Origin of the sequence: Pseudonocardia sp. ICBG1142, from assembly GCF_020496255.1 — a bacterium.
GTDB lineage: Bacteria > Actinomycetota > Actinomycetes > Mycobacteriales > Pseudonocardiaceae > Pseudonocardia.
Map to the genome: position 1 here is coordinate 1 of NZ_JAHLJC010000005.1, position 57671 is coordinate 57671.

Genomic DNA, 57671 nt, shown 5'->3' on the forward strand with positions numbered 1-57671 from the left:
GAGGCGGCGACGGTGCGCTGCTGGCGCATGTACTGCAGCGGTACCGTCGGCGCGCGGTGTCCTGGTAGACACTGCAACGGCCGCCGCGGCCGCCCGTGATCGTTTCGCGGCTCCAGAGTTCGCAGGGCGCATCGCGGTCGTCACCGGAGACTTCTTCGCAGCCCTGCCACGCGGCGGCGACCTGTACATTCTGCGAGACGTCGAGGCTTATTCAGGGACGCTCAACAGACTGCTGCGTTGAGACGCTGGCCTGGGGAAGCGCCTTGCTTCATGATCATCCTGAATAAGCCTCGTCCTGCACGATTGGTCCGACGAGCGCTGCGCCGACTTGCTCGAGGTCTGTCGGCGCGACATGCCGCCGACCGCCACCCTGCTGGTGATTGAGCGCAGCGTTCAGCGCGACGAGAGAGGTGGGAGCGACGGCGACACGATGAACCACCTCATGGACCTCTACATGCTCAGCGTCCTCGGTGGTGGGCGCGAGCGCACGGCGGCCGAGCTCGACGAGCTTCTGGGCTCGGCAGGGTTCCGGGTCGGTCGGCGACACTGCCTCGGCCTCGCCACGGTCATCGAGGCGAGGCCGGCCGAAGCGGCGGCCTGAGCAGGGCATCAGGACGTCCTCGCTTCGGCCTCGGCGGCCCCCGACTCGGCGAGGTATCGGCGGGGGAGGGTGAACGCGACGGCTGCGGCGAGTACGGCGACGGCGATCCCCACGGTGAGTGCGACCGCGAGCGCCTCCGCGTAGGCCTGGGAGGTGCTGGCTGTCGACAGCACAAAGTAGGCGCTTCCGACCGTGGCGAAGCCAAGGCTGGCCGAAAGCTGGCCGACGCTGTAGAAGAGTCCGGAGGCGTCGGAGGCGTGCTCGCGGGTGACCTGGGACACCGACATCTCGGTCAGCGGTCCGACGACCAAACCCATCCCGAGCCCGCCGACGGCGCTCCCAGGCAGGAGCTGCCAGAACGCCGGGTCACCCGCGGTGCCGACCACCGCTACGATGACAAGGGCCATGCCCGCGGACATCACGACCAGCCCGGCCTGGACGACCGTGCGGCCGATGCGGGGGAGCAGCACCGTCGTCCCAAAACCGGCGCCGATCCCGGTGAAGATCGCCCAGGGGATCACAACCACGCCGGCGAGCAGCGCACTGTAGCCGAGGCTGCTCTGCACATACTGCGTGACGACCAGCGAGAAGCCCATAACCGGGACGAAGAACAGGATCTGCACCGCCATCGAGGCCCGGAACACCCCGCGTCGTCGCAGCGCGCCGGGCACCAGTGGCTGTCCACCGCGGCGTTCGGCGAACCGCTGGTGCGCGATAAACGCCATGAACAGGGCAGCCCCGGCTGCGGCTGTAACCAGCCCGGAGACCGCCTGCCCGCTCTCCGCCATCGTCGAGAGTCCATAAATCACCATGAACAGCGACACAGCCGAGAGCAGCAGTCCGGGCAGGTCCAGCTGAACCCGTTCCGGCGGTGTCGCCGGGAGCGTACGCAGCGCCAGGACCAGGATGAGCGCGCCGAGTGGAACGTTGATCATGAAGACACCGCGCCAGCTGGAGCCGAACAGGTCCAGCCCGATGATCAGGCCGCCGAGGACGGGTCCCGCGGACGCGGCGATCCCGAGCAATGCAGAGAAGGCGGCCATCGGCTTCGCTCGCTCCGCCGGCTCATACATGAGCTGGATGGTCGCGAGCACCTGGGGGATCATCAGCGCCGCGAACGCGCCTTGGACGATCCGCGCGCCGACGAGTAGCGAGGTCCCAGTCGCCAGCGCGCACGCCAAGGAAGCGAGCGTGAAGCCGACGCAACCGATGAGGAAGGCGCGTCGCACGCCTAGCCGCCGCCCCAGGCGAGCTCCGGTGATAAGTCCGACCGCGAAGGTAAGGGTGTAGGCGGCGAGCACTGCCTGCGTCTCGGACGCGCCCGCAGCGAGGTCCTCGGTGATCGTTGGCAGCGCCACCGTCACGATTGTGACGCCGAGCAGGTCCAGGAAACCGGCGAGGAGGAGAGCTGAGAGCGCGATCGTTCGCTGCTGCATGCCACGATAATACCTGAATGACTAAGATAAGTGGGCCCCGGCTACCCTGAGGCGTGTCCTCCGAGGAGGCCGTCGAGCTGATCGTGCGGCTGCTGCCGCCGTGGCTCTCCGCCGTCCAAGCAGTTAACGAGGTGATCGCCCGTGAGGCCGGTGTCGGGGCGTCCGACCTGCGGTGCGTGCATGAGCTCGTCGTCGACGGACCGCTGCCGGCGGGGGAGCTCGCCCGCCGGCTCCACCTGACCTCCGGCGCTATCACCCACATGGTCGACCGACTCACGGCGGCTGGCCTGGTCTGTCGGGTCCAGGACCGCCGCGACCGGCGCCGTGTGCTGGTCGAGGCTGACCCGGTGGCCCGCGAGCGGCTGATCAAGCGATACACGATGTTGGACGAGCAGGTCCGTCGCACCCTCGCGCAGTTCACCGCCGCGGAGCGAGCGGTGGTCGCCCGGTTCGTCGAGGCCAGCGTGCGTGATATCCGAGCCTTGCTCGGGTGACCACGGCGGGGACCTACTTCCCTGCGTCGGAGGTGCGGGAGGGCGCGGATCGCGGCAGGGTCCGCTCACCACCGACCGGTCCGGCAGAGCCGCCGGCCGACGCCGCACCGGGGCAGTGGCCTACGGGGCTGGCGGTGGTCCGCTGTCTGGTGGACGGACGGGGCTGGTGCCCGACCACGTGCTGTGCGTGACCGCTCGCCGTAGCTCCTCCTCGCTCTGCTCGACGCGGCCCATCGCGCAGCGGAGCAGCGGCGGGGCCATCAACGAGGTCACGATCGCGACCACCACGATTACGGTGTAGCCGGCGGTGTCGAGCACCCCCAGTCGCAGCCCGACGATGGCGACGATCACCTCGACGACGCCGCGGGCGTTCATGCCGGTGCCGAGAGCGATCCCCTCCCAACGCGACAGGCTCGACAGACGTGCACCGAGGTAGGCGCCGGCGAACTTGCCAATAATCGCCACGGAAAGCACGGCGAGCGCGGCGAGCAAAACGTCGGGACGGGTCAGGGCGGTGAGGTCCATGCGCAGGCCCGCCGTAGCCAGGAAGACGGGGGCGAGCACGGACAGGACCACGATGCGCAGAGGGCCGAGACGACGTTGTACCTCCGGGCCGGTGGTGGACAGCAGGAGCCCGGCGATGAACGCGCCGAGGACGGCCTCCAGGTTCAGGGCGTGGGTGATGGCCGCCGCTGAGAAGACGATGATCAGAGCGAGCGTTATGGTCGGGCCGGGAGCCTCGCTGCGAATGGCGCGTGCCGTGGCCCATTGCACGACCGGGCGCCCAACGACGGCAGCTACCAGCACGAATCCGACCATGGAGACAACGGAAAGGGCGACGGTCCCAGTGGCTACGCCGGTGGTCGCCGCGGCGGCGACGACAGAGAGTAGCAACCAGGCCACCGCGTCATCGACCATGGCTGCGGCCAGAATGAGTTGGCTGAGGTCGCGGTGCAGCAGATTCATGTCGGACAGGGTCTTGGCAACCACCGGGATGGCAGTGACGCACATCGCGACGCCGAGAAAGAGCGGGAACACTGACCCAGCGACCGGGGACGAGCCGGCGCCGGTGGCGGCCAGAGCGTTCGTTAGGCCGAACCCGAGGGCGACGCCGAACACGAGAGGGATGAGCAGCCCGGTGAGACTGACGGTGATCGCCACACGGCGTTGTCTGCTCAGGAATCGCAGATCGAGGTGGGCGCCGGCGAGTGCGACTAGGAGCAGCAGGCCGATCTGACCGACGCCGTCGAGTAGGTGCATCTGCTCGGGTTCGGCGGGCAACAGCCAGTTCGCCAGGTCCGGGGCCAGCCATCCCAGCAGCGACGGACCGAGCAGCACTCCGGTGAGCAGCTCTCCGACGACAGCCGGCAAGCCGACGCGTTCGGCCAGCGCGCCGAGCAGACGACTGATGGCGAGCAAGAGCACAAGACCGAGTAGGAAATGCAGGAGGGTGTCTGCGGACAGGGGCGGTACGGGCGCCGTGTCTGACATGGCCGGCTCCAGAGATGAGGATCGGGCGTCGAATGTCGGGACCGGTCGACCACGCTCTCACCTGTCCACCGATCGAGTTGGCTGACCGTTCGGGTGGGTGCCGCGAAATCTCCGTCGGACGCCGAGCCGGGTCCGGGGGGCGCGGGTGACCGCAGCTTCGCGGGCCTCGCCGGGACGGGGAAGACGGAGCCCGACGCGGGCGGTGCGCGCGGCATCCCGGTCCGGGCTCCGGGTGCCGTCCGGATGTACATGGTGCTCCCGCCTAGAGCCGCGACAATCACGCCACCGTGGCACGAGCTGCCCGTCAGGCAGCCAGCACCGGTGGAACCTGCGCGTGTGTGCGGGGAGCCACGTCCGGTGTGGACCGCGGTCGGCGATGTGGTCGTTCAACCGGGTCGCCCAGCGCGCATTGGCGAAGGGTCTCGGTGGCCGACAACGCGGACCGCGCCCCTCGGGTCGTCGAGGGGTACTCCGTCCGCTGCCGTTGTCCCTGAACGCGTCGGCCCACTGGTTGGCTGCAGCCCGCAGGAGCCGCCGTCATTCGGGGCGGTCGGGGACTGCTAGGGCGTGTCTCCCAAATAGGCGGACCGGGGTGCGCGATGCTTGATCGGTGCCGCGCACCGCTGTCCTGACCGATGCCCAGTGGGCCCGTCTGGCGCCGCTGTTGCCCTCCTCCGAGGGGCGTCGCGGGCGCCCGTTCCGCGATGACCGCCGGGTGCTCGAGGGGATCATCTACCGGTATCGGTGCGGGCTTGCCTGGCGAGACGTCCCGGCCGAGTTCGGGCCGTGGCAGACGTTGTGGAAGCGGCACCGCCGCTACAGCGGAGACGGCACCTGGGACCACATCCTGGCTGCTCTTCTGGTCGAGGCCGACGCCGCCGCGGTGCTCGGGTGGGCGGTCAGCGTGGACTCCACGATCATCCGTGCCCACCAGCATGCCGCGACCCTCAAGCGCGACACAGGGGGCCGGATCGAACTACACGAATCTGCTCGCCGAACCAGCAGATCACGCGCTGGGACGGTCCCGCGGAGGGCTGTCGACGAAGATCCACCAGCTCGTTGACGGGCACGGCCGCCCGCTGGTGGTCCTCCTCGGCCCCGGCCAGGGCGGCGACTCGCCAGTGTTTCCGCACCTGATGGCGCACCTGAGCATCGCCCGACCGGGCCCGGGACGACCCCGGACCCGGCCCGAACGCGTGCGCGCGGACAAGGCCTACTCCTCACGCGCGATCCGCCGGCACCTGCGCGAGCGCCGGATCATCGCTGTCATTCCGGAGCCCTCTGACCAGCAGGGGCACCGCAAACGACGCGGCTCACGCGGCGGCCGACCGCCCGCATTCGATCCGGTCGACTACCGAAACCGCAACGTCGTCGAGCGCGGGTTCTGCCACGTCAAGCAGTGGCGCGGTCTGGCCACCCGTTACGACAAGCTCGCCCTGACCTTCCGCGGCGGCGCCGTCCTGAAAGCGATCCTCACCTGGCTCCGCGCATTGGGAGACACGCCCTAGACCGCTAGGTCGACGATGTGGAGGCGCTCGCATCCGGGGTACCCCGTCGCGAGCTCACAGCAGAAAGAATGCGCGCGTTGGTGCGCGACGGCCGGGGAAGCGTACTGGTGGGTCTCGCGGAGGACGCCAGTCTCGAGGTGAAACGTGAAGTGCACCTGGGCGCCAAGGCCGTGGAGATCTAGCTGGCGAAGGACGTCGCATCGTTCGCGAGTACTGGCGGCAGCGGCCTGGTCGTCATCGGCCTCGCCACGAAATCCCGTCGTGAGTACGACGAAATATCCCGGGTCCACCACGTCGACCCGCGACTGACCGTTAGCGCCATTCGTCGGGTTGTGGATCGGAACACGTTCCCGAGGATTGAGGGTCTTGAGGTAAAGCGAGTTCCGGCAGAGCCGGACGGAGCGGCCGAGCTTATATACATCTTCGTTCCACCTCAGCCTCGCCCTCTTCTCCCATTTCTTGTGGCTGGCACCGTTATCCAAGACAGGGTCGAAGCTATCTGCGCAGGAATTCCGACACGGAGAGACGACGAGACGGCGATGATGTCCGTCCAGGAGTTGCACTCGATTCTGTGGGTAGGGGTAGCGCTATATGAGCAAGACCGCCCGGTACTGCACTTGCGGCGTCGCGTTGCCGGCGCAGCGCAGAATCTCCAGGGAAGCCCTGACCGCAGCCACAGCGGGCTGAGCCCGGGCGCATGTTGGAGAAGTAGCGAGCGATATCGCGATGGTTCAAGCTTCGTTGGTGTCGTCCCGGCCCAGCGGCGCCAGCGCGACCAGGTCGGGATCGTGGCTGTGAAGGTTCTTCTTATGCTCGGCGGCGATAACGGACCGACCGCACTGGGTTCGCCCAGCGCGTCAACGAAGACGGCGTCCTCGATAAATGCCTCCGCCCGCCGGTCGCCGTCACCGGCGTTCCACGCTTCGGTCAGCTTCGCAACTATCTCACCGGCGTCATGCCGACCACTGTGCACTCTCAAGCCAGGTTGAGATCAAGAGGCTTATTCAGGCTCCGTCAGGTAAGTGTGTAGAAGATGAGTCCGATGACTGCCGAGATTGTCGTTTTAAATGTGGCGTAGGGCCGCCGGTAGTCTGTGTGGAGAACTTTCCACGTTTTGATATGGGCGATGACTCGTTCGATGGTGGCGCGTGTGTGGTTGAGGCTCTTGTTGAATGTTTTTTGCCAGTCGAGAAGTTCCCGGCCGGGTGGTTTTTTGAACGGGGTGAGCATGCCGCGCCCGATGTATCCTTTATCGCCGATCGGGGGGTATGTGGCGAGGTGGTCGAGGGCGCCGGATTGGTCGAGGCAATATAGGTCGTGTCGGGAGCCTGGGGTCGGGTCGGAGATCCACGACAGCTGCCCTTCCAGGGTGGCTGCGACCTGGACGACGACGCCGGTGGTGCGATGCTTGCCCGACCACAGACCCGGCACCGCGGCCCATGACCAGCAGGGCAGCAAGGTTCCATCGATGATGTACTGCCGATCGGCACGAAGCTCCTCTGCCGTCGGAACGACACTCCGCAGCGCCTGTGCCAGCAACGGTGTCACCCCCGTGATCGCTCGACTAACCGTCGACTGCGACACCCCATAGGTTTCCGCCAACTCCCACTGCACACGATTCCCGCGCAGATACGCCAACGTGATCACCACCGACCAGAACAACCCCAGAACCGGCGGCCAAGACAAACGTGCCTCCGTCGCGTCCCGCTGATCCTGCTCATACACTATAGCGACAAGATCCTGAATTTCATCACGCCGGAAACCAGTGGTATAGTACATACTGCGGCAGCCCGTTCATCTCGGATTGATTCGGCAAACCAATATTCGCGATGGACGGGCTGTCGCCCAACCCGACACGCCGGGCTAGATCGTTATTTCACGGGGCCTGAATAAGCCTCAATATAGGTCGTGTCGGGAGCCTGGGGTCGGGTCGGAGATCCACGACAGCTGCCCTTCCAGGGTGGCTGCGACCTGGACGACGACGCCGGTGGTGCGATGCTTGCCCGACCACAGACCCGGCACCGCGGCCCATGACCAGCAGGGCAGCAAGGTTCCATCGATGATGTACTGCCGATCGGCACGAAGCTCCTCTGCCGTCGGAACGACACTCCGCAGCGCCTGTGCCAGCAACGGTGTCACCCCCGTGATCGCTCGACTAACCGTCGACTGCGACACCCCATAGGTTTCCGCCAACTCCCACTGCACACGATTCCCGCGCAGATACGCCAACGTGATCACCACCGACCAGAACAACCCCAGAACCGGCGGCCAAGACAAACGTGCCTCCGTCGCGTCCCGCTGATCCTGCTCATACACTATAGCGACAAGATCCTGAATTTCATCACGCCGGAAACCAGTGGTATAGTACATACTGCGGCAGCCCGTTCATCTCGGATTGATTCGGCAAACCAATATTCGCGATGGACGGGCTGTCGCCCAACCCGACACGCCGGGCTAGATCGTTATTTCACGGGGCCTGAATAAGCCTCAATGCTCGCGCGCAGATTCTTGATGCCCGCCGGAGTCGTGAATCAGATTCTAGGTTTGCGAAGAAGAGTGCGCGGTAGTCGCGGTGACCTCATCATGAGAGGTGGGGCCACCGCGACTACTTCGCTTGCGCGGGTCGCCGAGTTAGCTGCGACGAACGCCAGCCAGCAGTGCGGCTAGTCCGATGAGGCTGGCGGCCGCAATGAAGGCTCCGACGGCAGATGGAGTGTGATCATCGCGCAGGTTGGTGAAACCGCTATACACCATGAAGCCGGCGCACGCGAGCAGAAGCAGTAGAGCCCATCGTGGAGGGCGTCGCTCCTGCACTAATATCCCCCGCATTCTCGTGCCAGGTCGAGTCCGACGTTCAACACGCCCCCAGCTACGGCTCCGAACAGAGTGTAACCGGCGACCGCCTGGGTCACCGCAAGCGATGCGCCTGCTACGGCAGTGACTGGGAAGAAGTAGATCGCGCCGGCGACTCCCGCTACTAGTCCGACCCCAGCGCCAACCGCCTTCGCGCACCCGAGAGCGTCCAAGCCACTTGGATCGCTGTAACTGCAGGGGTTCGCCAGCCCGTAGGTGTAGGGATTGGGCTCAGCCTGGGACGGATCAGGCTGAGTGAAGCGAGCGAGGATGGGGTTGTGCTGGCGGTACCCGGTCAGGTATGTGCCGTGGTTGTCGGCGAGCTGCTGAGCGCCGATCCAGCGGAACGGGTTGCCGGCCGCAGCGGTGCCGGTGGAGGTGGTGTCGCCGTAGGGCTTGTAGTCGTACTTGGCGGCGAGGGCGCCGTTGCCGTCGATGAGGGCGAGTGTGGAGCCCTGGTAGTCGGTGACGGCGTAGAGGTTCTGCCCGTTGGGGGCGGTCTGGCCGATGAGGCGGCCGGCGGGGTCGCGGGTGAACTCCGACCGTGCGCCGTTGGTGGTGATGGCCGTGACGCCGATGGCGGTGTTCTCGAGGCGCTGTTCGGTGACGACGCCGCCGGCGTTCTTGGAGATGACCGCGCGCTGGGCCTGGTCGACCGAGTCGTAGGTGAAGTCGATCGTGCCGTTGCCGGCGGTGGTCGAGCTGCGGAGCTGGTTGGTGGGGCTGTAGGTGTTGTTGATCAGCCCGTTGGAGCCGGTGGTGAGGTTGCCGGCACCGTCGTGGGTGTAGGTGGTGTTGTTGCCGGATGCGACCTGTCCGGCGGAGTTGATCCCGAAGTTGCGTCCCTCGGCGGAGGTGAGGTTCGAGGCTCCGTCGAGGGCGTAGGTGAGGTTCCCGGCTGAGCTGTTGCGGGCGGTCAGCTGGTTGAGCGTGTCGTAGGTGTAGGAGAACGCGGTGCCCTCGCGGGTCTCGCGCTGGAGCTGGGTGGTGTCCTGGTTGTTGGCGTTCGTCCAACGGTAGGTGCGGTCGATCCGCTTGGTTCCGCCGCTGGTGGCTGCGACGAGTGCGGTCTGGCGACCGGACTTGTCGTAGGTGGTCGAGACCGTGAAGTTGCCGGGGTAGGTGGTCTTCGTCCGCTGGTCGTTCTTGTCGTACTGGTGGCTGGCCTCCATGCCGGTCTTCGGGCCGCGCTGGAAGGTGAGCCGGTTGGCGGCGTCGTAGTCGTAGAAGGTGTGGCCGCCGTCGTTGAACAGGTCGGTGACGTTGTTGCTGGCGTCGTAGCGGTAGAAGACGCGGTAGATGACGCCGCTGCGGGTGTTGTGCGCCTCGGTGACCTGGTTGCGGGGGCTGTAGGCCAGCTGCAGGCCGGTGTCGCCGAAGTATCGGCCGACCATGTTGCCTTCGGCATCGAAGTTGTTGTACTGCAGGGGCACGTAGGTGCCGTTGTTGTCGCGGCCGATCTCGACGAGGCGGTCCATCGCGTCGTAACGGTAGAAGATCTTGCTGCCGTTGCCGTCGACGATCTGGGTGACGCGGTCGAGGTTGTCGTAGCCGATGACGCGGGGCTGCATCGGCGTCGGCGGGGTCTCGACGGTCATACGGCCGCCACCGCCGTACTGGTAGGTGGTGACCCGGTTCGCGCCATCGGTCTTCTTGGTGGGCTGGCCGGCGGCGTTGTACTCGAACTTCACGACATCGCGGTTCTGCTGAACCGAGCGGACCGAGGTCAGGTCACCGGCGGCGTTGTAGAGCCGGGTCATCTGGTTGCCCTGGGCGTCGGTCATCGACGTCGGGAAGTACGGGTGGGCAGCGTTGGAGTAGCCGACCGAGTTGCTGGCCCCGGTGGGCAGCGTGGCGCTGGTGGGGCGGTTGTTGGCGTCGAAGGCGTAGGTCAGGTTCGACCCGAGCGCGTCGGTGGTCGAGGCGACGTCGCTGTTGGCGGTCCAGGTCTTGGACTGCTCGTTGCCCAGCTGGTCGACGGCCTTGGTCTGGCGGCCCTGGCTGTCGAAGTAGTAGTTCGAGACGCCCCCGCGGGGGTCGGTCTCGGTGGTCCGCCCGGAAGCCGGGTAGGAGTACTGGGTGGTGGCCGGAGTCTGGCCGTTCGGCTCGTTGATCGAGGTGACGCGCCGCTGGGCGTCGTAGCCGATGGTGTAGACGTCGCCGTTGGGGCTGGTGATCGAGGTCAGGTTGCCGTTCGAGTAGCCGAACTTGACCTCGTTGTCGAGCTGGTCCTCGAAGGAGACGAGGTCACCGGCGGCGTCGTAGTTGAACGGTCCGTGCTCGCGGCCAACCGGGTCGGTGTAGGACAGGACCCGGTCCTCGGAGTCGTAGTCCTCGAACTTGGTGACCCGGCCGATCGAGTCGTAGATCGCTGCGACGCGGTCGTTGTTGGCGGCGTCGTAGTTGAGCTTGGTGCTGACGTTGTTCTTGGTCAGCTGCTCCTTCATGACGCCGTTGGGGTGGAACAGCCAGCGATCCTCGGTCTTGTCCCACTTGATGGTCCAGACACCGTCGCTGGCGCGCGTCAGCTTGGAGTTCGCGCCCGAGCTGCCGGTGTAGGAACCGTTGGACTGGCGGGTGTAGGTCACGACGTAGCCGGTGGGGCCGTGCAGCTTCACCGTGGCGCCGCTGTTGATGATCTCGAGGCCGACGTCGAGGCCGGTGGACATCGCCCAGCCGCGGCCGAACGCGCCGGAGCCGGTGGACATGTTGTTGTAGACGTGGGAGACGTCGGAGGCCTGGCCCTCAGCGGCGACCACCGAGTTCGTGTAGCGCACGACGATGTTGCCGTTGGCCAGGTTGGTCAGCAGCTGCAGCTTGTCCGAGATCTGGCGGACCTCGACCGGGGAGAAGTCCCGCAGCCCGATTCCCGCCGCGCCGGCGTTCGGGCCGGGGCCGACCTTCTGCGTCTGCATCTGCGGGGAGATGGCGCCGCCGGGGTCGGTCGACTGCCCGGAGACGACACCTTGCCCCGGGTCGGCAGACACGACAGCCGGCGTCCAGGGCTCCGGCGACGGTGCGCCGCCGACGTTCGGGGTCGTGTCAGCGTCGCCAGGCTCGTAGGTCTCTGGCTTGTGGTCGGCGGTCAGCGCCGACCCGGGCTGGTTGGGATCCGGCGGGGGCGCAGGGGGCTGGGCTGCGGCCAGACCTCCGAACGCTCCCGAGCCGGTGGCAACGACCGTAGCCATTGCCACCAGCATGGTTCGTAACCGAAAACGCGCAGCATTGAGGCTTATTCAGGGCCGCCTGGCGGGCTACCTCGCTGCGGTCCCGACCTGGAGAAACACCGCACTTCATGATCACCCTGAATAAGCCTCTATACCACTGGTTTCCGGCGTGATGAAATTCAGGATCTTGTCGCTATAGTGTATGAGCAGGATCAGCGGGACGCGACGGAGGCACGTTTGTCTTGGCCGCCGGTTCTGGGGTTGTTCTGGTCGGTGGTGATCACGTTGGCGTATCTGCGCGGGAATCGTGTGCAGTGGGAGTTGGCGGAAACCTATGGGGTGTCGCAGTCGACGGTTAGTCGAGCGATCACGGGGGTGACACCGTTGCTGGCACAGGCGCTGCGGAGTGTCGTTCCGACGGCAGAGGAGCTTCGTGCCGATCGGCAGTACATCATCGATGGAACCTTGCTGCCCTGCTGGTCATGGGCCGCGGTGCCGGGTCTGTGGTCGGGCAAGCATCGCACCACCGGCGTCGTCGTCCAGGTCGCAGCCACCCTGGAAGGGCAGCTGTCGTGGATCTCCGACCCGACCCCAGGCTCCCGACACGACCTATATTGCCTCGACCAATCCGGCGCCCTCGACCACCTCGCCACATACCCCCCGATCGGCGATAAAGGATACATCGGGCGCGGCATGCTCACCCCGTTCAAAAAACCACCCGGCCGGGAACTTCTCGACTGGCAAAAAACATTCAACAAGAGCCTCAACCACACACGCGCCACCATCGAACGAGTCATCGCCCATATCAAAACGTGGAAAGTTCTCCACACAGACTACCGGCGGCCCTACGCCACATTTAAAACGACAATCTCGGCAGTCATCGGACTCATCTTCTACACACTTACCTGACGGAGCCTGAATAAGCCTCATTCATCGAGGCTTATTCAGGCCCCGTGAAATAACGATCTAGCCCGGCGTGTCGGGTTGGGCGACAGCCCGTCCATCGCGAATATTGGTTTGCCGAATCAATCCGAGATGAACGGGCTGCCGCAGTATGTACTATACCACTGGTTTCCGGCGTGATGAAATTCAGGATCTTGTCGCTATAGTGTATGAGCAGGATCAGCGGGACGCGACGGAGGCACGTTTGTCTTGGCCGCCGGTTCTGGGGTTGTTCTGGTCGGTGGTGATCACGTTGGCGTATCTGCGCGGGAATCGTGTGCAGTGGGAGTTGGCGGAAACCTATGGGGTGTCGCAGTCGACGGTTAGTCGAGCGATCACGGGGGTGACACCGTTGCTGGCACAGGCGCTGCGGAGTGTCGTTCCGACGGCAGAGGAGCTTCGTGCCGATCGGCAGTACATCATCGATGGAACCTTGCTGCCCTGCTGGTCATGGGCCGCGGTGCCGGGTCTGTGGTCGGGCAAGCATCGCACCACCGGCGTCGTCGTCCAGGTCGCAGCCACCCTGGAAGGGCAGCTGTCGTGGATCTCCGACCCGACCCCAGGCTCCCGACACGACCTATATTGCCTCGACCAATCCGGCGCCCTCGACCACCTCGCCACATACCCCCCGATCGGCGATAAAGGATACATCGGGCGCGGCATGCTCACCCCGTTCAAAAAACCACCCGGCCGGGAACTTCTCGACTGGCAAAAAACATTCAACAAGAGCCTCAACCACACACGCGCCACCATCGAACGAGTCATCGCCCATATCAAAACGTGGAAAGTTCTCCACACAGACTACCGGCGGCCCTACGCCACATTTAAAACGACAATCTCGGCAGTCATCGGACTCATCTTCTACACACTTACCTGACGGAGCCTGAATAAGCCTCATCGCTGCATCACACTCCTGATGGAATCTGCACATGTAAATGCGCAGGGCGAACTCACGGCATCAGGAGGTCGCGTGTCCTGATGTCGCGAGCTGGGGAGATTGCGTCAACCACGATTGACGCTGTCTGCCGGCTGGCGTGCCGGCGACACGCGCGTGCCTACGGGCCAACTGAGCGGGCATGCCGAACTCCTCGCCGGTCCAGAACGGACGGGACGAGCGAGGGAGTGGCGATCGTATTGCCTGCTCAGCGCGTTGGCGGGGAGGGTGGTCGCCGCGCGTGCGTGTGAGGTCGTGCAGGAAGGAGACGGTGCCGGAGAAGTACCTGCTCTCAAGGTGAACGGCGAGGCCGGAGAGGTGAGACGTCAGGCCGAGTAGTGCAGATTAGGCCATCTGGCCTTATCTGCGAGATACCACGAGGCTTATTCAGGGTGATCATGAAGTGCGGTGTTTCTCCAGGTCGGGACCGCAGCGAGGTAGCCCGCCAGGCGGCCCTGAATAAGCCTCCACCTGCCGCCGGGGCAGTCCTAGAGGCTTATTCAGGGACGCTCAACAGACTGCTGCGTTGAGACGCTGGCCTGGGGAAGCGCCTTGCTTCATGATCATCCTGAATAAGCCTCCTAATTCTGCGTCAGTGCGCGCCGCGTCAACAGGACCATGCGAGCGACCGCGCCGACCGTCTCCTCCGCACCTCTCGATTACGCGCTGTATGGGCGAGAAAGATCAAGTCGCAGTTTTCGTCACTAATAGGTCGCAGTTATGATTTCGTATTGAAATCTGAAACGCCCCCGCTGGGCTGTGTGAGTGAAGAACTCATCAGATGGCCTAGCGGGGCAGTCACGTTGCGTCGGATCTGCCGCCGATCGGAACCCGATGGGGTGCCACGGCGCGGCCCGGGCGGGGTAGATCCGCCGGATAGTCCGAACAGTCGTGTGTCGACTGGCGATCAGACCACAAGAGTCGTGACTCCTGGCGGCGCCGCGCCGAGCAAGGGCGGCGGCCGGTCGATCTTCGCGGCTAGCGTCGTGTTCGCCGCGGCGAGCGGCCAGCTAGGGACGGTTGGCGGTGCTTCAGGGATGCGGGGGACCGGCACTCAACGCCGTGATCCTGTGCGTGGATACCGGGCGACGTTGTGCGTTGTTCTGCAAGTGAGTCGCCGTTGCAGTCGGGCTCGAGGTGAGATTGTCGTAAGGTGGCGTAGCGTATCGATAGCTTCGCGCTCTGTTACATTCTGGGTTAACGGAGTTTCGTGTCCTATTCGTCATCTGGACGTGGCAATCTTCATTGAGCTTCACCAAGCGCTGTGGACGTCGCGAACACCGCTTGATCGAGGCGCGGGTGCCCCCCGGGGAGAGGGGCCCTCACATGGAGGAGCGGTGCCGCCGTGGCCAAGATCCAGATCGAGTGTCTCGTCGACGACCTCACCGGCGGTGACGCCCACGAGACCGTCGCGTTCGCGATCGACGGTGTCGGCTACGAGATCGATCTGAGCAGCGAAAACGCTGATCGACTGCGTGCGGACCTGGCTGTCTTCGTCGCGCGCGCTCGCCTCGTCCCGGTCGGCCTGGGCAGCCACGGGGTGGGTGTCGTGAAGCCTCGCCGTCTGGGGAGCACGGCGACGACGGCGGTCCGCCGGGAGAACCGCAGGATCCGTGACTGGGCGCAGGAGAACGGGTGGCCGATCGCAGAAAAGGGGCGCATCCCCGTGCAGGTGGTCGACGCGTATAGGCGGTCACAGCCGGCCTAGGCACGCAGCCTTCCCCGACGAGCTACCCAATTCTGATGAACTCAACCCCGATATAAGAGAGTCTGTCGGTCCACGCGTTCTGGCGGGTGCGGTCGTGTCCGTAAGAGCGCCTTACCGTCGATACCCTAAGCGGCGCAACACTTTCCGGTAGCTCTCGCATCGGAGCGGGTCGATTCAGCACGCTAGTTGGGTAGATCGGAGCCGAGGCACAGCAGCGCGACGGGCCTGGTCCAGCTGGTCGCGGTCTCGCGGCCTGAGTTGCCGGCCGGGAGCACATGACCGCTCGACAAGGTGAACCTAGGTCGGCCAGCTCCTTGCCACGCTTCCGAAGCGTGCTGGGCCTCCTGTCCTTGTATCCCGGTCGGTCGTCGAGGACGGTGTGGGTCGGACAGGTCGAGCTGAGAGGCCATGGATGAGCCGAAGGATGCAGCTCACAGAGAGACAGCTCGATGTCTTCGTTGGGTGGCGGCTGGCTGCCCTGACCAAGACAGCGGCAACGCCCAGAAGGTCTCTGCTCGATCGCTCCAGTCGCGTGGACTGGTCGAGGTCAGCCGCCGCACCGGCTCGTGGCACGCGACCCTGACCGAGGATGGTCAGTACTACCTCGACCACGGTCACCATCGGCCGCAGCCGTCGCGGCGGGAGGCCCGACAGCCCAAGCGGGAGCGTCCTGCCGACATCGAACAACCTCCGATGGCCAAGGAGCCGGCCGGCGATCAGGAGGGTCCGCCGTCTGCGCTCCTTGAGATCTCTGCGACGGACCTACTTGAACGTCTCCGGAGCGAGGGTGGGCGGCTGACGGTCGTCGACCCGTCTCCCGACGAACGCGCTGCCTGGCGTCGGGCTATCGATACCGTGCGGAGGGAAGGGCTGGTGCCAGAGGGCCAGCACCTACGTCACCAAGGCCGGGACTGTGGGCACCTCGTCATCGAAATCCGGGACGGCCCGCATCCGCAGATGGCGGCAGTGAGGTCCAGACCGGAGCGCCTACCGCTGCCGGAGACGGTGAAAAGCTGGCACCCCTTGGCCGACGCTGACTTCGAAGGCATCTCAGACGACCAGCAGCCGCGTGCCCGCCGCCTCCTGCATACCTTGGCCACGGCGGCGGAGAAGGACGGTCTGACTGCTGCCCGCGGCGAGGGACAGGCCATCGTGTTCCAGCTCGAAGACCAGAACATCGGGCTCCGGTTCTACGAGGAACTCGACGTGCGTGACGTCGTCCCCGATGAAGCCGATGGCAAGCGCTACGCCTGGCAGCGAGTCCGCCCCGTGCGCCAGGAGGTGCCGTCCGGCCGGCTGTGCATGCAGTTTGACCACGACTGGCAGTTCTCGGGGCGACGCCGGAACTTCGCTGATCGGAAGCGCTGGCGACTTGAAGATCGGCTGGCGGACGTCCTGGCCGAAGTACGGTTCCGACTGGGCGAGCAAGTAAGCAGGCAGCAGACGGCCGAGCGGGAGAAGCAGGACCGCGAGCGGGCATGGCAGCAGGCGATGGAGAAGGCACGTGCCGACTTCCATGAGTCACGCCGTGTCGCTGCGCTCGAGCGGCAGCTGGCGGACTTGGATAGGTCGACCCGGATCCGGGCGTACTGCGATAAGCTGGAGGTGGCTGAGAACGCCGCGGCAACTGCGGAGTGGATTGCCTGGGCGCGGAGCTACGCGGACCGGCTTGATCCCCGGCGACGTGCTGACCTGATGCCGCCCGATGTCGAGCCTCGTCCCGAGGATCTGAAGCCGTTCTTGGGGCGCTGGAGTCCCTACGGGCCGGCCGCCCGCTGACCGTTGTCATGCTCCCGGCTTGCCCGGATGTCTTCGACGGGAACACCGAGTTCACGTTCGAGCTGGCTCGCTAGTCTGCTGGCCCCGGACTCCCGCAGGCCGGTGATGGCCTGCTCGGCGATGTGGCCGAGCCGACGGACTTCTTCACGGAGCGCCAGCAGCTCGTCGGCGCGCTCGACGGCGTCGGCACCGCACCAGCGCCTGACGAGCTCACGGGCCGGCCGGTCCTCAGCTTCCAGAACGGCGCAGAACTCAGGGTCGTAGTAGGAGGCTTATTCAGGCCCCGTGAAATAACGATCTAGCCCGGCGTGTCGGGTTGGGCGACAGCCCGTCCATCGCGAATATTGGTTTGCCGAATCAATCCGAGATGAACGGGCTGCCGCAGTATGTACTATACCACTGGTTTCCGGCGTGATGAAATTCAGGATCTTGTCGCTATAGTGTATGAGCAGGATCAGCGGGACGCGACGGAGGCACGTTTGTCTTGGCCGCCGGTTCTGGGGTTGTTCTGGTCGGTGGTGATCACGTTGGCGTATCTGCGCGGGAATCGTGTGCAGTGGGAGTTGGCGGAAACCTATGGGGTGTCGCAGTCGACGGTTAGTCGAGCGATCACGGGGGTGACACCGTTGCTGGCACAGGCGCTGCGGAGTGTCGTTCCGACGGCAGAGGAGCTTCGTGCCGATCGGCAGTACATCATCGATGGAACCTTGCTGCCCTGCTGGTCATGGGCCGCGGTGCCGGGTCTGTGGTCGGGCAAGCATCGCACCACCGGCGTCGTCGTCCAGGTCGCAGCCACCCTGGAAGGGCAGCTGTCGTGGATCTCCGACCCGACCCCAGGCTCCCGACACGACCTATATTGCCTCGACCAATCCGGCGCCCTCGACCACCTCGCCACATACCCCCCGATCGGCGATAAAGGATACATCGGGCGCGGCATGCTCACCCCGTTCAAAAAACCACCCGGCCGGGAACTTCTCGACTGGCAAAAAACATTCAACAAGAGCCTCAACCACACACGCGCCACCATCGAACGAGTCATCGCCCATATCAAAACGTGGAAAGTTCTCCACACAGACTACCGGCGGCCCTACGCCACATTTAAAACGACAATCTCGGCAGTCATCGGACTCATCTTCTACACACTTACCTGACGGAGCCTGAATAAGCCTCTAGGTGCCGTAGCCGCTGTCCCGGCCCCACTTGAGTCCGCGTTCCGCTTCTTGCTCCCGCTTGTGCAGCTCGGTCAGCAGTACATCCGCGTGGATGATCGCGCGGCGTTGCAGGATCTTCTCCGTGATCGGCCACGGCACGACGAGCTGGTCGTCGGTTTCGAATGCCGCTGGGTGCTGCAGGTCCTCAGCCGTCAGGCCGAGCTCACGGCAGACCGCCTCGACGTCCGTGATGTACATGAGCCCGACGTCGCGGTTAAATCCAAACTCGATGGCTTCAAGGGGCGGCAGTGCCTCCTCGACGAGCCAAGCAGCCCGTTCCTCTGTCGAACGGCTGACGATGTCGCTGGCTTCGCGCGCGGCCTCCCACTGGTCCTGGCTGTGCTGCCATGCCTCGGCGTGCTCCCAGAGGACCTTGAGCCGGGCCGGAGACACCCACTCCTCACGACCTTCCTGGGCCTCGTCGACGAAGCGCACCTGGATGCGGGGCGGCCGTTTGGTGCCGATCTTGAGCACCTCGACCTCCACGACCCGGTCGATGGAGCGGGCGCGGTAGGCCCAATGCTGGCCGATGGTGGGCTGGGGAGCGTCCATGCCTCAGGCCACAGATTCTCGCTGTAGGTCGATGATGTCCGGGTCGCCCGCTTCCAGCGCGTCGGACAGTGCGTCGGCCCCTCGTTCCTTGAACAGCCGTCGCTCGGCTTTGGTGATGGGTATGCCCATCACGAAGGCCACGGTCTTGGTGGTGAGCTCGATCGAGCCCAGGCCGGACCACAGGTACGGGGTAACGAGGAACAGGTGCGGTGTCGTCACCTCGCCGAACTCGTCGGCCACGATGTCGGCGAACAGGTTGTCGGGCTCGGCGGTCCAATGGTCGTGGGTCATGTGGTAGCCGGCGGTGGTCAGCACGCCGGCGAACTTCGGATCGTTGCTCGTGGCGACAAGCTCGACGCCGAGCGGCGGATCGAGGACGCCAGGTACTGCCAGGTCGGACAGCCCGATGGTGCAGAACGAGATCAGGCCGTCGTTCGGGCAGTCCTCGGAGGTCAGGACGCCGAGGTAGTAGCCGTCCTTGCCGTTGCCGTACTGGTGGACCGTCGGGTTCCCGCCGAACGCGGCGGCAGCGGTCTTGGCGACGGTCTTGTTGTCGGGGGTCGGGCTGCTCATCGGTCAGTCTCCGCCTAGGAACGTGTCGGTCTGGTCCTCGAACCTGCCAGAGCGGTTGGTACCCGGAGTCTCCGGCCGGTAGATGTCCGGGTTGTTGTGCTCGTCGAGGAACTCCTTGCGGCTGATACCGCGGTCCCGGGCGTTCTGCTGGTGCTTGCGGAACTCGTGGCCCGGCTTATGGCCCATGTCCCACTTCTCGGACGGCATGATCTCCTTGCCGGTGCCGGGGTCGCGGACCTTGCCGTGGGTGCCCTTCGCCCGGCCGAAGACGGTGTCCCGGACGCCCTTACGGTACCCAGAGGGGCGTTCGTAGTTGTCGCGCGCTTTGCGGGCCATCTCCATCGTGGCGGCCCCGATAGCGGCCGCGCCACCGGCGACAAGCGCCCCCGACGCGACCGCCGCCGGCACACCCACGACCGCCCCGACCCCGGTCAGGCTGATGCCTCCACCGCCGACGACACCGGCTGAACCCACTACGACGGCCGCCGCTCCACCGGCCGCAGCCACGACCGCCGCGGGCCTGTCGAGCGCAGCCTGCCCGGCTGCGGCCAGGACAGCCCCGACCTCTCCGGCCGCGCCTGCGACACCGTCGCCGACCCGTTCCCAGAACGGCTTGGTCGGCGCGGCCGCGGTCGCCGCTCTCACCACGTCGGCGGCTTCGGCTCCAGCCCGGTCGAGTTGGTCCTGCGCGTCCTGGAGCATGGCCGTAGCGACCTGGCGGGCAGGCGCTCCGGGGTCGACGAACGGTGTCCGGGTAGCCCCGGCCGCGGTGCCGCGGTCATGGAGGTCGGCTGCCTGGCGGGAGACCGCGGGAGCCTGCGTCAGCTGCTCTTCAGCTGTGCCCGCCTGGCGTTGGGCCCAGGCCAGGACGTCCGCGTAGCGCCCGACTGCGGCCCGGCGTCTCGGAAGGCATCGGCGGCGGTGAACCACTGCGGCGTGAAGCGCCCGAACGAGTCCCGGAAGGCGTCGGCGGCCGGCCCGCTCCAACCGCTCTGGGTGTCGACCGCACGCAGCGCGCTTCCCGTGGCTTCCAGGGTCTGGCTGAACCTGGTCAGCTCGGCGGCAAAGGTGTGTAGCTCGGCCGGATCACCGGGGACGACGTTGGTGGTCGACATCGTCAGTCTGTCGGGCCGGACAGCAGCCTGCCTGCGGCCTGGTCGTCGTTCCGGTAAGCCTCCGCTGCCTGGACGAGCTCGTAGGAGAAGCGTTCGGCATCGGCGGACATCTGGCGGGACGCACGACCCCACGCGTCGGCGAAGTCCGCCACGGCGATGGACAGCCCGGCATGGCCGACCGCCTCGGCAGCGATCCCGGAGAGCCCCGCGGTCGAGGTGTCGGCAGCCGCTGACCTGATGGCATCAGCCATCCCGTCCAGCGCACTGGTCGTTACGTCGAAGCCATCCGGCACGGGCCAGCAAGCTACGGGGGAGCGGGGCTGACTGCGGCGGAACGCTTCAACCCGTTCGCGATTGCGACCGGCGGGATTCTGAGTGCGCGCCGTCGGATGACACCCCGGTCACTGCGGACAGGGGAGGGCCCTACGTGTATGCCCCCCATCTGTCCCCAGGGAACCAGTAGTGCGCCCAGCACCGCTTCCACCTCGCCACTTGCCGCGGCCGGTACTTCCACGAGGTCCTGGGGCCGCGGAGGAGTGCGGCATCGCGACGGGTGGATCGGCTGAGACTGAGCCTTTCCCAACCTGTTTTCCCTGGTGGGAGGGCCCGAAGCCCGTAGCGATGGCCCCTGGCGCCGCCCCAGAAAGCCACCGCCGCGGCACCCAGCAGCCGATCCCTCCCCAGGAGCAGGTCAACGCCGCACTGAAGCGCTGAACGGCCCCCACACCAGCGGCGAAGACGGGTTCAACGCGATATCGCGCCCCAGCTCCTCCGCTCCGATCCCACCTGACCAGCACAAACAGGTTGGGAAAGGCTCACTTATCGCGCGACGCCAGATTCGATAGCTATACGAACGCAATACCGGCGCAGCACCTCACAACTGTCTTCATCAAACTTGATGACTTATCCGTGCGCTCGCAGCAAATGGAGGCTTATTCAGGCTCCGTCAGGTAAGTGTGTAGAAGATGAGTCCGATGACTGCCGAGATTGTCGTTTTAAATGTGGCGTAGGGCCGCCGGTAGTCTGTGTGGAGAACTTTCCACGTTTTGATATGGGCGATGACTCGTTCGATGGTGGCGCGTGTGTGGTTGAGGCTCTTGTTGAATGTTTTTTGCCAGTCGAGAAGTTCCCGGCCGGGTGGTTTTTTGAACGGGGTGAGCATGCCGCGCCCGATGTATCCTTTATCGCCGATCGGGGGGTATGTGGCGAGGTGGTCGAGGGCGCCGGATTGGTCGAGGCAATATAGGTCGTGTCGGGATCCTGGGGTCGGGTCGGAGATCCACGACAGCTGCCCTTCCAGGGTGGCTGCGACCTGGACGACGACGCCGGTGGTGCGATGCTTGCCCGACCACAGACCCGGCACCGCGGCCCATGACCAGCAGGGCAGCAAGGTTCCATCGATGATGTACTGCCGATCGGCACGAAGCTCCTCTGCCGTCGGAACGACACTCCGCAGCGCCTGTGCCAGCAACGGTGTCACCCCCGTGATCGCTCGACTAACCGTCGACTGCGACACCCCATAGGTTTCCGCCAACTCCCACTGCACACGATTCCCGCGCAGATACGCCAACGTGATCACCACCGACCAGAACAACCCCAGAACCGGCGGCCAAGACAAACGTGCCTCCGTCGCGTCCCGCTGATCCTGCTCATACACTATAGCGACAAGATCCTGAATTTCATCACGCCGGAAACCAGTGGTATAGTACATACTGCGGCAGCCCGTTCATCTCGGATTGATTCGGCAAACCAATATTCGCGATGGACGGGCTGTCGCCCAACCCGACACGCCGGGCTAGATCGTTATTTCACGGGGCCTGAATAAGCCTCATAGATGAACCGGCCGGATTTTCCGATGGCTAGAGCGATCGCACAGATCATCGCAGAGACTGGCGTTGGCACCGTATTCGGCGTACCTGGCCAGCGAGTGCTCCCGCTATTCCACGAGCTTGTTAATGGACTCGGTGTGACCCTGATCGTCACACGGCATGAGCAGGGTGCTGCGTTCATGGCAGACTTGAACGCCAGAGTGAGCGGCTTTGGCTGTTGTGTTGCGACATCCGGCCCCGGCGCAACAAATCTTCTGACTGGTATTGCCTCTGCGTGGATGGACAGCGTGCCAATGGTGGCGATCACTGCACAGGCCGCTACGGACGAGTTTGGACACTACGGCATTCAAGAGGGCACCGGCGTCGGAAGAACTCCAGACGTGCTGGCAATGTTCGCCGCAACCACGAAGGCCGCACTCCGCCCTATGACACCCGAGGAGGTCTTGCCAGCTACGCGCGAGGCTGTGCGTCTCGCTCGGTCAGGAAGGCCCGGACCGACTCATCTAGATATACCAAGCGATATGTTGAGGCTTATTCAGGGCCGCCTGGCGGGCTACCTCGCTGCGGTCCCGACCTGGAGAAACACCGCACTTCATGATCACCCTGAATAAGCCTCGTTCCTTGCGGACGTTCCTACAATCGAACACGACAGTGAGCTGCATTCAAGTGAGGCAGAGAAGAATCGCCCGATCTTGAGCCCTTCTCTGCTTGCGCCCGCAATCGACCGGCTACGTCGTGCCGAGCGCCCGTTGATCCTGCTCGGCAACGGAGTCGCAATTTCGGGATGCACCCGATCAGCAGTCCAGTTTGCTGAGCGTGCAGGAATACCATTGGCCGGGACATTCATGGCTAAGACCGTGCTCGACGAGACCCACCCTCTAGTGCTCGGCCCAGTAGGTGCCTTCGGTCGGACCGCCGCAAACATCGCACTGCACCGAGAGGCAGACCTTGTGGTGGCAGTGGGTGTGTCGTTCAGCTGGCTCACATCCGCGGGCTGGTCTGCACATCTCGGTTCGGAGCGGCTAGTCCGTGTAGACCTCGACACAGCTGAGCTAGATCGCAACTACTCTTCAGCCACCACAGTGCACGCGGATGCCGCAGAGTTCTTTCAGTGTCTCGCTGTCGAACTCTCTGACTACCGTCGTGATGGTTCGGCCAGGGTCGCTGCACTGAATGCCGAGTATCCTGACCAAGTTGCAGTCCACACAGAACCGGAGCGACTACATCCCATCGAGGTCTGCGAGATTGTAAGCGACACGCTGGACGAGGCGACGTCGGTAGTCGCCGACGTCGGTCAGTTCGCATACTGGGTTGAGCGTCACGTGCGAACGCGGGGCAATGGCAGATTCCTGATCAATGGAGGACTCGGCAGCATGGGCCATGCTGTCGCGGGAGCACTCGGCGTCTGGACGGCGCGAAAAGAAGCGAACGTCACCGAAAGAGTACTCTGCCTGTGCGGTGATGGCGGTTTCATGATGGGGGCACCGGAGGTAGCCACAGCTGTGAAGGCTGGCGCCAACCTTGTCTGGCTCATCTTCAACGACCATGAGCTAGGAACACAGGCCGACTGGTTCGCGCGCCGTGGACATTCTGACTCACTGACAGCGAATCCAGACGTCGACTTCGTGTCGATGGCACATTCAATGGGCGCCCAGGCCACCCGTGTAACGTCGGCCGACGACTTGCGAACTGCCCTGAATACAGCCCTGAAAGGGGGTTGCCACGTGCTCGACGTTGCAGTGATGTCGGGCTCGCCTCCACTCGAGTTCGAGGGGCTCCTGTAGCGCACACCTTCCGACAAGTGTGAGGTTAGCCACGCCGCGTGGTCACCGAAGCGGCATGTGCAGGAAAGCCTTCGTGACGGGAGAGCGCCTCGATGTGAGGAGCAAGTTCCCAGAACGCACCCTCGTTCACTGCGGCAGTCGCGATGCGAGTAAGGAAGGTGTGAACGGTTACACCGCTGACTGTCTTTGCATAGCCGGATGTTGGAAGGGTGGCAGGTGTACCAATCACGAAGTTCGATGCCGACATCGTGGCCCACTGGCCCATCAGAACAGTGCCGGCGTGCCGAACCAACGGCAGCCAGTCCCCAGGCGCCTTAACAGCCAACTGAAGGTGCTCAGGTGCGTAGTCGTTCGCAATATCCATCGCCTGCTGCTGGTCCTTGGCCAGCACCAAGCCGCCGTTTACTGCAATAGAAGCCTCGGCGTAACCTTTGCGCGGTTCCGGCAGGCGGGCCAGCTGTACAGGGAGCTCGTTTACCACCGCCGCCAGCTCGTCAGCATCCGTACTAACGAGAACAGCGGACGAATCCGGACCGTGCTCTGCTTCGTTGATTAGATCCGCAGTGAGGTGCACTACGTTCGAAGTACCGTCGGAAATAATCAGCGCGTCGGTAGGTCCGAAGCCAACCTCAACGACGCACCCAGACCGCTGCACTTCAGCCTGCGCGATCTGAACGGCCGGACTGCCGGGACCGACAATCTTTCCTACTTTGGGGATTGAATCGGTGCCGTAGGCAAGAGCGCCAATTCCAGCTGGACCATTAACACGGAAAATCTCCGATATTCCAAGACGAGATGCCGCGTACAGCGTGGCGGGATCCACCGCACCGTTCGCTCCAGGCAGTGGCGGCACCGCGAGAACGAGCTTCGCCACCCCCGCCACGACAGCCGGCGTGCCGATCTGGATTAGAACCGAGGGGAAAGATCCCTTGCCTGAGGGAACAAACAGTCCGGCGCTAGCGACGGGGCGTACGAGCTCGCCCAGCTGCGTGCCACCAACGTCAGCGCTCCACGAAGTGCGTCTCATCGCCTCGACGTTGAACGCTCGGATGCGGTCGACGGCGGTATTCACCGCCGTGCGCAGATCGTCGGGAAGTTTTCCAGCGGCAGCTGCAACCTCGTCATCGCTAACCCGCAGGTCCTCAGGACCACACGAGACACCGTCGTACTCAGCCAAGGCATCGACGACTGCAGCGTCGCCACGCTCGGCGACGTCGGCAACCAAAGCGCGTACACCGGCCCGTAGCGGGTTGTCCTCCCCATCCGCGGCAGCGCCGCCCCGTGTTAGAAGCTGGATCCGCTGGCATTCGTCAAGGTCTGTCCAGTCCAGCACACAGAACCTAGGCGTCATCAGAACCTCCGAGTCATGAACGTGCCGTGGCAATACTACGTGGGCAGCTACCACCCCGGGCGAGCTGGCTGCCGTAGCGGGCTACAGACGCCCGCGGATCGTGGCAGGTCGGCATAGATCCTCACACGGCGCACGGACTCCCGCCGAGCCTCACAGTAAGCGCGTTTGCTGCGGATCGAACGCGGTCGGCCACCGCCTGCCAGGACTCAGGGGGATGGGTATCGCGTGGGAACATCACCGAGATCGCCGCGGTCGGCCTCATACTACGATTGCGAGCGCATACAGCGATTGATGTGAATCCGCTCCATACATCACCGTGCTCGACAGCAAAGCCGCGATTGCGACAGTCCGCAAGGAGCTCGCCCAGCTCAATAAGCGAGCGAGGCCCCCGCCCTGAACGGCTCACAAAAGTAGCTGGAGAAGAAAACAATGCTCGCAGCTGGCCAGGCGCCAACTCGGCCAGAATGGCTCGCCCCGGAGCCGTGAGATGAGCAGGCATCCTGACCCCGGGATCCGGAGCGATCGCATCACACTCATGAGGCTGCTCGCCGATCAAGTACACAACCTCGTGACCCTGAAGTACGGCAAGTTGCGCAGGCTGGCGCAGTGCAGTCGATAGTTTGCGGATCACAGGAGCGGCGAGGCGTTGAAGTGGAGGGTCTCGCAGATACGCGAAGCTCAGGTCGAGAGCAGCGTCGCCGAGTCCAAACATCTGAGACTCAGGAAAGTGTGCGACGAAGCCCTCCTGCTGCAACACCGAAAGCAAATGATAGGCGGTGGAACGGGGAATCCGAAGCTTCCGACTGATCGTACTTGCTCGGATCGGATGGGCACTTGCGGCCATCAGATTGAGTATCTGCAGCGTACGGCTCGCGGCCGGGACATCGCTACTCATCGAACGACTGTCTCCTTCAGACCGATAGCCAGGAGGCGGGGGGGGGGGGCACGAGACCTGATTGGACACACGAGACAGGACAATAACCCCATATGAACAGCTGTTCAACTGTTCTGGCGTTGCCGCTGACCAGTCGTCGTCTGGGGACCCAGACGCACGATGGCGCCGGCCAACTCACGTCCCGGGGCTGAACGACGCTGGAGGGCGGAGTCGTTCAGCCCAAGGAGGCGTTGCGTAGTGCTGCCCACCGAACATGGTGTGCCCGGACGTGAGACCGATCTGGCACCGCGCTTCCTGCGTCGGCTGCCGGGGCTGCATCCCCTAGTGCCCGCTCCGCACGCGCAGGACCCACCAGGGTTGAGATTGGCCCTGAACGAGAACAACTTCGGATGCTCACCTGCTGCTGTCGAGGCTGTCCGCGCCGGATGTTCGGCAAGACCCGTCGCGCGACTGCGTACTACGCGTGCGCACCGAAACGGGGGCAGCAGGTGCCCGACGGGCATCCTGGGAGCCTGTGGGTGCCCGAGCACCTGATCGTCGGTGCGCTCGGGGACTTCCTGGCCCGGCACGTGTTCGGCGACTACTGCAGCGAACTCCTGCGGGCCACGGTCGAGCAGCGCCACGGCGAGAGCGTGGCCGAGCACGCCGGGCAGGTGGCGGCGGTGCACGCGGCGATGGCCGACATCGAGAAGCGGCGGGCATCGCTGTTGCGGTCCATCGAGGTCGCCGACGACCTCGACGCGGACCTGCTGGCCGATATCAGCCGTCGCCGCAAGGAACTCGGCGCCGAGCAGGCCCGACTGCGTGAACGGGCCGAGCACCTGCGCAGCGTGGAGGTGGAACGGCCCAGCCCCGACCTGATCGACATGCTCCCCATCGGGTCCTGCGACCTCGACGCGCTGCCTGATGAGCTGTCCCGACGCCTGTTCGAGGCTTTGCGCCTGGAGATCTACTACAACCGCCACGACCACCGAGCCCGGTTCCGGGTCACCCTCACCGGCGAAACCGTCGGGATCGCCCAACAGGCCAGCAGTGCCGTGATCGTCCCTGAACAGCAGAAACCGGCCGCACCGGACGGTAGTCCGGTCGGCCGGTCGGGGAACGGCGGCCCGTTCCCATCTGTTGTGTGCCCCCGGCAGGATTCGAACCTGCGCTCCCGCCTCCGGAGGGCGGTGCTCTATCCCCTGAGCTACGGGGGCCGTGCGATGGGAGAACAGTAGCGCACAGTGCCCGGGCCCCCGGCACGGGGGCCCGGGCGTGATCAGCCCAGCGGCAGCGGCGCTGCTCCCCGTTCGGCGAGCAGCCCGCGCATCAGCTCGGCCTCGGAGTTCTGCGACGCGAGCATCTGGGCCGCGAGGTTGCGGACCTCGCCGGTGTCGGCGTGGTCGCGGGCGTACTCCAGCATCGACACCCCGCCCTGGTGGTGGCGGAGCATGAGCTGGAGGAACTCGACGTCCAGCGCGGTGCCGGGCGGGGTGGCGCGCAGCCGCGCGAGGTCCGCGGTGCTCGCCATGCCCGGCATCGTCGCGGTGCCGCCGGACATGCCGGACATACCCGCCATCCCGGCGTGCGCGGAGGAGCCCATCCAGGCCATGTGGCCACCGCTGGGCAGGCTCGGGGCGTCCCACAGGCCGAGCCAGCCCTGCATCCGGCCGACCTGCTGGTTCTGGGTGGTCTCGATGTCGAACGCCAGCTGGCGCACCCGCGGGTCGGTGGCGCGGTCGCGCTCCCAGGAGGCCATCTCGACGGCCTGGCGGTGGTGCACGGTCATGTCCTGGGCGAACCCGACGTCGACCGAGCCCGGCTCGGGCACGAACGGGCCGAACGCGCCGCGCACCGCGAACCCGGCGACGAGCACGGCCACGAGCGCGACCAGGCCGAACGCGATGGCCGGGGGGTTGTTCCAGGGGGAGCGCTCCTGCTGCGGGGCGCTCACTGCCCGGGAGCCGGCGCCGGCGCGGAGGCGGGCGCTCCGGGGACGGCCGGGTCGGGGGCGGGGGCACCGCCCGGGGTCGCACCCTGGTTCTCGGGCAGGACGGTCTGCCCGTCGACGGCGGACTGCGGCGGGATCGGCTGGAAGGCCGGCGGGTTGTCCTGGTCGAAGCTCTGCGCGCCGAGCGCGTCGCAGGAGGCGCCGACCTCGGGGTGGGTGAACCGGTTGAGCCGCAGCGCGCGGATGAACTGGTCGATGCGCTCGTCGTCGGCGTTCTGGACCTTCAGCTGGTTGCCCCAGGACTGCAGCGAGATCGGGGCGTCGAGGCCCGGGTAGGGCGACATGACCGTGTACGGCTGGCCCTCGACCCGCTGGGCGAGCGCGGCCTTCCCGGCCTCGTCGAGGGTGTCGGGGTTGTAGGCGACCCACACGGCGCCGTGCTCGAGGGAGTGCACGAGGTTCTCCGAGCGGACCGGGTTCGGGTAGACGACGCCGTTGCAGGCGGCCCAGAACCCGTCGTGCGCGCCGCCGAAGGGCGGGCTGTGGGTGTAGGCGACCCGCTGGAAGCCGAGCACGTGCTGCAGGCCCGGGTACTCCTGGCTGACGATGCCGGGGATCGCGAGCGCGGGGTTCCGATTGTCCTCCGAGGGCTCCCATGCCCGGTTCTGGTTGCGCTGCACCAGCGGGTAGACGATGAACGCCCCCGCCAGCAGCACCAGCACGGTGATCGCCGCGACCATGCCCCAGGGGAACTGGCGCTGGCCGACCGCGCTGGGCATCGACGGTCGCTTCTTGCCGGACTTGCCGCTGGCCATGGGGAGTCCTGTTCGTGGTCGGCGGGCGGTTTCGCCCGAGTCTAGGAAGGCCCCGTCACCGGCTCGCCCACCACCCGTAGGAGCGGTAGTCGGGGTAGGGCGCGAGCAGCGGGACGACCGGGCGGGTGGTCACCGTGACGCGGTCACCGGTCACGAACTCGCCGGGCACCGTGAACGACGCCTGCGCCCACGGCTGCGCGTCCGGCAGCGTCCACTCCCCGGCGGGGCGGCCGTCCACGTCGACGGCGACCACCCGGGTCCGCTCGCCCGGCAGCGCGGGCCCGGCGCCGATCCGCCCGGTCAGGGTGACCGGCCGGCCGGGGACGGTCCCGCCGAGGGTGAAGGTCTCCCCACCGACGACGTGTCGGCCGCTGTCGGCGACGAGCCGTCCGGGTGCGACGACGGCGCGGTCCAGCACCGAGTCCGGCTGCACGCCGAGCACCGGCGGGTCGGTCGTCCAGCCGTGCGCGGCCTCGTCGGTCATGTCCCCGACGTTCAGGTGGTCGACGATCCGGCCGGGCACCGGCAGGTCCGGTGCCTGCGCGGAGTCCGCGGCGGACCAGTCCGCCCGCCAGATGCTGACCCGGTCGCAGCTGCGGTCGAGCTGGCAGGTCTGCGGCGCGGACGCCGAGATCGGCCGGGCCGGCCCGGCGAGCCCGAAGGTGATGACCGGCTCGGCGCCGAGCAGCCCGGCGCGGCCGAGGTCGGCGACCGGGACCCCGCCCCACCGGTCGAACACCGCGAACCACTGCGGCCGCTCGGGCCCGGGCAGTGCCCGCAGGGCCTCGTACAGCGTCCCCGGCCCGTTCAGCGACGGTGCGGCCATCCCGTTCGTGGTCAGCCCGACCAGGTCGACGGTGCGGTGCCCGCCGAACCAGGCCGCGGCGCCGACGTCGTTGACGGCGACGGCGTCGCCCGGCGGCACGTTCCCGGCGATCCACTGCGCGACGCTCACCAGGCCCTCCCGCATGGCCGACGCCTGCTGGCCCAGCCGGAGCGCCCAGGCCGGCGTCGCGGCGAGGGTGAACAGCAGCACCACCGCGAGCAGCCCGGTGCGCGCCGGCCGGTTCCCGACGAGCCCGGCACCGAGCACCACGAGCAGGAGCAGCAGCGGCAGGAACGGCTGCAGGTAGCGCAGGTCCTGCCACATCGCCGTGGTCAGGGTGGCGACGGCGAGCACCACCGACGCCAGCCCGCCGCCGAGCACCACCGCGAGGACGCGCTCCCGGCGTGCGGCCAGCACGGCGACCCCGAGTACGGCGAGCACCAGCGCGAGCGGCGCCAGCACGTCCTGCCCGGACAGCCCGGACAGCGACGCGAGGATCGCGGCGACGTTGCGCTGCACGTGGTCGGCGATCTCCAGCGGCTGGCGCAGGAACCCGGTGTGCAGCCACGACTTGGCGAGCACGCCGTTGGCCTGCGACGTCCCGGTGAGCACCCGGTACAGCAGCAGCTGCCCGGCGAACACCACCACCGGCACGGCGACGAGCGCGAGCCGTCCCCACGGACGCCCCGCCCGCGCGGCCGGACCCGGGACCGGGCGCAGCAGCGTCCACGCCATCGCGGCGGTGAACGCGGCGGCGAGCAGGAAGCCCTCGGGCCGGGTGAGGGCCAGCAGCGCCGCGACCACCGGCGTCGCGCGGAACCGGGGACGTTCGCGCAGGTAGGACAGCAGCGTCCCGGTGGTCAGCGCCGCGAGCAGCCCCACCTCCATGCCGCTGGCCCCGCCCCACAGCAGCGGCCCGCACAGCGCGGTGAGCAGCCCCGCCCACCACCCGGCCGCGCGGCCGCCGAGCCGGGTCGCGGCGGCCGAGGTGAACCCCGCCGCACAGGCGACCCCGACGACCCCGCCCACCACGGCGACGGCGAGCAGCCACCGGCCGTCGAACCCGACCGCGTGCGCGGCGCCGAGCAGCACCATCCAGAGCAGGCTCGACGCGCCCGTCGTGATCTCGGCGCCGGGCTGGTAGCGCAACGGCTCGCCGTCGCCGAACTGCCGGGCGTACTGCAGGTGGATGTAGACGTCGTCCAGCGGCGGCACGAGGCTGCCCCGGTTGTAGCCGACCGACACCGCGACGAGGACCGCCCCGAGCAGCAGGGCGAACGCCCCGGAGACGACGGGGGCGTGGGTACTCCGGTCGGTGGAAGGGGACGTCACGCCCCGCATCGTCGCCGGTCGGGGTGCGGATACCTGCATGAGGGTGTCGGGGGTCCCTCCGTAGAATCCCGCTGGTGAATCCCGACGTGCTCGCCGACCTGGTCCGTGACGTCGCGCGGGACGTGCTGCTCCGACGCGACCTGGACGTCTCCGCGCTGCCGGCCGATGCCGGTGTCGAGCGTCCCCGCAACCCCGACCACGGCGACTACGCCACCAACATCGCGCTGCGCACCGCCAAGAAGGCGGGTGTCAACCCGCGCGAGCTCGCGACCTGGCTGGCCGAGGAGCTGGCCACCCGCGACGGCGTCGCGAGCGCCGAGAACGCCGGGCCCGGGTTCATCAACCTGCGCCTGGCCGCCGACGCGCAGGGCGCGATCGTCGGGGAGGTCCTCGCCGCGGGCGCGGGCTACGGCACCGGCGACGAGCTGGCCGGGCGCAACGTGAACCTGGAGTTCGTCTCCGCCAACCCGACCGGACCGCTGCACCTGGGCGGGACCCGGTGGGCCGCGGTCGGCGACGCGCTGGGCCGGGTCCTGACCGCGCGCGGCGCGAAGGTCACCCGCGAGTACTACTTCAACGACGCCGGCGCCCAGATCGACCGGTTCGTCGCCTCCCTGGTCGCGGCCGCGAAGGGCGAGCCGGCCCCGGAGAACGGCTACGGCGGGGCCTACATCGCCGAGATCGCCCAGCGGGTCGTCGGGGCCGAGCCCGGCGCGCTGGAGCTGCCCGAGGCCGAGCGGGACGAGGTGTTCCGCCGGGTCGGCGTCGGCTTCATGTTCACCGAGATCAAGCAGAAGCTGGGGGAGTTCCGCGTCGAGTTCGACGTGTGGTTCCACGAGCAGTCGCTGCACGACTCGGGCGCGGTGGAGACCGCCGTCGCCGCGCTGAAGGAGAAGGGCTCGCTCTACGAGTCCGACGGCGCCTGGTGGCTGCGCTCGACCGACCACGGCGACGACAAGGACCGCGTCGTCATCAAGTCCGACGGCCGCCCCGCCTACATCGCCGGCGACATCGCCTATCTGCGCGACAAGCGGGCCCGCGGGTTCGACCTGTGCATCTACATGCTCGGCGCGGACCACCACGGCTACGTCGCCCGGCTCAAGGCCGCCGCGGCCGCGTTCGGGGACGACCCGGCGGTCGTCGAGGTCCTGATCGGACAGCTGGTCAACCTGGTGAAGGACGGCGTCCCGGTCAGGATGAGCAAGCGTGCCGGCACCGTCGTGACGATGGACGACCTGGTGGAGGCCGTCGGCGTCGACGCCGCGCGGTACTCGCTGGTGCGCTCGTCGGTGGACTCGGGCCTGGACATCGACCTGGACCTGCTAGCCAGCCGGACCAGCGAGAACCCGGTGTTCTACGTCCAGTACGCGCACGCCCGGCTGTCCTCGCTGGCCCGCAACGCCGCCGACCTCGGCATCACCCCCGGCGAGGACTACGGCCTGCTCTCCCACGCCCGCGAGGGCGACCTGATCCGCACCCTGGGCGAGTTCGGCGACGTCGTGCGCACCGCCGCCGAGCTGCGCGAGCCGCACCGGGTGGCCCGCTACCTGGAGTCCCTCGCCGGCGCCTACCACAAGTTCTACGACTCCTGCCGCGTCCTGCCCCAGGGCGACGAGGAGGTCTCCGACCTGCACCGGGCCCGGCTCGCGCTCTGCGTCGCGGCCCGCACGGTGCTCGCCAACGGCCTCGCGCTGCTCGGTGTCGACGCCCCGGAACGGATGTGACATGAGGGCACACCCCGCAGGCCCGATGCACGCGGGCCTCACCCCCGCGCCCGAGTCGGCCGGGCCCCGCCCGGAGAGCGCCGCGGCGCTCGACGAGCTGGCCCCGGCGGTCTGGCCGCGGCACGCCGCCCGCGGCGAGGACGGCGCGTTGCGCCTGGCCGGCGTCGACGTGCGCGATCTCGCCGCGACCCACGGCACCCCGCTGTTCGTGCTCGACGAGGACGACTTCCGCGGCCGCTGCGCCGAGTTCGCCGCCGCGTTCGGGGCGCAGGCCGTGCACTACGCGGCCAAGGCGTTCCTGTGCACCGAGATCGCCCGCTGGGTCGCGCAGGAGGGCCTGTCGCTGGACGTGTGCTCCGGCGGTGAGCTGGCCGTCGCACTGCGTGCGGAGTTCCCGCCCGAGCGGATCGCGCTGCACGGCAACAACAAGTCCCTCGCCGAGCTCGACGCCGCGGTCGAGGCGGGGGTCGGCGGTATCGTCGTCGACTCCTTCGACGAGATCGCCCGGCTCGCCGATGTCGCCGCCGCGCGGGACACCGTCGCGCCGGTGCTGATCCGGCTCACCGTCGGCGTCGAGGCGCACACCCACGAGTACATCGCCACCGCGCACGAGGACCAGAAGTTCGGGTTCTCCATCGCGAGCCAGGACCAGAAGGACTCGCCCGCGCTGGAGGCCGCCCGTCGCGTCCTCGCCGCGAGCCACCTGAGCCTGGTCGGGCTGCACAGCCACATCGGCTCGCAGATCTTCGAGACCGAGGGCTTCGAGGCCGCCGCCCGCCGCGTGGTGAAGGTGCTCGCCGACCTGCACGCCGAGCACGGCGGCGAGAACCTGACCGCGCTGCGGACGCTGGACCTGGGCGGCGGCATCGGCATCGCCTACCGGCCGGGGGACACCCCGCTGTCGATGCCGGCGCTGGCCGAGGAGCTGCGCGCGATCGTCAAGCGCGAGTGCGCCGCCTCCGGGCTGGACGTGCCGGCGATCGCGGTCGAGCCGGGCCGGGCCATCGCCGGACCGGGCACCGTCACCGTCTACGAGGTCGGCACCGTCAAGGACGTCCCGCTCGGCGGGTACTCGCGGCGCTACGTCAGCGTCGACGGCGGGATGAGCGACAACATCCGCACCTCCCTCTACGACGCCGAGTACGACGTGCGGCTGGTGTCCCGCGCCAGCGGGCGCGACTCGGTGCCCGGCGGGGAGACCCCCGTGCTGTCCCGGGTGGTCGGCAAGCACTGCGAGTCGGGTGACATCGTGGTGCGCGACTGCTGGCTGCCGGCCGACCTCGCGCCGGGCGACCTGCTGGCCGTCGCGGCGACGGGGGCCTACTGCTACGCGATGGCGTCGGGCTACAACCGGCTGCCGCGCCCCGCTGTCGTCGCGGTGCGTGACGGGGTCGACCGGACCCTGTTGCGACGCGAGACACTGGAGGACCAGTTCCGTTTCGAGGTGTGAGCGCAGCCGGGTGAGAACCACCACCCGGACCCGTCTGCACCCGTCCGACCAGGAATGATCGGCGCGCGCCCGAGGGGTGCGTGCACGCGAGGAGGACACGTGGCGAGCGAGACCGGCGCCGTCCGGGTGGCACTGCTGGGCTGCGGCACCGTCGGCACCGAGGTGGTCCGGCTCATCACCGAGCAGGCCGACGAGCTGGCTGCGCGGGTGGGGGCCCGCATCGAGCTGGCGGGGGTCGCCGTGCGGCGACCGCACCGGCACCCCTGGCTGACCGAGAACTTCCCGGATCTGGTGACCACCGACGCCGGCGAGCTCGTGACGCGCGACGACGTCGACGTCGTCGTCGAGGTCATCGGCGGGATCGAGCCGGTCCGCGGCTGGCTGCTGGAGGCTCTCAAGTCCGGCCGCTCGGTCGTGACGGCGAACAAGGCGCTGCTCGCCGAGGACGGCCCGACGCTGGCCGAGGCCGCCGACGCCTCCGGCGCCGACCTCTACTACGAGGCCGCGGTCGCCGGGGCGATCCCGCTGCTCCGCCCGCTGCGCGAGTCCCTCGCCGGGGACCGCATCACCCGGGTCGCCGGCATCGTCAACGGCACCTCGAACTTCATCCTCTCGGCGATGTCCGCGGGCGGCACCTCCTACGTCGACGCGCTGGAGGAGGCGACCCGGCTGGGCTACGCCGAGGCCGACCCCAGCGCCGACGTCGACGGCTACGACGCCGCCTCGAAGGCCGCGATCCTGGCGTCGCTGGCGTTCCACACCCGCATCACCGCCTCCGACGTGCACCGCGAGGGCATGCGCGAGGTGAGCGCGTCCGACGTCGCGGCCGCCCGCAGGCTCGGCTGCACGATCAAGCTGCTCGCCATCTGCGAGCGCGTCGTCGCGGCCGACGGGGCCGAGTCGGTCTCCGCCAGGGTCTACCCGGCGATGGTCCCCGACTCGCACCCGCTGGCGGGCGTCGACGGCGCCTTCAACGCGGTGTTCGTCGAGGCCGAGGCCGCCGGCCAGCTGATGTTCTACGGCCAGGGCGCCGGCGGCGCGCCGACCGCCTCCGCGGTGCTCGGCGACCTCGTGGCGGTGGCCCGCAACCGGGTCGGCGGCGGCCGCGGGCCGCGCGAGTCGGCCTACGCCAGCCTGCCGGTGCGCCCGATCGGCGAGGTGCCGACGCGCTACCACGTCGACCTCGAGGTGGCCGACCGCGAGGGCGTGCTCGCCGCGATCGCCGGTGAGTTCGCGCAGCAGGGCGTGTCGATCGCCGCGGTGCGTCAGACCGGCGGCGTGAACGGCTCGGTGGACCGGGCCGACGGCTCGGACCGCAGCCAGGCCCGGCTGACGGTCGTCACGCACTCGGCGCCGGAGGCCGCGCTGTCGGCGACGGTGTCGGCGTTGCTGGACCTCGACCACGTCCTCGGCGTCGCCGGGGTGCTGCGGGTCGAGGGCCTGGGCCGCGCGGTGAGCGCACTGGGTATGGGCGAATGACCACCGACGAGGGATCAGGGAGTGGACCGGTCGTGACGGGCAGCGTGCGAGGAGTCCGGGGGCCCGCTTCCGGCCCCTTCGGTCCGGTGACCCAGGTGACCGGCGCGGTCGCGCCGCCACCGCCCGGCCAGTGGCCGGGTGTCATCGAGGCCTACCGCGACCGGATGCCGGTGCAGCCGGACTGGACCGTGGTGACCCTGGGGGAGGGCGGTACGCCGCTGCTCCCTGCCCCGCGGCTGTCCGAGCGGACCGGCTGCCAGGTCTACCTCAAGGTCGACGGCGCCAACCCGACCGGCTCGTTCAAGGACCGCGGCATGACGATGGCGGTCACCGCCGCGCTCGCCGACGGCAAGTCCAGCGTGCTGTGCGCCTCCACCGGCAACACCTCGGCGTCGGCGGCCGCCTACGCGACCCGTGCCGGGATGACCTGCGCGGTGCTCGTCCCGACCGGGAAGATCGCGCTGGGCAAGCTCGCCCAGGCCGTCGCACACGGCGCCCGGATCCTGCAGATCGACGGCAACTTCGACGACTGCCTGGAGCTGGCCCGCAAGACCACCGCCGACTACCCGGCGATCGCGCTGGTCAACTCGGTGAACCCGACCCGGATCGCCGGGCAGGCCTCGGCCGCCTACGAGATCTGCGACCAGCTGGGCCGCGCCCCGGACGTGCACTGCCTGCCGGTCGGCAACGCCGGCAACATCACCGCCTACTGGTACGGCTACCGCGGCTACCACGCCGACGGCATCGTCGACACGCTGCCGCGGATGTTCGGGTTCCAGGCCGCCGGTGCCGCCCCGCTGGTGCACGGCGCCCCGGTGAGCGAGCCCGAGACGATCGCGACCGCCATCCGGATCGGCGCCCCCGCCTCGTGGAAGGGCGCGACCACCGCCCGCGACGAGTCGAACGGGCGCTTCGCCGCCGTCACCGACGACGAGATCCTCGCCGCCTACCGGATGCTGTCCGCGCAGGAGGGCGTGTTCGTCGAGCCGGCGTCGGCCTCCAGCGTCGCCGGGCTGCTGCAGAGCCGGGAGAACGGCACCCTGCCCGCGGACTCGCTGGTGGTGTGCACGGTGACCGGGCACGGCCTCAAGGACCCCGACACCGCGCTGCTCACCGCGCCGGACCCGGAGATCGTGCCGATCGACCCCGGCGCGGTCGCGGCGGCGCTCGAGCTGGCCTGATGGGCCGCCCGACGCGGGTACTGGTGCGGGTGCCGGGGTCGACGGCCAACCTGGGCCCCGGCTTCGACTCCCTCGGCATGGCCCTGGCGCTCTACGACGAGATCGAGGTCGAGACCTTCGAGACGCCGGGACTGTTCGTCGACGTCGCGGGGCAGGGCTGCCGGCACGTCCCTCGTGACGAGCGTCACCTGGTCCTGCGGGCGATGCGCCTGGCCTTCGAGACGTTCGGCGGGGCGCCCGCGGGGCTGCGGCTGCGCTGCCTCAACGCGGTGCCGCACTCGCGCGGGCTCGGCAGCTCCGCGGCGGCCGCCGTCGCCGGGGTGACGGCCGCGGCCGTCCTGGCCGGGCGGGACCCGGAGCTGGAGCGCGACGCGTTGCTGCAGCTCTCGGCCGGGATGGAGGGCCACGCCGACAACGCCGCGGCCAGCCTGCTCGGCGGGTTCGTGGTGGCCTGGGAGGCGGCGGGGTCGGCCCGGCGCTTCCATGCCGAGAAGCTGGAGGTGCACCCGGACGTGCATCCGGTCGCCTGCGTGCCCGACGTCGAGTCCTCGACCAAGACCACCCGCGGGCTGCTGCCCGAGCAGGTCCCGCTGGCCGACGCCGCGTTCACCGGCAGCCGCTGCGCGCTGGCGGTGCTGGCGATGACCCGGCGGCCCGACCTGCTCATGGCGGCCACCGAGGACCGGCTGCACCAGCCCTACCGGCGCCCGGCGTACCCGTCGTCGCTGCGGCTGGTCGAGGCGCTGCGCGAGCACGGCGTGCCGGCCGCGATCTCCGGCGCCGGGCCGACGGTGCTGGCCCTGACCGGCGACGGCGCGCTGCCCGACGGCGTCGACACCGACGGTTTCGCGGTGCAGCGGCTGCCGGTCGACACCACCGGTGTGCAGGTCGAGGTCCGCTGATCCCGGTTCCGTGCCGGGAACGTGAGGTACGCGACCCCGTGGATCGGCGCGTCGTCCGAGGGGGGTTGTTGCCGCCCCGGGGTGTACGGACTAGTCTCGACCGCGCATGGCGATCCACGCGACATCGGCGTAGTCTTGCGGCCGGGCCCGCTCGCCCGATCTCCTTTCTGAATTGGACTCGGAATCCCGAACGGGCGGCCTGACTCCCGCGACGTCGTCGTGGGACTCCATCTGTGAATGCTGCCGATACGGGGTCTCCGTATCGGCCGAGTGTGTGACATCCCCTGACCTGGACAGGTAACCGGGTCGGTCAGGAAGGAACTCTGTGAGCGAGACCGATCTCGCCGGTACCGGGACCGCGTCTGCCGAGGCGGCGCCCCGCCGACGCGGCGGCCTGTCCGGCATGGTGCTGGCCGAGCTGCGCCAGCTGGCCACCGAGCTGAACGTCCCCGACATCTCCGGCATGCGCAAGGGCGACCTGATCGCGGCCATCAAGGAGCGTCAGGGCGGAGCGGCGGCGGCCCCCGCGAAGAAGCCGAAGGCGAAGGCGGAGCCCGCTGCCGCCACCGGCTCCGACGGCGCGGACGCGTCGCAGCTCGCCCTCGGCGACACCGCCGCGGCCCCCGCCGGCAACGGCGCCGCTGCGCCGGCCGCCCCCTCGGCACCCGCCGAGCAGGTCGGTGACCAGGGCGGACAGTCTGCGGAGAAGGCCGAGGCCCCCGCGCCGCGCACCCGTCGTCGCCGTGCGGCGACACGGCCGGCCGGCGCCCCCGACGCCACCGCGACCGACGCCGCCTCCGGCACGTCGTCCGGCAACGTCGCGGCCCCGGCCGTCGCCGAGAGCGCCCCGGCCGCCGCGCCCGAGCAGGCCGCTCCGGCCGCGAGTGCGCCGACGCAGGCCGAGAGCACCCCGGCCTCGGCCGAGGAGCGTCGCGAGGACGCCGACGGCGCCGGCCGTCGTGGCCGGACCCGCCGCCGCGGCCAGGGCGACGACAACGGCCAGAAGGACGCCGGTCCCAAGGACGCGCCGAAGGACACCCCGAAGGACACCGCGTCCGACGCGGGTCAGCGGGACGCCGGCCAGCGCGACGCCCGTCGCGACGCCGACGGCGACGACACCGGCTCCGACGGCGACCGCCGTCGCGGCCGCAACACCGACCGCAACACCGACCGCAACACCGAGCGCAACACCGAGCGCAACACCGAGCGCAACACCGAGCGCAACACCGAGCGCAACACCGAGCGCGGTGGCGACCGCAACGGCGACGCCCGCGAGGACAACGGCCGCGGCAACGGCGCGAACGGCGACAACGGCCGTGGCGGACGCAACCGCGACGGCGACGACTCCGGGCGCGGCAACCGCGGGAACCGCAACAACGACCGGACCGGCGACCGCGGCGACAACCGTGGCGAGCGGAACGGCGACCGGAACAACGACCGCAACGGCGACCGCGTCAACGACCGGAACAACGACCGGGGCGCCGACCGGAACGACTTCCGTGACGACGACGGCGACGACGGTGACGGCCGCGGCCGCCGCGGTCGCCGGTTCCGCGACCGCCGTCGCGGCCGGGACCGCGAGCGCACCGGTGGCGGCGCCGGCGGCGGCGTGGACACCGAGATCCGCGACGACGACGTCCTGCTGCCGGTCGCCGGCATCGTGGACATCCTCGACAACTACGCGTTCGTCCGGACCACCGGTTACCTCTCCGGCCCGACCGACGTCTACGTGTCGATGTCGATGGTCCGCAAGAACGGCCTGCGGCGTGGCGACGCCATCACCGGCGCCGTCCGCCAGCCCCGCGAGGGCGAGCAGCAGCGGCAGAAGTTCAACCCGCTGGTGCGCGTCGACTCGATCAACGGGCGGGACCCCGAGGCCGCGCGCAACCGGCCCGAGTTCACCAAGCTGACTCCGCTCTACCCCAACGAGCGGCTCCGCCTGGAGACCGACCCGTCGCAGCTGACCACCCGCGTGATCGACCTGATCATGCCGGTCGGCAAGGGGCAGCGTGCGCTGATCGTCTCCCCGCCCAAGGCGGGCAAGACGACGATCATGCAGAACATCGCGAACGCGATCACCACGAACAACCCCGAGTGCCACCTCATGGTCGTCCTCGTCGACGAGCGGCCCGAGGAGGTCACCGACATGCAGCGGTCGGTGAAGGGCGAGGTCATCGCCTCGACCTTCGACCGCCCGCCGGCAGACCACACCGCCGTCGCCGAGCTGTCCATCGAGCGGGCCAAGCGCCTGGTCGAGATGGGGCACGACGTCGTCGTCCTGCTGGACAACATCACCCGGCTCGGCCGTGCCTACAACCTGGCCGCGCCCGCCTCGGGCCGGATCCTGTCCGGCGGTGTCGACTCCACGGCGCTCTACCCGCCGAAGCGCTTCCTCGGCGCGGCGCGCAACATCGAGGACGGTGGCTCGCTCACCATCTTCGCGACCGCGCTGGTCGAGACCGGGTCCACGATGGACACGGTGATCTTCGAGGAGTTCAAGGGCACCGGCAACGCCGAGCTCAAGCTGGACCGGAAGATCGCCGACAAGCGGATCTTCCCGGCCATCGACGTCGGCGACTCGAGCACCCGCAAGGAGGAGCTCCTGATGTCGCCCGACGAGCACGCGGTGATGGTGAAGCTCCGCCGTGTCCTCGCCGCGCTCGACGACCAGCAGGCACTCGACCTGGTGCTCAGCCGGCTCAAGAAGACCAAGACCAACATCGAGTTCCTGATGCAGGTCGCCAAGAACACCCCCGGCAAGGACGAGGACTAGTCCGAGCCGCGCCGTCCGGGCCCCGGTGGGAATTCCACCGGGGCCCGGATGGTTGAATGGACCGTCAGCTTCCCGGCACCGGTTCACCCTGGTCCTACCAGGGACCCGGCGGCCAACGATGAGGAGAGAGCCATGCGCGAGGGAATCCACCCTCAGTACGTCGACACCCAGGTCACCTGCGGTTGCGGCAACCAGTTCACCACCCGCAGCACCAAGAACAACGGCGCCATCAGCGTCGAGGTCTGCTCCGCCTGCCACCCGTTCTACACCGGCAAGCAGAAGATCCTGGACTCCGGTGGCCGCGTGGCCCGCTTCGAGGCCCGCTACGGGAAGCGCGAGCGCGCCGCCAAGTAGCTCCCGACACGGCGCCCGTCGCCTCGCCTCGTGCGAGGAGGCGGGCGCCGTTTCGCGTTCCCGCCCCAGCGCCTCGAAGGAGCCACCGATGAGCACGCAGTCGGTCGACGCCCTGCTCGACGAGCACGCCGAGCTGGAGCAGCGCCTCGCCGACGCGAGCGTCCTCTCCGACCAGGCGCAGGCCCGCAAGCTGGGCCGTCGCTACGCCGAGCTCGGGCCGGTCGTGCGCTGCGCCCGCGAGCTCGCCCAGGTCCGTGAGGACCGCGACGCCGCCCGCGAGCTGGCCGCCGAGGACCGCACCTTCGCCGCCGAGGCCGACGCCCTGGACACCCGCATCGTCGAGCTCGAGACCGAGCTGACCGAGCTGCTGCGCCCGCGCGACCCGCACGACGGCGACGACGTCCTGATGGAGGTCAAGTCCGGCGAGGGCGGCGAGGAGTCCGCGTTGTTCGCCGGGGACCTCGTGCGGATGTACACCCGCTACGCCGAGAGCCGCGGCTGGAAGGTCGAGGTGCTCGGTGCCACCCCGTCCGACCTGGGTGGATACAAGGACATCACGCTGTCGCTGCGCAGCAAGGACCCGGTCGACGGGGTGTGGGCCGCGCTGAAGTTCGAGGGCGGCGTGCACCGCGTGCAGCGTGTCCCGGTGACCGAGTCGCAGGGCCGCATCCACACCTCGGCGGCGGGCGTCCTGGTCTTCCCCGACGCCGACGACACTCCCGACGTCGAGATCAACGACGCGGACATCCGGGTCGACGTCTACCGGGCGTCGGGCCACGGCGGGCAGAGCGTCAACACCACCGACTCCGCGGTGCGGATCACGCACCTGCCGACCGGCATCGTCGTGACCTGCCAGAACGAGCGCTCCCAGCTGCAGAACAAGGCCCGTGCGATGGACGTGCTGCGGGTCCGGCTGCAGGCGAAGGCCGAGGCCGAGGCGGCCGAGGCGGCCTCGGAGCAGCGCCGTTCGCAGGTCCGCACGGTGGACCGCTCCGAGCGGATCCGCACCTACAACTACCCGGAGAACCGGATCTCCGACCACCGGGTCGGGTTCAAGGCCTACAACCTGTCCGCGGTCCTCGACGGCCACCTGGCCGACGTCCTCGCCGCGCTGACCGCGGCCGAGCGTGCCGAGGCCATGGCGGGGGAGCAGGAGCAGGAGTGATGATCCCCCGCTCAGGTGATGCACCGGTCACCTGCGGTGTCCCCGCGCCCCGCAGCCGCGACACTGGACGCGTGACCGAGACGACGACCCCGGCGGCCGGCAGCCGGCTGCCGCTCCGGGTGGCGATCGCGGAGGCCGAGCGCACCCTGGCGGCCGCCGGAGTCGCGTCCCCGCGCGTCGACGCGGAGCTGCTCGCCGCGCACGTGCTCGGCTCGTCACGGTCCACGCTGCTGATGACCCCGCTGGTGGACCCGCCGGTCGTCGAACGGCTGCAGGCCCTCGTCGCCCGCCGCGCCACCCGCGAACCGTTGCAGCACATCCTCGGCACCGCGGTGCTCGGCCCGGTCGAGGTCGCCGTCGGACCGGGGGTGTTCACCCCGCGCCCGGAGACCGAGCTGCTGCTGGAGTGGGGCCTCGCCGCGATCCGCGACGTGCACCGCCCCCGGGTGCTCGACCTGTGCACCGGGTCCGGCGCGCTCGCGCTGGCCTTCGCGGTGTCGCGGCCCGACGCCGAGGTGCACGCACTGGAGGCCGACCCGTCGGCGCTGTCGTGGACCCGGCGCAACCTCGACGCGCACGTCGCCGCGGGCGGGCGCCCGGTGACCCTGCACGTCGCCGACGTCCGGTGGACCGACCTGCTCATCGAGCTGGAGGGTGCGGTCGACCTGGTCGTCTGCAACCCGCCCTACGTCCCGGACGGCACGCCGGTGCCGCCCGAGGTGGAGCGCTGGGACCCGCCCGGCGCGGTGTTCGGCGGTCCCGACGGAACCGAGATCATCCAGGCCGTCGTCCGCGGCGCCAGCGGATGGCTGCGGCACGGCGGACACCTCGCGATCGAGCACGACGACACCCACGGCGAGACGGTCCCGGCGCTGCTGCGCCGCCGTCGCACGCTGGGGGAGGTCACCGAGCACGACGACCTCACCGGTCGCCCGCGCTTCGTCACCGCCCGCCGCGTCCCCTGCCCCTGACCCGCGCGGACGTGAGCCGCCCCGCGGCTGTCCGCGGCGCGGTCGTATCCTCGCGAACCGTGAGTGCACCGCAGACCCAGCCGCTGTTCGACTGCAGCGTCCCCGCCGAGCGCACGCGTGGTCTGACCGCCGCCGCGCGCGCCGTCCGGGCGGGTGAGCTGGTCGTCCTGCCCACCGACACCGTCTACGGCATCGGCTGCGACGCGTTCAACGGCACCGCCGTGCGCGCGCTGCTCGCCGCCAAGCGGCGCGGCCCGGACATGCCGGTCGGCGTGCTGGTCGGCTCCTGGACCACCATCGACGGTCTCGTGTCGACGGTCCCGCAGTCCGCGCGGGCCCTGATCGAGGCGTTCTGGCCGGGCGAGGTGTCGCTCGTCCTGGAGCACGCGCCGTCGCTGGCCTGGGACCTGGGCAGCACCCGCGGCACGGTGATGCTGCGCATGCCGCTGCACCCGGTCGCACTGGAGCTGCTCCGCGAGGTCGGGCCGATGGCGGTGTCGAGCGCGAACACCTCGGGCAACCCGCCGGCGTCCAACGTGACCGAGGCGATCACCCAGCTGGCCTCGACCGTGCAGGTTTACCTCGACGGCGGCCCGTCCGGCGACCCGGTCGCCTCGACGATTGTCGACCTCACCGGCGCCCGTCCGCGCCTGCTGCGGGAGGGCGGGGTGACCGCCGAGCAGGTCGAGGAGGTCGTCGGCCAGGAGATCGACCGGGTCTGATCCGGGTCGCACGCGGGTGTGATCACGCCTGCACGGCCGCAGCCTGCGGGGATGGCAGCGGGTAGCGTGTCCCGGCGTGAGCGAGCAGACCTTCTGGGGACCGGACTTCCACGCACTGCAGCAGCAGGACCCCGAGATCGCCGGCGTCGTGCTGGACGAGCTCGAGCGCCTGCGCGGCGGACTGCAGCTCATCGCGAGCGAGAACCTGACCAGCCCGGCGGTGCTGGCCGCGCTTGGGTCGACGCTGTCGAACAAGTACGCCGAGGGCTACCCCGGCCGCCGCTACTACGGCGGCTGCGGCGTCGTCGACGTCGCCGAGAACATCGGCAACGCCCGGACCAAGGAGCTCTTCGGCGCCGAGCACGCCAACCTCCAGCCGCACTCCGGCGCGAGCGCGAACCTCGCCGCCTACGCCGCGTTCGCCAAGCCCGGCGACACCGTGCTGGCCATGGACCTCAAGCAGGGCGGCCACCTCACGCACGGCAGCAAGGTCAACTTCTCCGGCCTGTGGTTCAACGCGGTGTCCTACACGGTCCGAGAGGACACCGAGGTCATCGACTACGACCAGGTCCGCGACCTGGCCAAGCAGCACCAGCCGAAGATCATCATCGCCGGGGCGACCGCGTACCCGCGCCTGATCGACTTCGCGGTGTTCCGCGAGATCGCCGACGAGGTCGGTGCCAAGCTCATGGTCGACGCCGCGCACTTCATCGGCCTGGTCGCCGGCAAGGCCATCCCGTCGCCGGTGCCCTACGCCGACGTCGTCACCGCCACCACGCACAAGGTCCTGCGCGGCCCGCGCGGCGGCATGGTGCTGTGCCGTGCGGAGCACGCGAAGGCCATCGACAAGGCCGTCTTCCCGTTCTCCCAGGGTGGCCCGCTGATGCACGCGGTCGCGGCGAAGGCCGTGGCGATGAAGGAGGCGGCGCAGCCGGAGTACCAGGCCTACACCCGCCAGGTCATCGCGAACGCCCGGGCCCTGACGAAGAGCCTGGAGTCCGAGGGGATGCGCGCCGTCTCCGGCGGCACCGACAACCATCTCGCCCTGCTGGACCTGCGGCCGATCGGCGTCACCGGCTCCGAGGCGGAGACCCGCTGCGACCGCGCCGGCATCACGCTGAACAAGAACGCGATCCCCTACGACCCGGCGCCGCCGATGAAGCCGTCCGGCATCCGGGTCGGCTCGCCGAGCGTCACCACGCAGGGGATGAACGAGGCCGACATGGCCGAGGTCGGCGCCCTGCTGGCCCGCGCGGTCAAGGCCGAGCACGACACCGCGGCCGGCGACGCCGAGCTCGCCGACGTCGCGAAGGCGGTCACCGCACTCGTCGCGAAGGCACCGGCCTACCCTCGGGGGTGACCTGAGACCCACGGCGGAGGCGGAGAGGCGCTCGCGACGTGCCGACTGACCAGTTCACGTACGGACTCCCCATCCGGGAGCTCCTGCTCGTCGGGCTGGTCGCCGCCGGCGCCACGCTGCTGTTGACCGGGCCGGTCCGGATGCTGGCGCTGAAGGTCGGCGCGGTCGCCTGGCCGCGGGGACGGGACGTGCACGTCACCCCGACCCCGCGGTGGGGCGGCCTCGCGATGTTCGGCGGGGTGCTGGCCGGGCTGCTGCTGTCGTTGCAGCTCCCGGCCCTGCGGCTGGCCTACTTCGAGCAGAGCACCGAGGTGGTCGGGGTCGTCGTCGCGACGGCGCTGCTGGTCGGCGTCGGGATGCTCGACGACCGCTACGACCTCGACGCCCTCACCAAGTTCGCCGCCCAGGTCACCGCGGCCGGGCTGCTGGTGCTCTACGGCGTGCAGTGGGTGTCCATCTGGATCCCGATCGGCGGAGACGCCTTCCTCACGGGCTCGACACTCTTCCTCGGTCAGGGCCAGTCGGTACTTCTGACCGTGCTGGTCACCGTCGTCCTGGTCAACGCGATGAACTTCGTCGACGGCCTCGACGGCCTGGCGGCGGGCATCGGACTGATCACCACGCTCGCGACCGCGGTGTTCTGCGTCGGCTTGATCAGCGAGAACGGCAACGACCCCACCGCATTCGTCCCCGCGCTGCTCGCGGTGGTGCTCGCCGGATCCTGCCTGGGTTTCCTGCCCCACAACTTCCACCCGGCCCGGATCTTCATGGGCGACACCGGCTCGATGATGGTCGGGGTGATGCTGTCCGCCGCCATCACCACCGCCTCCGGGCGGGTGCCCCAGTCGGACAACCCGTCGGCCGGGAACATCCTCGCGCTCGTCTCCCCGGTCATCGTGCTGGTCGGGATCGTCTTCATCCCGTCGCTCGACCTGCTCATGGCGGTCGTACGCCGCACCCGGGCCGGGACCAGCCCGTTCAGCCCGGACAAGATGCACCTGCACCACCGGCTGCTGCAGGTGGGGCACAGCCACCGGCGCGCGGTGCTGCTGGTCTACCTGTGGGTCGCGGTGATCGCCTTCGGTGCGGTCGCACTCGCCCTGGTCCCGCGCACCGGGCTGGTGCTCGCCGCGACCGGGATCGCGCTGGCGGTGGCGTTCGTCGCCTCGGCCGTGCCGCACCGGTCGCGGATGCGCAGCGCCTCCGCGGCGGCGTCCCCCGCCGGGGAGACGGCGATCGCCTCGACCGACGACCTGCCCACCCCCGACGTCGACGACCACCGGTCCGGCGGGAGCCCGACCACGGACGGCCCCTGCTCCGGCGGCAGCCCGGCCGCGACGGGCGCCACCGGCCATCGGACCGGCGCGAACGCAACCACGGACGGCCCAGCCGACCGTCGTCCGACCGGGAGCCCGGCGGCGAACGGGGCCGGCGACCGTCGTTCGGCCGGGAGTCCGGCCGCGAATGGTCCTGCCGACCGTCGCCCGGGCGCGACCACGGCGGCGGACGCTGCCACCGCCGACCGCACCGGGTCGCGGGGGCGTACCACGCGGCCCGCGCCCGGACGGGTCGTGCCGGGCGGGAACCCCGCCGCCGGGCCCGAGCCGTGGCCCCGTGGCGTGCACCGCCCCGCGGGCGCCCGTGGTGCGGCCCGGGTGGGACCCGGCACACGGGCCCCCGCGACGCCCGTCGCGCCGGCGCCGCACGCCGCCGGTCCGCCCACCCCACCGCCCCCGTCGCGGCCGGTCCCGGTCCGTCCGACGATGCCGCGCACGTCCGGCGGCCCGCCCGCACCGGACCCGGGGGCCCCCGGAGCTGCGGGCCCGCGTCCCGACGGCGCCCGCGGTCCGCAGCGCCCCCCGGGCGACGGGAACTCCGACGGCCGTCGCGCCCGCCCCGCCGCGGCACCGGGGGAGCAGCCGACCGTCCCCACCCCGGCGCACCACCCCGGTCACGACGGCGACTCCTGACCGCCCGCCCCCGTCCGCCCTGGCCAGGGGCTCAGGTGTCCTCGGTCACGAACGCTGTCCGTCCCGCGGCGGTCCGGCCACCGGACGGGCGGCCGCGATCGCGACGGTGCCGGCTGCGACCGGTGCCGGCGGGGACCGCGACGGTGCCGACCGCGACGGCGCCGGTCGAGGTGTCGGACCCGCCGGTTACCGTGTGCGCGGAGCCGTACCCGCTGGTGGGGCGGCCGGTGAGCCGGGAGGCGGACGCACCGTGTGGCGATGGGACCGCTGGGGAACCGTGGAGTACGACGGTCCCGCGCTCGGCCAGGCGCAGGTCGTACGGCGGCTGTCGGGGTCGATGGCCCGCGGTGCCGCCCTGGTCGGCGTGGCCACCACGGTGCTCTGCGCCGTCGGCGGGGTCATCGCGGCCGGGGTCCCCGGCCTGTCCGCGGCGGCCCTCGGCGGCCTGCTGGCCACCGGCTCGGCCCTGCTGACGCCGATGCTGATGCTGCGGACGACCCATCTCGAGCCCGGCGCTGTGATGCTGGCCGCATTCGGCGGCCTCGCGTTGAAGGCCATCATCCTCCTGCTCGCCCTGTTCACCCTCGGGGGTGGGCCAGGGCTGCACCGCATGTCACTGGCCGTCACGATGCTCGTCGTCTTCATCACGACCACGGCGGCGGAGGCCTGGGCGGGGCAGAAGCTCCAGATCCTGATCGGCACCGATCCGGGGTCCACAGATGCCTGACCTGGGGTTCGACGACCGATTCGTCCGTTCCTGCGGTGCCCGCGGAGGCGTCCACGGGGTCGGGCGGGAGCGTCCGGCGGATGACCGGGCGGCGACCCGCGGGCGAGTTAACGGTGAATCACCGGAGGCGGCCCGCCGAGCCCGATCAAGATCGTTTCGTCGGGCGAACGCGCTGGTGAGGTGGGTACGAGCCCCCGACGTCGTGTAGAAGTACGGCTGATAGCATCCGCCACGTAGGCGATGTGGGTGACTTCCGGTGTTTCGACCCGGTCGCCCGGAAACACATCGCATCACGAGGCACCTTGCAGGCGATCCCCCGTTCCGCGTGGATGCGGAGCGGGAGCACCGGAAGGACCCCCATTGGGCACGTTGGTACTGGCGGCCGAGGAGTTCACTCCGCCCGGCGCAGGTCTGTTCGAGTACCCGCCGGTCTTCGGCGCCGTCACCAAGCCGATGGTGCTGGCGGTCCTGTCGCTGATCATCGTCGCGGCCGTCTTCACGCTGGGCACGCGCAAGCTGTCCATCGTGCCGAGCCGATTCCAGTTCGGGCTGGAGTCCTTCTACAACATCCCGCGCAACACCATGGCGCGTGACCAGATCGGCTCCGAGGAGTTCAAGCGGTACATCCCGCTGATCCTCGGCCTGTTCAGCTTCATCCTGGTCAACAACATCTTCGCGATCGTCCCGTTCATCCAGTTCCCGACGCTGTCGCGGATCGGGTTCCCCATCGCGCTGGCGTTGTTCGTCTACGTCTTCTACCACTACGCCGGGTTCAAGAAGCACGGGTTCTTCGGCTACATCAAGCACGCCGCGCTCCCGCCGGGCGTCCCGGTCTTCATCGCGCCGCTGATCATCGTGATCGAGCTGCTGCAGAAGTTCCTGGTGCAGCCGCTCTCGCTGGCACTGCGTGTGTTCGCCGCGATGTTCGCCGGCCACCTCATCCTCGCCCTGACCGCCGTGGGTGCGGCGTTCCTGTTGTCGGCGGGCTCCGCGCTCGTCATCGCGTCCCCGGTGGTGTTCGCCGCCGGGATCGCGTTCACGTTCCTGGAGGCGCTGGTCCAGGTCATCCAGGCCTACGTCTTCGCCCTGCTCGCCGCCGTCTTCATCGGCGCGGCGATCTCCGAGGACCACTGACCGCACCACCGAGACCCCGGTGCCGCCGGCACCGCGCTCGCACCACCTGCTTCATCCGCCGGCCCGCCCGGGCCGATACACCGAACGACCCGCATTCCGCGGACCCGACGGAAGGAAACCCGAAGTGAACGTCACCCAGGTTCTGGCCCAGGAAGCCGCCAACATCAACCCGGGCCTCGCGGCCATCGGGTTCGGCGCCTCGGCCATCGGCGCCGGTATCGGCGTCGGCCTGATCTGGTCGGCCGTCATCAGCGGCACCGCCCGCCAGCCGGAGGCCCGCGGCCAGCTGATGGGTATCGGCTGGACCACCTTCGTCCTCGCCGAGCTGGTCATGCTGATCGGCCTGGTGCTCTTCTTCATCGCGCAGTAAGAGCCGGCAGATCACTCTCATGCCGGTCCCGGTACCGGCGGCCATGTCAGGGAAGGACACACGGTGGAACTGATTCTCGCCGCCGAACAGCCGCTTCCGATTCTCCCGCACCTCGATGAGCTCGTGCTCGGCCTGGTCGCGTTCGCGATCCTGCTGTTCCTGCTCTGGAAGTTCGCGGTCCCGCGCTTCGAGGCGCTCTACGAAGAGCGGACCGACGCGATCGAGGGCGGCCTCAAGCGTGCTCAGGAGACCCAGGAGCAGGCGGACCGGCTGAAGAGGGAGTACGAGGAGCAGCTCGCCGGCCTCCGGGCCGAGGCGGCGCGCATCCGCGACGACGCCCGGGCCGAGGGCCAGCAGATCAAGGCCGAGCTCCGCGAGGAGGCCGAGGCCGAGGCCGCACGCATCAAGGCCCGTGGCGAGGAGCAGGTGGCCGCGGCGCGCGACGCCGCCCAGCGTGCTCTGCGCAACGAGGTCGGGGGCCTGTCGGTCCAGCTGGCCGAGCGCCTGCTGCGCGAGCAGCTGGCCGACGACTCGCGTCGCTCCGCGACGATCGACTCGTTCCTCGGTGAGCTCGACCAGCAGGGCGTGGCCCAGCGGAGCGGGGCGAACTGATGGCGGCTGTCCTGCAGCCCGCCAGCCGTGAGTCCCTCGCGGCGCTGACCGAGCGGCTGGACTCCTGGACCGACTCCGCGTCGGCCCGGGACCTGACCACGACCGCGGACGAGCTGTTCGCGGTGGCCCGGTTCCTGGACTCCGAGCGCTCCGTCCGGCGCCTGCTGGCCGACGCGTCGTCCCCCGAGGACGCCCGTGTGGACCTGGTCCGCCGGCTGTTCGGGTCCCAGCTCTCGCAGCCGACCGTGGACCTGGTCTCCGAGCTGGTGCGCAAGCGCTGGTCGACCGCCCGCGACATCGTCACCGGTGCGGAGGGCCTCGCCCGCCGCGCGGCCATCGCGATCGCGGACCGCAACGGCTCCCTCGACGAGGTCGAGGACCAGCTGTTCCGGTTCGGCCGCATCGTGGCCCGCGAGCCGCAGCTGGCGAGCCTGCTCGGCGACACCGCCCGGCCCGTCGAGGGTCGTGTCCAGCTCCTGGACTCGGTGCTCGGCGACAAGGTCTACCCGGTGACGGCGACGCTGCTCCGTGAAGCGGTCCGGCTGCCCCGCAGCCGGCACCTCGACGTCGTCGCCGAGGAGCTCGCCGAGCTCGCGGCGGCCCGCCGGGACCGCTCGGTGGCCAAGGTGCGCACACCCGTCGAGCTCTCCTCCGAGCAGGAGACGAAGCTCGCCGAGACCCTGGGCCGTATGTACGGCCGCACGATCTCCCTGCAGGTCGAGCTCGACCGGAGCCTCCTCGGAGGCCTGGTCGTGCAGGTCGGCGGCGAGGTCATCGACGGCAGTGTGGCGGGTCGACTCGCCGCAGCTCGCCGATCCCTGCCCAGCTGACCTGCTTCGGACGCGATCGCCGGAGCCCCGGCGGAACGACCCGAAGACCCCGTTCGAGAGAAGGAACGACGCAGCCATGACAGAGCTGACGATCTCCTCCGAGGAGATCCGGAGTGCGATCTCCAGCTACGTCTCGTCGCTGGAGAGCGGCACGTCCCGCCGTGAGGTCGGGATCGTCGCCGACACCGGTGACGGCATCGCCCACGTCGAGGGACTGCCCTCGGCCATGACCAACGAGCTGCTCGAGTTCGAGGGCGGCGTCCGCGGCGTCGCGCTGAACCTCGAGCAGAACGAGATCGGTGCGGTCGTCCTGGGCGACTACACCGGCCTCGAGGAGGGCCAGCAGGTCACCCGCACCGGCGAGGTCCTGTCCGTGCCGGTCGGCGAGGGCTACCTGGGCCGGGTCGTCGACCCGCTGGGCAACCCGATCGACGGCCTCGGCGACGTCGAGAGCGACGCCCGCCGCGTGCTCGAGCTCCAGGCGGCCGGCGTGATGGACCGCCAGTCCGTCGGCGAGCCGCTGCAGACCGGGATCAAGGCCATCGACGCCATGACCCCGATCGGCCGCGGCCAGCGCCAGCTGGTGATCGGCGACCGCAAGACCGGCAAGACCGCGGTCTGCGTCGACACGATCATCAACCAGAAGGAGAACTGGGAGTCGGGCGACCCGACGAAGCAGGTCCGCTGCATCTACGTCGCCATCGGCCAGAAGGGCTCCACGATCGCCGGTGTCCGGCAGTCCCTGGAGGACGCCGGAGCGCTGGAGTACACGACGATCGTCGCCGCCCCCGCGTCCGACCCGGCCGGCTTCAAGTGGCTCGCCCCCTACACCGGCTCGGCCATCGGCCAGCACTGGATGTACCAGGGCAAGCACGTCCTGATCGTGTTCGACGACCTGTCGAAGCAGGCCGAGGCCTACCGTGCGATCTCGCTGCTGCTGCGCCGCCCGCCGGGCCGTGAGGCCTACCCGGGCGACGTCTTCTACCTGCACTCGCGTCTGCTGGAGCGCTGCGCGAAGCTCTCCGACGCCCTCGGCGCGGGGTCGATGACCGGTCTGCCGATCATCGAGACCAAGGCGAACGACGTGTCGGCCTACATCCCGACCAACGTCATCTCGATCACCGACGGCCAGGTCTTCCTCGAGTCCGACCTGTTCAACCAGGGCGTCCGGCCAGCGATCAACGTCGGCATCTCGGTCTCCCGGGTCGGTGGCTCGGCGCAGATCAAGGCCATGAAGACGGTCTCGGGCTCGCTGCGTCTGGACCTGTCGCAGTACCGCGAGCTGGAGGCGTTCGCCGCCTTCGGTTCCGACCTCGACGCCGCCTCGGCCGCCGCTCTGGGCCGTGGCGAGCGCCTGGTCGAGCTGCTCAAGCAGGCGCAGTACGCGCCGGTCTCGGTGCAGGACCAGGTCGTCTCGATCTGGCTGGGCACCTCCGGCAAGCTCGACTCGGTGCCCGTCGCCGACGTGCAGCGCTTCGAGGCGGAGTTCCGCGAGTACTCGCGGCGCCACGCCTCCGGTGCCCTGAACGAGATCACCGACACCGGGAAGCTCTCCGACGACGCCGTCGAGACGCTGACCAAGGCGGTCGACGAGTTCAAGCGCAACGAGTTCACCGCGTCCGACGGTTCCTCGGTCGTCCCCAAGGAGAAGGCCGAGAAGGCTCTCGACGAGGACGATGTCGAGCAGGAGACCGTCACGGTCAAGAAGAACTGAGGCTGATACCCGATGGCGGCACAGATCCGGGTGCTGCGCCGGCGTATCCGGTCGACGCAGTCCATCAAGAAGATCACCCGTTCCCAGGAGCTGATCGCGACCTCACGGATCGCGAAGGCCCGGGCACGGGTGGACGAGGCGCGTCCGTACGCCGAGCTGATGACGAGCACCCTCTCGGAGCTCGCGTCGAACTCGGCGCTGGACCACCCGCTGCTCGTCGAGCGGGAGCAGCCGAAGCGCGCCGCGGTCCTGGTCGTCACCAGTGACCGCGGTCAGTGCGGCGGCTACAACGCCAACGTCCTCAAGGAGGCCGAGCAGCTCCAGGCCCTGCTCCGCGAGCAGGGCAAGGAGCCGGTCCTCTACGTGATCGGCCGCAAGGGCGTCTCGTACTACCGGTTCCGCAACCGGGAGATCGAGCAGTCCTGGACCGGCTTCTCCGAGCAGCCGGGCTACGAGCACGCGGCCGAGGCGGCGAAGACGCTGGTCGACGCGTTCATGGCCGGCGAGGACGACCACGACGGGAATGCCGACGGCACCCACGGCGTGGACGAGCTGCACCTCGTGTACACCAGCTTCAAGAACATGATCACCCAGGTGCCGCAGGCCCGGCGGATGGCTCCGCTCGAGGTCGAGTACGCGGCCGACAGTGCCTCGGCGAAGCCGGTCGACGAGATCGACGGCGACGCCGACACGGCCGAGAGCCAGCGGGACCACCCGGAGACCAAGGGTCTCCAGCCGCTCTACGAGTTCGAGCCGGACCCGGACACGCTCTTCGACGCGCTGCTGCCGAAGTACATCGGGGCCCGCCTCTACGCGGCCCTGCTGGAGTCGGCGGCGTCGGAGTCGGCGAACCGGCAGCGGGCCATGAAGGCCGCGACGGACAACGCCAACGAACTGATCCGTAGCCTGACCCTGGAGGCCAACCAGGCTCGCCAGGCACAGATCACCCAGGAGATCAGCGAGATCGTCGGTGGGGTCGACGCTCTCGCCAGCGCAGGAAGTGAGAGCTGATGACCACGACCGACGAAACTTCGGCCGGCCCGATCACCGGGCGCGTCGTCCAGGTGACCGGCCCGGTCGTCGACGTCGAGTTCCCGCGTGACCAGGTCCCGAGCCTGCTCAACGCGCTCACGCTGGAGGTGGACCTCTCCGGCGACAAGCGCAAGCTGACCCTGGAGATCGCCACGCACCTGGGTGACAACCTGGTCCGGGCCATCTCCATGCAGCCCACCGACGGTGTCGTGCGCGGCCAGGAGGTCACCGACCTCGGCCGCCCGATCTCCGTCCCGGTCGGCGACCAGGTCAAGGGGCACGTGTTCAACGCCCTCGGCGACTGCCTGGACGACCCGTCCATCCAGTTCACCGGTGACCTCCGGTCGATCCACCAGAAGGCCCCGCGCTTCGACGAGCTCGAGGGCAAGACCGAGATGCTGGAGACCGGCATCAAGGTGCTGGACCTGATGACGCCCTACGTCGTCGGCGGCAAGATCGGTCTGTTCGGTGGTGCCGGTGTCGGCAAGACCGTGCTGATCCAGGAGATGATCCAGCGTGTCGCGCTGAACTTCGGTGGCACCTCGGTGTTCGCCGGCGTCGGTGAGCGCACCCGTGAGGGCAACGACCTCATCACGGAGATGACCGAGTCGGGCGTCATGAAGAACACCGCCCTGGTGTTCGGTCAGATGGATGAGCCGCCGGGCACCCGTATGCGCGTCGCGCTCTCCGCGCTGACGATGGCGGAGTACTTCCGCGACGTGCAGGAGCAGGACGTCCTGCTGTTCATCGACAACATCTTCCGGTTCACCCAGGCCGGCCAGGAGGTCTCGACCCTCCTCGGCCGCATGCCGTCCGCGGTGGGCTACCAGCCCACCCTGGCCGACGAGATGGGCGAGCTGCAGGAGCGGATCACCTCGACCCGCGGCCGTTCGATCACCTCGATGCAGGCGATCTACGTCCCCGCGGACGACTACACCGACCCCGCTCCGGCGACGACGTTCGCGCACCTCGACGCGACCACCGAGCTCTCCCGGCCGATCTCCCAGAAGGGGATCTACCCGGCGGTGGACCCGCTGACCTCGACCTCGCGGATCCTGGACCCGCAGTACGTCGGTGACGAGCACTTCCGCGTCGCCAACGAGGTCAAGCGGATCCTGCAGAAGTACAACGACCTGCAGGACATCATCGCCATCCTCGGTATCGACGAGCTGTCCGAGGAGGACAAGCAGCTCGTCGGCCGGGCGCGTCGCATCGAGCGCTTCCTCTCGCAGAACCTCCTGGTCGCCGAGCAGTTCACCGGCCAGCCGGGCTCGACGGTCCCGCTCAAGGAGACCATCGAGGCGTTCGACAAGATCGCCAAGGGCGAGTTCGACGACGTCCCGGAGCAGGCGTTCTTCCTCTGCGGTGGTCTCGACGACCTGGAGAAGAACCGCAAGAAGCTGGAGAGCTGATCCTCCATGCCTGCTGAGATGACCGTGGAGCTGGTCTCGGTCGAGCGCCGGCTGTGGTCGGGTGACGCACGCTTCGTGCTCGCCCGGACCACGGTCGGGGAGGTCGGCATCCTGCCCGGCCACCAGCCGATGCTGGCCCAGCTGGAGGAGGCCGGGGTCGTCCGCATCGACTCCACCGACGGCTCGAAGCGCACCATCGCGGTGCACGGCGGGTTCCTGTCGGTGTCGGCGGAGCGGGTGTCCATCCTCGCCGAGTTCGCCGAGCAGGCGGACGAGATCGACGTCGAGCGGGCCCGGCGGGCTCGCGACGGCGCCGACTCGTCCACCGACGAGGGGAAATCGGCGATCGCCCGGGCCGAGGCCCGCCTTCGGGCGGCCGAGGCGAACTAGCACGGGGACCGGGCACGGCAGTGGAGCTCATCGCGGCGATCGTCGGAGTTCTGCTGCTGTGCCTGGTGATCCCCCTGGTCTGGCTCGCCGTACGGCGGGTACGACTCATGCGAGGCGGCGGTGTGGACCTGTGTCTGCGCCGCCGTTTCGCTGTCACGGACTGGCACTTCGGCGTCGGGCGCTACGAGGGCGAGCGCTTCGCCTGGTACCGCCTGACCAGCTTCCGGATCGGTGCGACCGTCGTGATGGACCGGGCGGATCTGGAGATCGTCGACCGGCGGCCGCCGCACCGGTCGGAGGAGTTCGCGATCCCGATGGCGGTCGAGGTGCTGCGCTGCCGTGGCCGCGACGCCGCCGGGCGCGACGTCGACGTCGAGCTCGCGATGTCCGCGGGCGTCCGCACCGGCTTCATGGCCTGGCTGGAGTCCACGCCCCCGGGCCAGGGACACGGGTTCCGCGAGGCGTCCTGACCCCGCCCACCCCGTGGCGTTGCGGAGCCGCCCGCTCTGTCGGTCCGTCCCGCGCGGTCGGTCAGGCGTCGGCGGTCGGGGCGCCGTGCGGGCCACCCGGCTGCCACAGGACGTCGCCGTCGGGGTTCGCGACCCGGCCGAGGATGAACAGCAGGTCCGAGAGCCGGTTGAGGTACTGCGCCGTCAGCGGGTTGGTCCGCTCCCGGTCGGCCTCCAGCAGGGCCCACACGGACCGCTCGGCACGGCGGGTGACGGTCCGCGCGACGTGCAGGTAGGCGCCGCCGGGGGTGCCGCCGGGCAGGATGAACGACTTGAGCTTGGGCAGCTCGAGGTTGAACTCGTCGCACCAGCCCTCGAGCCGGGTGACGTAGCCCTCGGTGATCCGCAGCGGCGGGTACTCGGGATTCTCGACGATCGGCGCGCACAGGTCGGCCCCGACGTCGAACAGGTCGTTCTGGATCTGCCGCAGCGGGTCGGCGACCCGCTCGGCGAGCCCGCCGACCGTCACCGCCACGCCGATCGCGGCGTTCGCCTCGTCGGTGTCGGCGTAGGCCGCCAGCCGGGTGTCGGTCTTGCGGACCCGGCTGAAGTCGCCCAGGGCCGTCGTACCGTCGTCGCCGGTCTTCGTGTAGATCCGCGTCAGGTTCACCGCCACCCCGACAGGCTAGGCGCGCCGGTGCTCCGGCGACCAGACGCGGGGGTGCGCCGGACGGTCCGAAGGTGCAGGGCCGTCCGGGGCGGGCATCCGGCGCGGTGACGGTCCCGTTACCGTTCCGGGCGTGGTGGAGCATTTCGCGGTCAACGGCGGGGCCCGGCTGAGCGGGTCCGTCGACGTCGTCGGGGCGAAGAACAGCGTGCTCAAGCTCATGGCGGCGGCACTGCTGGCCGAGGGACGGACGACGCTCGAGAACTGCCCGGAGATCCTGGACGTGCCGCTGATGGCCGACGTCCTGCGGAGCCTGGGCTGCACGGTCGCGATCGAGGGATCGACCGTGCACATCGACGTGCCCGCCGATCCCGGCGCGGAGGCCGACTACCGGTCGGTGTCCAAGCTGCGTGCGTCGGTGTGCGTGCTCGGGCCCCTGGTGGCGCGGTGCCGGCGGGCGGTCGTCCCGCTCCCCGGCGGCGACGCGATCGGCTCGCGGCCGCTGGACATGCACCAGAACGGGCTGCGCAAGCTCGGCGCGACCACCGACATCGTGCACGGCAGCGTCACCGCGACGGCGGGAGACCTGCACGGCGCGCAGATCTGGCTGGACTTCCCGAGCGTCGGGGCGACCGAGAACATCCTGATGGCCGCGGTGCTCGCCGAGGGCACCACGGTCATCGACAACGCGGCCCGCGAGCCGGAGATCGTCGACCTCTGCGTGATGCTGCAACAGATGGGCGCGAAGCTGGAGGGGGTCGGCAGCTCCACGCTGACCGTGCACGGCGTCGCTGGCCTGCAGCCCACCACGCACCGCGTCATCGGGGACCGGATCGTCGGTGCCACCTGGGCGTTCGCGGCCGCCATGACCCGTGGCGAGGTCACCGTGCGCGGCGTCGACCCGCACCACATCGACCTGGTCCTGGACAAGCTCCGCAGCGCGGGCGCCGAGATCACCACCGGCGAGCAGGAGTTCTCGGTCGCGATGTCCCGACGCCCGGAGGCGGTCGACTTCGTGACGCTGCCCTACCCGGGCTTCGCCACCGACCTGCAGCCGATGGCGATCGCGCTCTCCGCCGTCGCCGAGGGCACCTCGATGATCACCGAGAACGTGTTCGAGGCGCGCTTCCGCTTCGTCGACGAGATGGTGCGCC

The 57671-nt window shown here is 69.0% G+C and carries 48 protein-coding genes, 1 tRNA gene and 3 pseudogenes (1 of these 52 running past the window's edge); 33 read left to right on the forward strand and 19 right to left on the reverse strand.

Annotated features, from left to right (window positions below):
• Positions 1-601, forward strand: a pseudogene (locus KPL59_RS35445) (methyltransferase); the annotation flags it as partial.
• Between the two features lie 8 nt (positions 602-609).
• Here the strand turns inward: KPL59_RS35445 and KPL59_RS05425 are convergent.
• Complete coding sequence (locus KPL59_RS05425; RefSeq protein ID WP_226360128.1) at positions 610-2037, reverse strand: MFS transporter; 1428 nt, start codon at positions 2035-2037, stop codon at positions 610-612.
• A 53-nt stretch (positions 2038-2090) separates the two neighbouring features.
• On the opposite strand from KPL59_RS05425, the gene KPL59_RS05430 reads away from it, so the two are divergent.
• On the forward strand, positions 2091-2531 hold the full coding sequence (locus KPL59_RS05430) for a MarR family winged helix-turn-helix transcriptional regulator (RefSeq protein WP_226360129.1): 441 nt from the start codon (positions 2091-2093) through the stop codon (positions 2529-2531).
• A gap of 120 nt (positions 2532-2651) precedes the next feature.
• Here KPL59_RS05430 and KPL59_RS05435 read toward each other — a convergent pair whose 3' ends face one another.
• Positions 2652-4022 (reverse strand): cation:proton antiporter, encoded by a 1371-nt coding sequence (locus tag KPL59_RS05435; protein WP_226360130.1) that lies wholly within the window; start codon positions 4020-4022, stop codon positions 2652-2654.
• Positions 4023-4632: 610 nt separating this feature from the next.
• Here KPL59_RS05435 and KPL59_RS05440 point away from each other — a divergent pair.
• Positions 4633-5530: pseudogene (locus KPL59_RS05440) on the forward strand (IS5 family transposase).
• A 1014-nt stretch (positions 5531-6544) separates the two neighbouring features.
• On the opposite strand, the gene KPL59_RS05445 reads toward KPL59_RS05440, so the two are convergent.
• The 3 genes from KPL59_RS05445 to KPL59_RS05455 all read right to left on the reverse strand — a co-directional run bounded on the left by KPL59_RS05445 (position 6545) and on the right by KPL59_RS05455 (position 11370).
• On the reverse strand, positions 6545-7309 hold the full coding sequence (locus KPL59_RS05445; RefSeq protein ID WP_226359944.1) for a transposase: 765 nt from the start codon (positions 7307-7309) through the stop codon (positions 6545-6547).
• Positions 7310-7426: 117 nt separating this feature from the next.
• Positions 7427-7900 (reverse strand): transposase family protein, encoded by a 474-nt coding sequence (locus KPL59_RS05450; RefSeq protein WP_226360131.1) that lies wholly within the window; start codon positions 7898-7900, stop codon positions 7427-7429.
• A 443-nt stretch (positions 7901-8343) separates the two neighbouring features.
• Positions 8344-11370 (reverse strand): RHS repeat-associated core domain-containing protein, encoded by a 3027-nt coding sequence (locus tag KPL59_RS05455; RefSeq protein ID WP_226360132.1) that lies wholly within the window; start codon positions 11368-11370, stop codon positions 8344-8346.
• A 378-nt stretch (positions 11371-11748) separates the two neighbouring features.
• Here KPL59_RS05455 and KPL59_RS05460 point away from each other — a divergent pair, with 378 nt between their 5' ends.
• The 5 genes from KPL59_RS05460 (at position 11749) to KPL59_RS05480 (ending at position 18064) form a co-directional block, all read left to right on the forward strand.
• Entirely contained in the window at positions 11749-12459 is a 711-nt protein-coding gene (locus KPL59_RS05460; protein WP_226359770.1) for a transposase, read from the forward strand.
• A gap of 145 nt (positions 12460-12604) precedes the next feature.
• On the forward strand, positions 12605-13369 hold the full coding sequence (locus KPL59_RS05465; protein WP_226359944.1) for a transposase: 765 nt from the start codon (positions 12605-12607) through the stop codon (positions 13367-13369).
• Between the two features lie 1402 nt (positions 13370-14771).
• Positions 14772-15134 carry an Lsr2 family protein gene (locus tag KPL59_RS05470; RefSeq protein ID WP_226360133.1) on the forward strand — a complete coding sequence of 121 codons (363 nt, stop codon included), beginning with the start codon at positions 14772-14774 and terminating at the stop codon, positions 15132-15134.
• Between the two features lie 408 nt (positions 15135-15542).
• Positions 15543-16913: a hypothetical protein gene (locus KPL59_RS05475; RefSeq protein ID WP_226360134.1), complete on the forward strand. Its 1371-nt coding sequence runs from the start codon at positions 15543-15545 to the stop codon at positions 16911-16913.
• A 386-nt stretch (positions 16914-17299) separates the two neighbouring features.
• Entirely contained in the window at positions 17300-18064 is a 765-nt protein-coding gene (locus KPL59_RS05480; protein ID WP_226359944.1) for a transposase, read from the forward strand.
• Positions 18065-18082: 18 nt separating this feature from the next.
• Here KPL59_RS05480 and KPL59_RS05485 read toward each other — a convergent pair whose 3' ends face one another.
• From KPL59_RS05485 to KPL59_RS05510, 6 genes and pseudogenes are all read right to left on the reverse strand, one after another.
• Positions 18083-18676 (reverse strand): hypothetical protein, encoded by a 594-nt coding sequence (locus KPL59_RS05485; protein WP_226360135.1) that lies wholly within the window; start codon positions 18674-18676, stop codon positions 18083-18085.
• Between the two features lie 3 nt (positions 18677-18679).
• Positions 18680-19249, reverse strand: a complete 570-nt coding sequence (locus KPL59_RS05490; RefSeq protein WP_226360136.1) for a suppressor of fused domain protein — start codon at positions 19247-19249, stop codon at positions 18680-18682.
• 3 nt (positions 19250-19252) lie between these two features.
• Positions 19253-19591, reverse strand: a complete 339-nt coding sequence (locus tag KPL59_RS37415) for an HNH/ENDO VII family nuclease (protein WP_374111604.1) — start codon at positions 19589-19591, stop codon at positions 19253-19255.
• Between the two features lie 327 nt (positions 19592-19918).
• A pseudogene (locus KPL59_RS05500) lies at positions 19919-20364 on the reverse strand (WXG100 family type VII secretion target); the annotation flags it as partial.
• A gap of 2 nt (positions 20365-20366) precedes the next feature.
• A complete protein-coding gene (locus KPL59_RS05505) occupies positions 20367-20657 on the reverse strand; it encodes a type VII secretion target (RefSeq protein ID WP_226360138.1) in 291 nt (96 codons plus the stop codon).
• A 653-nt stretch (positions 20658-21310) separates the two neighbouring features.
• Positions 21311-22075 carry a transposase gene (locus tag KPL59_RS05510; RefSeq protein ID WP_226359944.1) on the reverse strand — a complete coding sequence of 255 codons (765 nt, stop codon included), beginning with the start codon at positions 22073-22075 and terminating at the stop codon, positions 21311-21313.
• A 144-nt stretch (positions 22076-22219) separates the two neighbouring features.
• On the opposite strand from KPL59_RS05510, the gene KPL59_RS37420 reads away from it, so the two are divergent.
• Complete coding sequence (locus KPL59_RS37420) at positions 22220-22804, forward strand: thiamine pyrophosphate-binding protein (protein WP_226360139.1); 585 nt, start codon at positions 22220-22222, stop codon at positions 22802-22804.
• 81 nt (positions 22805-22885) lie between these two features.
• The gene (locus KPL59_RS05520; protein ID WP_226360140.1) at positions 22886-23977 is read left to right on the forward strand and encodes a thiamine pyrophosphate-binding protein; all 1092 of its coding nucleotides are present in this window, start codon (positions 22886-22888) and stop codon (positions 23975-23977) included.
• A 25-nt stretch (positions 23978-24002) separates the two neighbouring features.
• Here KPL59_RS05520 and hisD read toward each other — a convergent pair whose 3' ends face one another.
• From hisD to KPL59_RS05555, 7 genes are all read right to left on the reverse strand, one after another.
• Positions 24003-25328, reverse strand: coding sequence for a histidinol dehydrogenase (gene hisD, locus KPL59_RS05525; RefSeq protein ID WP_226360141.1), 1326 nt, complete (start codon positions 25326-25328; stop codon positions 24003-24005).
• A 121-nt stretch (positions 25329-25449) separates the two neighbouring features.
• The gene (locus KPL59_RS37425) at positions 25450-26223 is read right to left on the reverse strand and encodes an IclR family transcriptional regulator (protein WP_226360142.1); all 774 of its coding nucleotides are present in this window, start codon (positions 26221-26223) and stop codon (positions 25450-25452) included.
• A gap of 104 nt (positions 26224-26327) precedes the next feature.
• Entirely contained in the window at positions 26328-27245 is a 918-nt protein-coding gene (locus KPL59_RS05535) for a hypothetical protein (RefSeq protein WP_226360143.1), read from the reverse strand.
• Between the two features lie 105 nt (positions 27246-27350).
• Positions 27351-27422, reverse strand: a tRNA-Arg gene (locus tag KPL59_RS05540).
• Between the two features lie 62 nt (positions 27423-27484).
• A complete protein-coding gene (locus KPL59_RS05545) occupies positions 27485-28159 on the reverse strand; it encodes a DUF305 domain-containing protein (RefSeq protein WP_020626015.1) in 675 nt (224 codons plus the stop codon).
• Entirely contained in the window at positions 28156-28971 is an 816-nt protein-coding gene (locus KPL59_RS05550) for a DUF3105 domain-containing protein (protein WP_226360144.1), read from the reverse strand. Before KPL59_RS05550 ends, KPL59_RS05545 begins: the two co-directional genes overlap by 4 nt.
• Before the next feature lie 55 nt (positions 28972-29026).
• On the reverse strand, positions 29027-31129 hold the full coding sequence (locus KPL59_RS05555) for a hypothetical protein (protein ID WP_226360145.1): 2103 nt from the start codon (positions 31127-31129) through the stop codon (positions 29027-29029).
• Positions 31130-31203: 74 nt separating this feature from the next.
• Between KPL59_RS05555 and argS the strand changes: the two genes are divergently transcribed.
• From argS to KPL59_RS05665, 22 genes are all read left to right on the forward strand, one after another.
• A complete protein-coding gene (gene argS / locus KPL59_RS05560) occupies positions 31204-32853 on the forward strand; it encodes an arginine--tRNA ligase (protein WP_226360146.1) in 1650 nt (549 codons plus the stop codon).
• Between the two features lies 1 nt (position 32854).
• The gene (gene lysA / locus KPL59_RS05565; protein WP_043280474.1) at positions 32855-34303 is read left to right on the forward strand and encodes a diaminopimelate decarboxylase; all 1449 of its coding nucleotides are present in this window, start codon (positions 32855-32857) and stop codon (positions 34301-34303) included.
• A gap of 99 nt (positions 34304-34402) precedes the next feature.
• Positions 34403-35782 (forward strand): homoserine dehydrogenase, encoded by a 1380-nt coding sequence (locus tag KPL59_RS05570; RefSeq protein WP_020626020.1) that lies wholly within the window; start codon positions 34403-34405, stop codon positions 35780-35782.
• A gap of 164 nt (positions 35783-35946) precedes the next feature.
• Positions 35947-36963, forward strand: coding sequence for a threonine synthase (gene thrC / locus KPL59_RS05575; RefSeq protein WP_255676560.1), 1017 nt, complete (start codon positions 35947-35949; stop codon positions 36961-36963).
• Entirely contained in the window at positions 36963-37865 is a 903-nt protein-coding gene (gene thrB, locus KPL59_RS05580) for a homoserine kinase (RefSeq protein ID WP_020626022.1), read from the forward strand. Before thrC ends, thrB begins: the two co-directional genes overlap by 1 nt.
• A gap of 325 nt (positions 37866-38190) precedes the next feature.
• Positions 38191-40638, forward strand: a complete 2448-nt coding sequence (gene rho, locus KPL59_RS05585; protein WP_374111598.1) for a transcription termination factor Rho — start codon at positions 38191-38193, stop codon at positions 40636-40638.
• A 132-nt stretch (positions 40639-40770) separates the two neighbouring features.
• On the forward strand, positions 40771-40992 hold the full coding sequence (gene rpmE / locus KPL59_RS05590; RefSeq protein ID WP_020623493.1) for a 50S ribosomal protein L31: 222 nt from the start codon (positions 40771-40773) through the stop codon (positions 40990-40992).
• Positions 40993-41080: 88 nt separating this feature from the next.
• Positions 41081-42157, forward strand: a complete 1077-nt coding sequence (gene prfA, locus KPL59_RS05595; RefSeq protein WP_226360148.1) for a peptide chain release factor 1 — start codon at positions 41081-41083, stop codon at positions 42155-42157.
• Between the two features lie 71 nt (positions 42158-42228).
• Positions 42229-43128 (forward strand): peptide chain release factor N(5)-glutamine methyltransferase, encoded by a 900-nt coding sequence (prmC, locus tag KPL59_RS05600; RefSeq protein ID WP_226360149.1) that lies wholly within the window; start codon positions 42229-42231, stop codon positions 43126-43128.
• Positions 43129-43187: 59 nt separating this feature from the next.
• Positions 43188-43850 (forward strand): L-threonylcarbamoyladenylate synthase, encoded by a 663-nt coding sequence (locus KPL59_RS05605; RefSeq protein ID WP_020622279.1) that lies wholly within the window; start codon positions 43188-43190, stop codon positions 43848-43850.
• 76 nt (positions 43851-43926) lie between these two features.
• Entirely contained in the window at positions 43927-45210 is a 1284-nt protein-coding gene (gene glyA, locus KPL59_RS05610; RefSeq protein ID WP_020622278.1) for a serine hydroxymethyltransferase, read from the forward strand.
• A 38-nt stretch (positions 45211-45248) separates the two neighbouring features.
• On the forward strand, positions 45249-47180 hold the full coding sequence (locus KPL59_RS36730; protein ID WP_308187833.1) for a hypothetical protein: 1932 nt from the start codon (positions 45249-45251) through the stop codon (positions 47178-47180).
• 250 nt (positions 47181-47430) lie between these two features.
• Complete coding sequence (locus KPL59_RS05620; protein WP_226360150.1) at positions 47431-47907, forward strand: hypothetical protein; 477 nt, start codon at positions 47431-47433, stop codon at positions 47905-47907.
• Between the two features lie 360 nt (positions 47908-48267).
• The gene (gene atpB / locus KPL59_RS05625; protein ID WP_226360151.1) at positions 48268-49041 is read left to right on the forward strand and encodes a F0F1 ATP synthase subunit A; all 774 of its coding nucleotides are present in this window, start codon (positions 48268-48270) and stop codon (positions 49039-49041) included.
• 124 nt (positions 49042-49165) lie between these two features.
• Entirely contained in the window at positions 49166-49411 is a 246-nt protein-coding gene (locus KPL59_RS05630; RefSeq protein WP_020621511.1) for a F0F1 ATP synthase subunit C, read from the forward strand.
• Between the two features lie 63 nt (positions 49412-49474).
• Positions 49475-50023, forward strand: coding sequence for a F0F1 ATP synthase subunit B (locus KPL59_RS05635; protein ID WP_083695233.1), 549 nt, complete (start codon positions 49475-49477; stop codon positions 50021-50023).
• Entirely contained in the window at positions 50023-50853 is an 831-nt protein-coding gene (locus KPL59_RS05640) for a F0F1 ATP synthase subunit delta (RefSeq protein ID WP_075310505.1), read from the forward strand. The genes KPL59_RS05635 and KPL59_RS05640 overlap by 1 nt, the downstream gene beginning before the upstream one ends.
• Before the next feature lie 76 nt (positions 50854-50929).
• On the forward strand, positions 50930-52567 hold the full coding sequence (atpA, locus tag KPL59_RS05645) for a F0F1 ATP synthase subunit alpha (RefSeq protein WP_226360152.1): 1638 nt from the start codon (positions 50930-50932) through the stop codon (positions 52565-52567).
• Between the two features lie 12 nt (positions 52568-52579).
• Positions 52580-53578: a F0F1 ATP synthase subunit gamma gene (locus KPL59_RS05650; RefSeq protein WP_226360153.1), complete on the forward strand. Its 999-nt coding sequence runs from the start codon at positions 52580-52582 to the stop codon at positions 53576-53578.
• Positions 53578-55011, forward strand: a complete 1434-nt coding sequence (atpD, locus tag KPL59_RS05655) for a F0F1 ATP synthase subunit beta (protein WP_226360154.1) — start codon at positions 53578-53580, stop codon at positions 55009-55011. The genes KPL59_RS05650 and atpD overlap by 1 nt, the downstream gene beginning before the upstream one ends.
• Positions 55012-55029: 18 nt before the next feature.
• Entirely contained in the window at positions 55030-55401 is a 372-nt protein-coding gene (locus KPL59_RS05660; RefSeq protein WP_020621465.1) for a F0F1 ATP synthase subunit epsilon, read from the forward strand.
• Positions 55402-55421: 20 nt separating this feature from the next.
• Positions 55422-55871 (forward strand): DUF2550 domain-containing protein, encoded by a 450-nt coding sequence (locus tag KPL59_RS05665; protein WP_149665441.1) that lies wholly within the window; start codon positions 55422-55424, stop codon positions 55869-55871.
• 61 nt (positions 55872-55932) lie between these two features.
• Here the strand turns inward: KPL59_RS05665 and KPL59_RS05670 are convergent, their stop codons facing one another.
• Positions 55933-56526: a cob(I)yrinic acid a,c-diamide adenosyltransferase gene (locus tag KPL59_RS05670; protein ID WP_020621463.1), complete on the reverse strand. Its 594-nt coding sequence runs from the start codon at positions 56524-56526 to the stop codon at positions 55933-55935.
• Positions 56527-56650: 124 nt separating this feature from the next.
• Here KPL59_RS05670 and murA point away from each other — a divergent pair, with 124 nt between their 5' ends.
• Positions 56651-57671, forward strand: the 5' portion of a protein-coding gene (gene murA, locus KPL59_RS05675) for a UDP-N-acetylglucosamine 1-carboxyvinyltransferase (protein ID WP_020621462.1). Its footprint extends 248 nt past the window's final position; the window shows 1021 of its 1269 coding nt (coding positions 1-1021); its start codon is at positions 56651-56653; the stop codon falls past the right edge of the window.

Excerpts from the sequence above, each read along its gene's own strand:
- KPL59_RS05425 (WP_226360128.1), bottom strand. The coding sequence starts at position 2,037 with ATGCAGCAGCGAACGATCGCGCTCTCAGCTCTCCTCCTCGCCGGTTTC.
- KPL59_RS05435 (WP_226360130.1), bottom strand. The coding sequence starts at position 4,022 with ATGTCAGACACGGCGCCCGTACCGCCCCTGTCCGCAGACACCCTCCTG.
- KPL59_RS05445 (WP_226359944.1), bottom strand. The coding sequence starts at position 7,309 with ATGTACTATACCACTGGTTTCCGGCGTGATGAAATTCAGGATCTTGTC.
- KPL59_RS05450 (WP_226360131.1), bottom strand. The coding sequence starts at position 7,900 with ATGTACTATACCACTGGTTTCCGGCGTGATGAAATTCAGGATCTTGTC.
- KPL59_RS05465 (WP_226359944.1), top strand. The coding sequence starts at position 12,605 with ATGTACTATACCACTGGTTTCCGGCGTGATGAAATTCAGGATCTTGTC.
- KPL59_RS05475 (WP_226360134.1), top strand. The coding sequence starts at position 15,543 with ATGGATGAGCCGAAGGATGCAGCTCACAGAGAGACAGCTCGATGTCTT.
- KPL59_RS05480 (WP_226359944.1), top strand. The coding sequence starts at position 17,300 with ATGTACTATACCACTGGTTTCCGGCGTGATGAAATTCAGGATCTTGTC.
- KPL59_RS05485 (WP_226360135.1), bottom strand. The coding sequence starts at position 18,676 with ATGGACGCTCCCCAGCCCACCATCGGCCAGCATTGGGCCTACCGCGCC.
- KPL59_RS05490 (WP_226360136.1), bottom strand. The coding sequence starts at position 19,249 with ATGAGCAGCCCGACCCCCGACAACAAGACCGTCGCCAAGACCGCTGCC.
- KPL59_RS37415 (WP_374111604.1), bottom strand. The coding sequence starts at position 19,591 with ATGGAGATGGCCCGCAAAGCGCGCGACAACTACGAACGCCCCTCTGGG.
- KPL59_RS05510 (WP_226359944.1), bottom strand. The coding sequence starts at position 22,075 with ATGTACTATACCACTGGTTTCCGGCGTGATGAAATTCAGGATCTTGTC.
- KPL59_RS37420 (WP_226360139.1), top strand. The coding sequence starts at position 22,220 with ATGGCTAGAGCGATCGCACAGATCATCGCAGAGACTGGCGTTGGCACC.
- hisD (WP_226360141.1), bottom strand. The coding sequence starts at position 25,328 with ATGACGCCTAGGTTCTGTGTGCTGGACTGGACAGACCTTGACGAATGC.
- KPL59_RS37425 (WP_226360142.1), bottom strand. The coding sequence starts at position 26,223 with ATGAGTAGCGATGTCCCGGCCGCGAGCCGTACGCTGCAGATACTCAAT.
- KPL59_RS05550 (WP_226360144.1), bottom strand. The coding sequence starts at position 28,971 with ATGGCCAGCGGCAAGTCCGGCAAGAAGCGACCGTCGATGCCCAGCGCG.
- lysA (WP_043280474.1), top strand. The coding sequence starts at position 32,855 with ATGAGGGCACACCCCGCAGGCCCGATGCACGCGGGCCTCACCCCCGCG.
- thrC (WP_255676560.1), top strand. The coding sequence starts at position 35,947 with ATGCCGGTGCAGCCGGACTGGACCGTGGTGACCCTGGGGGAGGGCGGT.
- thrB (WP_020626022.1), top strand. The coding sequence starts at position 36,963 with ATGGGCCGCCCGACGCGGGTACTGGTGCGGGTGCCGGGGTCGACGGCC.
- rpmE (WP_020623493.1), top strand. The coding sequence starts at position 40,771 with ATGCGCGAGGGAATCCACCCTCAGTACGTCGACACCCAGGTCACCTGC.
- prfA (WP_226360148.1), top strand. The coding sequence starts at position 41,081 with ATGAGCACGCAGTCGGTCGACGCCCTGCTCGACGAGCACGCCGAGCTG.
- KPL59_RS05640 (WP_075310505.1), top strand. The coding sequence starts at position 50,023 with ATGGCGGCTGTCCTGCAGCCCGCCAGCCGTGAGTCCCTCGCGGCGCTG.
- atpA (WP_226360152.1), top strand. The coding sequence starts at position 50,930 with ATGACAGAGCTGACGATCTCCTCCGAGGAGATCCGGAGTGCGATCTCC.
- KPL59_RS05650 (WP_226360153.1), top strand. The coding sequence starts at position 52,580 with ATGGCGGCACAGATCCGGGTGCTGCGCCGGCGTATCCGGTCGACGCAG.
- atpD (WP_226360154.1), top strand. The coding sequence starts at position 53,578 with ATGACCACGACCGACGAAACTTCGGCCGGCCCGATCACCGGGCGCGTC.
- KPL59_RS05660 (WP_020621465.1), top strand. The coding sequence starts at position 55,030 with ATGACCGTGGAGCTGGTCTCGGTCGAGCGCCGGCTGTGGTCGGGTGAC.